This is a genomic window from Arthrobacter sp. Ha26, assembly GCF_059091705.1.
This window is the reverse complement of sequence record NZ_JBNHGX010000004.1, coordinates 287,703-344,081: the sequence shown is the minus strand read 5'-3', so window position 1 is coordinate 344,081 and position 56,379 is coordinate 287,703. Positions and strand designations below refer to the sequence as shown.

54 protein-coding genes and 1 pseudogene (2 of these 55 running past the window's edge) are annotated in these 56,379 nt (G+C 66.0%); 17 read left to right on the top strand and 38 right to left on the bottom strand.

Features of this window, described 5'->3' with window-relative positions; translation table 11 throughout:
* The 4 genes from AC5RVY_RS12285 to truB all read right to left on the bottom strand — a co-directional run.
* Positions 1-364: the 5' portion of a bifunctional riboflavin kinase/FAD synthetase gene (locus tag AC5RVY_RS12285; protein WP_493954981.1), read on the bottom strand. 620 nt of this gene lie to the left of the window's left edge; only the first 364 of its 984 coding nucleotides appear in the window; the start codon lies at positions 362-364; its stop codon lies off the left edge, out of view.
* A 130-nt stretch (positions 365-494) separates the two neighbouring features.
* Entirely contained in the window at positions 495-896 is a 402-nt protein-coding gene (locus AC5RVY_RS12280) for a hypothetical protein (protein ID WP_493955059.1), read from the bottom strand.
* Between the two features lie 115 nt (positions 897-1,011).
* Positions 1,012-1,365: a hypothetical protein gene (locus tag AC5RVY_RS12275; protein ID WP_493954980.1), complete on the bottom strand. Its 354-nt coding sequence runs from the start codon at positions 1,363-1,365 to the stop codon at positions 1,012-1,014.
* Positions 1,366-1,367: 2 nt separating this feature from the next.
* Positions 1,368-2,303, bottom strand: coding sequence for a tRNA pseudouridine(55) synthase TruB (gene truB / locus AC5RVY_RS12270; protein ID WP_493954979.1), 936 nt, complete (start codon positions 2,301-2,303; stop codon positions 1,368-1,370).
* Positions 2,304-2,406: 103 nt separating this feature from the next.
* On the opposite strand from truB, the gene AC5RVY_RS12265 reads away from it, so the two are divergent.
* Complete coding sequence (locus AC5RVY_RS12265; protein ID WP_493954978.1) at positions 2,407-3,573, top strand: pyridoxal phosphate-dependent aminotransferase; 1,167 nt, start codon at positions 2,407-2,409, stop codon at positions 3,571-3,573.
* Positions 3,574-3,648: 75 nt separating this feature from the next.
* Here the strand turns inward: AC5RVY_RS12265 and trxA are convergent, their stop codons facing one another.
* Positions 3,649-4,086, bottom strand: a complete 438-nt coding sequence (trxA, locus tag AC5RVY_RS12260; protein ID WP_493954977.1) for a thioredoxin — start codon at positions 4,084-4,086, stop codon at positions 3,649-3,651.
* 2 nt (positions 4,087-4,088) lie between these two features.
* Positions 4,089-4,571 (bottom strand): nucleoside deaminase, encoded by a 483-nt coding sequence (locus AC5RVY_RS12255; protein WP_493954976.1) that lies wholly within the window; start codon positions 4,569-4,571, stop codon positions 4,089-4,091.
* 183 nt (positions 4,572-4,754) lie between these two features.
* Here AC5RVY_RS12255 and AC5RVY_RS12250 point away from each other — a divergent pair, with 183 nt between their 5' ends.
* Together AC5RVY_RS12250 and AC5RVY_RS12245 are read left to right on the top strand one after the other, a co-directional pair.
* Positions 4,755-6,557 carry a S8 family peptidase gene (locus AC5RVY_RS12250; protein WP_493954975.1) on the top strand — a complete coding sequence of 601 codons (1,803 nt, stop codon included), beginning with the start codon at positions 4,755-4,757 and terminating at the stop codon, positions 6,555-6,557.
* 231 nt (positions 6,558-6,788) lie between these two features.
* Positions 6,789-7,934, top strand: coding sequence for a ScyD/ScyE family protein (locus AC5RVY_RS12245; protein WP_493954974.1), 1,146 nt, complete (start codon positions 6,789-6,791; stop codon positions 7,932-7,934).
* A gap of 76 nt (positions 7,935-8,010) precedes the next feature.
* On the opposite strand, the gene rbfA is transcribed toward AC5RVY_RS12245, so the two are convergent.
* The 5 genes from rbfA to rimP form a co-directional block, all read right to left on the bottom strand.
* Positions 8,011-8,520: a 30S ribosome-binding factor RbfA gene (rbfA, locus tag AC5RVY_RS12240; RefSeq protein WP_493954973.1), complete on the bottom strand. Its 510-nt coding sequence runs from the start codon at positions 8,518-8,520 to the stop codon at positions 8,011-8,013.
* A gap of 248 nt (positions 8,521-8,768) precedes the next feature.
* Positions 8,769-11,708, bottom strand: a complete 2,940-nt coding sequence (gene infB / locus AC5RVY_RS12235) for a translation initiation factor IF-2 (protein ID WP_493954972.1) — start codon at positions 11,706-11,708, stop codon at positions 8,769-8,771.
* 152 nt (positions 11,709-11,860) lie between these two features.
* Positions 11,861-12,205: a YlxR family protein gene (locus AC5RVY_RS12230; RefSeq protein WP_493954971.1), complete on the bottom strand. Its 345-nt coding sequence runs from the start codon at positions 12,203-12,205 to the stop codon at positions 11,861-11,863.
* A 184-nt stretch (positions 12,206-12,389) separates the two neighbouring features.
* A complete protein-coding gene (gene nusA / locus AC5RVY_RS12225) occupies positions 12,390-13,370 on the bottom strand; it encodes a transcription termination factor NusA (RefSeq protein ID WP_493954970.1) in 981 nt (326 codons plus the stop codon).
* Positions 13,370-13,978, bottom strand: coding sequence for a ribosome maturation factor RimP (gene rimP / locus AC5RVY_RS12220; RefSeq protein WP_493954969.1), 609 nt, complete (start codon positions 13,976-13,978; stop codon positions 13,370-13,372). The genes nusA and rimP overlap by 1 nt, the downstream gene beginning before the upstream one ends.
* A 104-nt stretch (positions 13,979-14,082) precedes the next feature.
* Between rimP and AC5RVY_RS12215 the strand changes: the two genes are divergently transcribed.
* The 3 genes and pseudogenes from AC5RVY_RS12215 to AC5RVY_RS12205 all read left to right on the top strand — a co-directional run bounded on the left by AC5RVY_RS12215 (position 14,083) and on the right by AC5RVY_RS12205 (position 17,336).
* Complete coding sequence (locus tag AC5RVY_RS12215; RefSeq protein ID WP_493954968.1) at positions 14,083-15,306, top strand: DUF4439 domain-containing protein; 1,224 nt, start codon at positions 14,083-14,085, stop codon at positions 15,304-15,306.
* 138 nt (positions 15,307-15,444) lie between these two features.
* A complete protein-coding gene (locus AC5RVY_RS12210) occupies positions 15,445-16,173 on the top strand; it encodes a VIT1/CCC1 transporter family protein (protein WP_493955058.1) in 729 nt (242 codons plus the stop codon).
* Positions 16,174-16,219: 46 nt separating this feature from the next.
* Positions 16,220-17,336 (top strand): annotated as a pseudogene (locus tag AC5RVY_RS12205) (aminoglycoside phosphotransferase family protein).
* Positions 17,337-17,393: 57 nt separating this feature from the next.
* Here the strand turns inward: AC5RVY_RS12205 and AC5RVY_RS12200 are convergent.
* From AC5RVY_RS12200 to AC5RVY_RS12190, 3 genes are read right to left on the bottom strand one after another with little or no spacing between them, the layout of a single operon-like run.
* Positions 17,394-18,785 carry a pyridoxal phosphate-dependent decarboxylase family protein gene (locus tag AC5RVY_RS12200; protein ID WP_493954967.1) on the bottom strand — a complete coding sequence of 464 codons (1,392 nt, stop codon included), beginning with the start codon at positions 18,783-18,785 and terminating at the stop codon, positions 17,394-17,396.
* 44 nt (positions 18,786-18,829) lie between these two features.
* Positions 18,830-19,633 carry a sulfite exporter TauE/SafE family protein gene (locus AC5RVY_RS12195; RefSeq protein ID WP_493954966.1) on the bottom strand — a complete coding sequence of 268 codons (804 nt, stop codon included), beginning with the start codon at positions 19,631-19,633 and terminating at the stop codon, positions 18,830-18,832.
* An 8-nt stretch (positions 19,634-19,641) separates the two neighbouring features.
* Positions 19,642-21,453, bottom strand: a complete 1,812-nt coding sequence (locus tag AC5RVY_RS12190; protein ID WP_493954965.1) for a proline--tRNA ligase — start codon at positions 21,451-21,453, stop codon at positions 19,642-19,644.
* A 432-nt stretch (positions 21,454-21,885) separates the two neighbouring features.
* Here AC5RVY_RS12190 and AC5RVY_RS12185 point away from each other — a divergent pair, with 432 nt between their 5' ends.
* From AC5RVY_RS12185 to AC5RVY_RS12175, 3 genes are read left to right on the top strand one after another with little or no spacing between them, the layout of a single operon-like run.
* Positions 21,886-22,716, top strand: a complete 831-nt coding sequence (locus AC5RVY_RS12185; protein ID WP_493954964.1) for an ABC transporter ATP-binding protein — start codon at positions 21,886-21,888, stop codon at positions 22,714-22,716.
* 11 nt (positions 22,717-22,727) lie between these two features.
* A complete protein-coding gene (locus AC5RVY_RS12180; protein WP_493954963.1) occupies positions 22,728-23,471 on the top strand; it encodes an ABC transporter permease in 744 nt (247 codons plus the stop codon).
* Positions 23,472-23,491: 20 nt separating this feature from the next.
* On the top strand, positions 23,492-24,100 hold the full coding sequence (locus AC5RVY_RS12175; protein WP_493954962.1) for a TetR/AcrR family transcriptional regulator: 609 nt from the start codon (positions 23,492-23,494) through the stop codon (positions 24,098-24,100).
* A gap of 60 nt (positions 24,101-24,160) precedes the next feature.
* Here AC5RVY_RS12175 and AC5RVY_RS12170 read toward each other — a convergent pair whose 3' ends face one another.
* The 7 genes from AC5RVY_RS12170 to dxr all read right to left on the bottom strand — a co-directional run bounded on the left by AC5RVY_RS12170 (position 24,161) and on the right by dxr (position 30,544).
* Complete coding sequence (locus AC5RVY_RS12170) at positions 24,161-25,051, bottom strand: GNAT family N-acetyltransferase (protein WP_493955057.1); 891 nt, start codon at positions 25,049-25,051, stop codon at positions 24,161-24,163.
* On the bottom strand, positions 25,014-26,180 hold the full coding sequence (ispG, locus tag AC5RVY_RS12165) for a flavodoxin-dependent (E)-4-hydroxy-3-methylbut-2-enyl-diphosphate synthase (protein ID WP_104042819.1): 1,167 nt from the start codon (positions 26,178-26,180) through the stop codon (positions 25,014-25,016). Before ispG ends, AC5RVY_RS12170 begins: the two co-directional genes overlap by 38 nt.
* Before the next feature lie 30 nt (positions 26,181-26,210).
* Positions 26,211-26,504 (bottom strand): YciI family protein, encoded by a 294-nt coding sequence (locus AC5RVY_RS12160; protein WP_493954961.1) that lies wholly within the window; start codon positions 26,502-26,504, stop codon positions 26,211-26,213.
* 84 nt (positions 26,505-26,588) lie between these two features.
* Complete coding sequence (locus tag AC5RVY_RS12155; RefSeq protein ID WP_493954960.1) at positions 26,589-27,101, bottom strand: hypothetical protein; 513 nt, start codon at positions 27,099-27,101, stop codon at positions 26,589-26,591.
* Positions 27,098-27,835 carry a MarR family transcriptional regulator gene (locus AC5RVY_RS12150; RefSeq protein WP_493954959.1) on the bottom strand — a complete coding sequence of 246 codons (738 nt, stop codon included), beginning with the start codon at positions 27,833-27,835 and terminating at the stop codon, positions 27,098-27,100. The genes AC5RVY_RS12155 and AC5RVY_RS12150 overlap by 4 nt, the downstream gene beginning before the upstream one ends.
* A 174-nt stretch (positions 27,836-28,009) precedes the next feature.
* Positions 28,010-29,341, bottom strand: a complete 1,332-nt coding sequence (locus tag AC5RVY_RS12145; RefSeq protein WP_493954958.1) for a M50 family metallopeptidase — start codon at positions 29,339-29,341, stop codon at positions 28,010-28,012.
* 18 nt (positions 29,342-29,359) lie between these two features.
* Positions 29,360-30,544 carry a 1-deoxy-D-xylulose-5-phosphate reductoisomerase gene (gene dxr, locus AC5RVY_RS12140; RefSeq protein ID WP_493954957.1) on the bottom strand — a complete coding sequence of 395 codons (1,185 nt, stop codon included), beginning with the start codon at positions 30,542-30,544 and terminating at the stop codon, positions 29,360-29,362.
* Between the two features lie 88 nt (positions 30,545-30,632).
* Here dxr and AC5RVY_RS12135 point away from each other — a divergent pair, with 88 nt between their 5' ends.
* The gene (locus AC5RVY_RS12135) at positions 30,633-32,102 is read left to right on the top strand and encodes a lipase maturation factor family protein (protein ID WP_493954956.1); all 1,470 of its coding nucleotides are present in this window, start codon (positions 30,633-30,635) and stop codon (positions 32,100-32,102) included.
* On the opposite strand, the gene AC5RVY_RS12130 is transcribed toward AC5RVY_RS12135, so the two are convergent.
* From AC5RVY_RS12130 to AC5RVY_RS12100, 7 genes are read right to left on the bottom strand one after another with little or no spacing between them, the layout of a single operon-like run.
* Entirely contained in the window at positions 32,103-32,942 is an 840-nt protein-coding gene (locus tag AC5RVY_RS12130) for an HpcH/HpaI aldolase/citrate lyase family protein (protein ID WP_493954955.1), read from the bottom strand.
* The gene (locus AC5RVY_RS12125) at positions 32,939-33,502 is read right to left on the bottom strand and encodes a MaoC family dehydratase (RefSeq protein WP_493954954.1); all 564 of its coding nucleotides are present in this window, start codon (positions 33,500-33,502) and stop codon (positions 32,939-32,941) included. The genes AC5RVY_RS12130 and AC5RVY_RS12125 overlap by 4 nt, the downstream gene beginning before the upstream one ends.
* A complete protein-coding gene (locus tag AC5RVY_RS12120) occupies positions 33,499-34,272 on the bottom strand; it encodes a CoA transferase subunit B (RefSeq protein WP_493954953.1) in 774 nt (257 codons plus the stop codon). The genes AC5RVY_RS12125 and AC5RVY_RS12120 overlap by 4 nt, the downstream gene beginning before the upstream one ends.
* Positions 34,273-34,274: 2 nt before the next feature.
* A complete protein-coding gene (locus tag AC5RVY_RS12115) occupies positions 34,275-35,111 on the bottom strand; it encodes a CoA transferase subunit A (RefSeq protein ID WP_493954952.1) in 837 nt (278 codons plus the stop codon).
* A 33-nt stretch (positions 35,112-35,144) separates the two neighbouring features.
* Complete coding sequence (locus tag AC5RVY_RS12110; RefSeq protein ID WP_493954951.1) at positions 35,145-36,308, bottom strand: acyl-CoA dehydrogenase family protein; 1,164 nt, start codon at positions 36,306-36,308, stop codon at positions 35,145-35,147.
* A 2-nt stretch (positions 36,309-36,310) separates the two neighbouring features.
* Positions 36,311-38,521 carry an acetyl/propionyl/methylcrotonyl-CoA carboxylase subunit alpha gene (locus tag AC5RVY_RS12105; protein ID WP_493954950.1) on the bottom strand — a complete coding sequence of 737 codons (2,211 nt, stop codon included), beginning with the start codon at positions 38,519-38,521 and terminating at the stop codon, positions 36,311-36,313.
* 5 nt (positions 38,522-38,526) lie between these two features.
* Positions 38,527-40,134, bottom strand: coding sequence for a carboxyl transferase domain-containing protein (locus AC5RVY_RS12100; protein ID WP_493954949.1), 1,608 nt, complete (start codon positions 40,132-40,134; stop codon positions 38,527-38,529).
* A 145-nt stretch (positions 40,135-40,279) separates the two neighbouring features.
* On the opposite strand from AC5RVY_RS12100, the gene AC5RVY_RS12095 reads away from it, so the two are divergent.
* Positions 40,280-41,005, top strand: coding sequence for an SACE_7040 family transcriptional regulator (locus AC5RVY_RS12095; RefSeq protein WP_493954948.1), 726 nt, complete (start codon positions 40,280-40,282; stop codon positions 41,003-41,005).
* 133 nt (positions 41,006-41,138) lie between these two features.
* Here AC5RVY_RS12095 and AC5RVY_RS12090 read toward each other — a convergent pair whose 3' ends face one another.
* From AC5RVY_RS12090 to pdhA, 3 genes are read right to left on the bottom strand one after another with little or no spacing between them, the layout of a single operon-like run.
* Positions 41,139-42,593, bottom strand: a complete 1,455-nt coding sequence (locus AC5RVY_RS12090) for a dihydrolipoamide acetyltransferase family protein (protein ID WP_493954947.1) — start codon at positions 42,591-42,593, stop codon at positions 41,139-41,141.
* On the bottom strand, positions 42,590-43,600 hold the full coding sequence (locus AC5RVY_RS12085; RefSeq protein ID WP_493954946.1) for an alpha-ketoacid dehydrogenase subunit beta: 1,011 nt from the start codon (positions 43,598-43,600) through the stop codon (positions 42,590-42,592). The genes AC5RVY_RS12090 and AC5RVY_RS12085 overlap by 4 nt, the downstream gene beginning before the upstream one ends.
* On the bottom strand, positions 43,600-44,781 hold the full coding sequence (gene pdhA / locus AC5RVY_RS12080; RefSeq protein WP_493954945.1) for a pyruvate dehydrogenase (acetyl-transferring) E1 component subunit alpha: 1,182 nt from the start codon (positions 44,779-44,781) through the stop codon (positions 43,600-43,602). The genes AC5RVY_RS12085 and pdhA overlap by 1 nt, the downstream gene beginning before the upstream one ends.
* 192 nt (positions 44,782-44,973) lie before the next feature.
* Here pdhA and AC5RVY_RS12075 point away from each other — a divergent pair, with 192 nt between their 5' ends.
* On the top strand, positions 44,974-45,447 hold the full coding sequence (locus tag AC5RVY_RS12075; protein ID WP_493954944.1) for an Lrp/AsnC family transcriptional regulator: 474 nt from the start codon (positions 44,974-44,976) through the stop codon (positions 45,445-45,447).
* A 234-nt stretch (positions 45,448-45,681) separates the two neighbouring features.
* On the top strand, positions 45,682-46,320 hold the full coding sequence (locus AC5RVY_RS12070) for a hypothetical protein (protein WP_493954943.1): 639 nt from the start codon (positions 45,682-45,684) through the stop codon (positions 46,318-46,320).
* A gap of 117 nt (positions 46,321-46,437) precedes the next feature.
* Here AC5RVY_RS12070 and AC5RVY_RS12065 read toward each other — a convergent pair whose 3' ends face one another.
* The gene (locus AC5RVY_RS12065; protein WP_493954942.1) at positions 46,438-48,054 is read right to left on the bottom strand and encodes a monocarboxylic acid transporter; all 1,617 of its coding nucleotides are present in this window, start codon (positions 48,052-48,054) and stop codon (positions 46,438-46,440) included.
* Positions 48,051-48,431: a DUF485 domain-containing protein gene (locus AC5RVY_RS12060; protein ID WP_493954941.1), complete on the bottom strand. Its 381-nt coding sequence runs from the start codon at positions 48,429-48,431 to the stop codon at positions 48,051-48,053. The genes AC5RVY_RS12065 and AC5RVY_RS12060 overlap by 4 nt, the downstream gene beginning before the upstream one ends.
* A gap of 182 nt (positions 48,432-48,613) precedes the next feature.
* On the opposite strand from AC5RVY_RS12060, the gene AC5RVY_RS12055 reads away from it, so the two are divergent.
* From AC5RVY_RS12055 to AC5RVY_RS12040, 4 genes are read left to right on the top strand one after another with little or no spacing between them, the layout of a single operon-like run.
* Positions 48,614-49,822 carry a sensor histidine kinase gene (locus AC5RVY_RS12055; RefSeq protein ID WP_493954940.1) on the top strand — a complete coding sequence of 403 codons (1,209 nt, stop codon included), beginning with the start codon at positions 48,614-48,616 and terminating at the stop codon, positions 49,820-49,822.
* Between the two features lie 43 nt (positions 49,823-49,865).
* Entirely contained in the window at positions 49,866-50,582 is a 717-nt protein-coding gene (locus tag AC5RVY_RS12050) for a LytR/AlgR family response regulator transcription factor (RefSeq protein WP_493954939.1), read from the top strand.
* On the top strand, positions 50,579-50,929 hold the full coding sequence (locus AC5RVY_RS12045) for a DUF485 domain-containing protein (protein WP_493954938.1): 351 nt from the start codon (positions 50,579-50,581) through the stop codon (positions 50,927-50,929). Before AC5RVY_RS12050 ends, AC5RVY_RS12045 begins: the two co-directional genes overlap by 4 nt.
* 36 nt (positions 50,930-50,965) lie before the next feature.
* Entirely contained in the window at positions 50,966-52,432 is a 1,467-nt protein-coding gene (locus AC5RVY_RS12040; RefSeq protein ID WP_493954937.1) for a sodium/solute symporter, read from the top strand.
* Positions 52,433-52,537: 105 nt separating this feature from the next.
* Here the strand turns inward: AC5RVY_RS12040 and AC5RVY_RS12035 are convergent, their stop codons facing one another.
* The 5 genes from AC5RVY_RS12035 to tsf all read right to left on the bottom strand — a co-directional run.
* Positions 52,538-53,122, bottom strand: coding sequence for a DivIVA domain-containing protein (locus tag AC5RVY_RS12035; protein ID WP_493954936.1), 585 nt, complete (start codon positions 53,120-53,122; stop codon positions 52,538-52,540).
* Positions 53,123-53,230: 108 nt separating this feature from the next.
* Entirely contained in the window at positions 53,231-54,154 is a 924-nt protein-coding gene (locus AC5RVY_RS12030; protein WP_493954935.1) for a phosphatidate cytidylyltransferase, read from the bottom strand.
* Positions 54,154-54,711, bottom strand: a complete 558-nt coding sequence (gene frr, locus AC5RVY_RS12025) for a ribosome recycling factor (protein WP_493954934.1) — start codon at positions 54,709-54,711, stop codon at positions 54,154-54,156. The genes AC5RVY_RS12030 and frr overlap by 1 nt, the downstream gene beginning before the upstream one ends.
* Positions 54,712-54,835: 124 nt before the next feature.
* Complete coding sequence (pyrH, locus tag AC5RVY_RS12020) at positions 54,836-55,573, bottom strand: UMP kinase (RefSeq protein WP_306638851.1); 738 nt, start codon at positions 55,571-55,573, stop codon at positions 54,836-54,838.
* Between the two features lie 117 nt (positions 55,574-55,690).
* Positions 55,691-56,379, bottom strand: partial view of a translation elongation factor Ts gene (gene tsf / locus AC5RVY_RS12015; protein WP_493954933.1) — the 3' portion only. It continues 148 nt past the right edge of the window; the window shows 689 of its 837 coding nt (coding positions 149-837); the start codon falls outside the window, past its right edge; the stop codon is at positions 55,691-55,693.

Genomic DNA, 56,379 nt, shown 5'->3' with positions numbered 1-56,379 from the left:
CCACATGGCTGGCATGCAGACGATCGACCAGGAACTGCTCCACGAATTCTTCAGCGGTGAGGCTGGCGAGGTCCAGGGAGTACTTCATCACCAGGATGCCGTCCAGGCCCAGCTCCCCCAGCGCCTCGAGCTTGTCATGCAAACCCATGATCAGTTCAGGCGCAGATTCGGGGCGGTGGATCAGTGCAGGGTGGGGGTCAAAGGTAACGGCAACGGACTTGGCCCGGGCAAGCCTGGCGGTGCGGATCAGTTCGGAGAGCACCTGCTGATGGCCGCGATGAACCCCGTCGAAGTTCCCGAAGGTGACAACAGATGGGCCGAAGTCCGCCGGGACCTCGGACGGATCGTTCCAGATGTAAACCATCACCCTCGCCTTTAAACTGCGTGCAAGTATCAACGTCCAGGACCTTACCGGCCACGGAACTCTCTAAAGATTACCCGCACTCAACCGTGCGGCATTGCCAGCGGCCGGGCGGCCGTGGAGCGAGTGTGCCTCAGCTATTCAATGACGGCCGGCGCCGGTACAGCCACACGAGGCCCAGGATAGGCAACAGCAATGGAATAAAGCCATAGCCCCGGCCAAACAGGGACCACACCGTCTCGTGCGGGAACTGGACGGGGTCAAAGACGCTGAGCGCGCCCACCACCAGCACGCCCACCAGCTCAACCAGGACCGCCGCCACGGAAATCTTGAACCACGTGGTGCCGGCCTTCGCCAGGGACACCGTGGCCACCACGTACACCAAGGCGGCGAACGCGGACAGCACGTACGCCAGCGGTGCCTCGGAAAACTTGGTGAGGATCTGGTACCCGGCGCGGGCGGTGGCGGAAATGGCAAACACCGCGTAGACGGCAATCAGCAGCCGGCCAGGTCCCGTGTTGCGGGTGTTCCGCACCGACGCTCCCTTGCCGGCTGCGCCAGCGGTTGGGCCACCGGTTGGGCCGGCGGTTCCACGCTTGGCGGCGCCGGCGGCGTGGTTCTGGTTTTTCACTTTGTGTGCTTCTTCCACTTCAGTACCAGATCTGGTTCATTCGGGCGGCCATCACCAGTGCGGTGACACCAACAGCGGCCAGGACAAAGTTGCTCCACCGGGTCCGCTCCAGGACGGACCAGTAGACAGCGGCAGGCGGGAGCAGCATCGCTGTGGCGAGGTAGCCCCAGAACTCCCATGCCTCCCCCGCGATGGGTTCGCCGGCGATCACCCGGACGATCGAGCCCACCAGGTAGACCAGGAGCGCCACCTCGACGGCGACCACCGAGAGGATGGTGACGTCGTTGGGCGCCTTCTTCAGGATGCCGGCCAGCAGGCAGACCCCGGTGGACAGGAGCCCCACCACCAGGACGATGTAAAAATACGCGTCCACGCTCAGGCCGCCCCGGAGGTGCTGGTGCCGGGCCCGCTGCCCGGCGCGAACACCAAAACGGGCTTGGCGAAGCTGCCGGCATCGGCCAGCAGTGCCACCAGGCTTCCGTCAGGGGCGAAAGCGGCGGCGGGATGCTCGGCCGTGGCAGCGTCAGCGCTGCCGGGGGCCGCACCGGCAGCGATCCGGCGGCCGAACGAAATCTCTGTGGTTTCCTCGGGGCTGAGCTCGCGGTTGGGCATGAGCGCCCGTGCGGCCTCGGCCATGTCGAGGACGTCGAGTTCCTCCGCCAGTTGTTCGAGGGTGCGTGCCTGCTCCAGCGAATACGGTCCCACGTGGGTGCGCCGCAGGGCTGTGAGGTGCCCGCCGACGCCGAGGGTGTTGCCGAGGTCGCGGGCCAGGGCACGGATATAGGTTCCCGAGGAGCATTCAACCGTGACGTCCAGGTCCACCACGTCCGCTTCGGTGTCCCTGCTGATGCTGTGCACCTCAAACCGGTGGATGGTGACGGGACGGGACGCGAGCTTGACCTCTTCGCCCGAGCGGACACGGGCGTAGGCGCGTTCACCGTTGACTTTGATGGCACTCACGCTGCTGGGCACCTGCTGGATCCGGCCGGTCAAGGCGGCAACGCCGTCGTAGATTGCCTGCTCGCCCACCCCGGCAACGGAGGCTGTGGCAGTGACGTCACCTTCGGCGTCGTCCGTCACCGTGGACTGGCCCAGGCGGATGGTGGCGGTGTAGGTCTTTGAGGTGCCCACAATGTAGGTGAGCAGGCGGGTGGCCTTGTTGATGCCCACCACCAGGACGCCGGTAGCCATCGGATCCAGGGTGCCGGCATGCCCGACTTTCCGGGTGCCGGCGATGCGCCGCATCCGGCCAACCACATCATGGCTGGTCCATCCCTGCGGTTTGTCCACTATCACCAGTCCAGAAAGCACGCTTCCCAGTATATCGGCGCCGGTACCGGGCCCCGCCCACACGCCAACAGGCCTCCAGGGCGGCTGCACCCGTGCTGCGGGAGGGCCGGTTAGGATGGCAGGCATGCCTGAGCTTGCCGCCCATGTCCGCGACGTGCCCGTCAACCAGATCCGCGAGATCACCGAGGCTGCGTGGCGTACTCCCGGCGCCCTGGTCCTCAGCATCGGCGAGCCGGGGTTCCCGCTCCCGCGCCACGTCCTCGACGCCGGCATCGCCTGCCTGGACCGGGACGAAACCAACTACACTCCCAACGCGGGCATCCCAGCTCTGCGCGAAGCGTTTGCGGCGAAGTTCCGGGAACGCCTGGGCGCCGGCCGCAACACCAGCATCGGCGCCGACCGTGTGTATGTGGTGGACGGCGCCCAGCAGGGCCTGCACTTCGCGATGAGCCTGCTGCTCTCCCCCGGCGACGAGATCCTCATCCCCAACCCGGGCTACCCCACCTTCGCCATGACCAGCCGGCTTCTTAACGCTTTCCCGGTGGGCTACCCGCTCTACCCGGAGCACGGCTTCCAGCCCAGGACCGAGGACATCGACGCCCTCATCACGGACCGAACCCGCGTACTGGTCCTGAATTCTCCGTCCAATCCGCTGGGCGCGGTCCTTAGCGAAGAGCTGACCCGGGACCTGGTGGAGCTGGCACGCCGGCACGATCTGTGGGTGATCTCGGACGAGTGCTACGAGGCGTTCACCTACGATGTGCCGCACGTCAGTCCGGCAATGTTCGACGGCGAACTGCCGGGCGAGGCGCGCGTCTTCACGTCACTGACGCTGTCCAAGACCTACGGCCTCACGGGGCTCCGCATCGGTGCCCTGGTGTGCCCGCCCGGGCTCGAGCAAAAGATGAACAACGTGATGGAGTCGATCGTCTCCTGCGTGGCGTCGCCGTCACAGTACGCAGCGCTCGCCGCCCTCACCGGGCCGCAGGAGTACGTGCGGCACGCGCACGGACACTACCGGGCCAACCGGGACGCAGCGTCCGCTGTGCTTCATTCCAAACGCATTCCGTATCTGAAGGCCGACGGCGCGTTCTACCTCTGGGCGGACGTCTCCCATGTCAGTGGCGGCGATGTCCGGGCCTGGGTCCGGCGCTTCCTCGAAGAGTCAGGAGTCGCCCTCGCGCCGGGGACGGCTTTCGGTTCCATTGGTGAAGGATGGGTACGGGTTGCGCTGTGCGGCAAGCAGGAGGAACTTCTGGAGGGCCTGTCCCGGCTCCCGGAGCGGGCCTAAGCAGCTTCCCTGTTTAAACGCCGCGTCTTAACGCCGCGTCGTGCCCGTTTGCTTTTAGTGTCAGCGCCTTTAGTGTCAGCGCCGCGTTCCGGCAAGTGCCCCGTCCAGCCAAGTCCGCAGCACCTCCGCCGGGGCGGCTCCCGCCTGCCGGGCAGCAACCTGGCCGTCAACGATCACCATCAGCGTAGGAATGGCCTGCACGTCGAACCGGCGGGACAAGCCAGGCGATGTGTCGACGTCAACTTTGACGAGCTTCACGGCGCCTTCCCGCTCCCGGACCAGCTTGTCCAGGACAGGGCTCACCATGCGGCACGGCCCGCACCACGCAGCCCAGAAGTCCACCAGTACGGGAACGGGCGACTGTTCTGCCACGGTGCTGAAATCGGCATCCCCGGCTTCCACGATCCAGGGCAGACCGCCACGGCAGTTGCCGCAGCGGGGCCGGCCGGCGGCATTGGCCGGGACCCGGTTGGTTTTCCCGCAGTGGGGACACGTGATGAGGGACGTTTCCATGCCTAGTAGTCCTTCCGCCTCTTGTTAGCGCCCCAGGCCAGGAACGGGGCGTCCGACGCCGGCACCTCACCCCTGCTGACCGGCAGCAGTTCGGGACGCGTACCGGAGAAGTAGTCGTAGAAGATTGCATCGTCGAAGCCGGCCGAAGCGGCGCCGTAGCGGTCCGCGGCGAAGTAGACGCGGTCGATCCGCGCCCACAGCGCAGACGCCAGGCACAGCGGGCAGGGCTCGCAACTGGTGTACAGGACGGCCCCGCTCAGGTCGAAATGCCGGATGGCGGCAGCGGCGGTGCGGATGGCCACCACCTCAGCGTGGGCGGTGGGATCGTTATCGCGGGTGACCCGGTTAACGCCCTCGTGCACCTGTCCGTCCTTGGTCACCACTAGAGCCCCGAAGGGACCGCCGCCGTCGGCAACGTTCCGGGTGGCCAGGGCCACCGCCCGTTCGAGGTACTGGTTGGCATCGCCGTGGTCCGCCTGGTTCATAGCTCGATCCTAGCCAAAGGGGTTCGGGTTAGGGGACAAAAATAGGGGGCGGAAAAGGGGGGGGCAGTTCCCGGCGACAACGTTGCTCCGCGGTCATAATCTGGCGCCGGGGGTTTTCCGAATTTATTGCCTCTCGCGAGGCTCCTTATCCGGCCCTTCAAGGACGCCAACCGGAGTACCCAAATGAAGAAAAAGTTCCCGCTCGTCGCCTGTCTCGCTGCCGCGGCGTTAGTCCTTCCCGCCGGGCCCGCCGCTGCGGGTTCCAGTAACCAGCCTCCGGGCACGTTGGCCGGGGGTTTGGCAGCACCTCTCAGCCTGGCCGTGGACGGAGCCCTGAATCAGGGCGGAGCGACAGCGGCCGGGGGTGAGTTCGTCGTCTCCTTCAGCGGCACCCCCGAAGTCGCCACCGCCGCGATCGAGGCCGCCGGCGGAACGGTGGAGGACGTCACCTCCCAGGTAGGCCTCGCCCTGGTCACGGCCCCCGACGGCGCGTTCTTGGACAGGGTGCAGGCCGGTACCGGCATCCGCGGTGCCGCCCGGAACCACTCCGTCGGTGTGGGCCGGCAGGGGATGCCGCACCGCTACGCCGGTGAGCGGCTGGACGCGACCGAGCGGCTTGACGCGACCGAGCGGGCGCAGGTAGCCGAGCGGGCACAGGCGAGCCATCCCGGGGAGGCCGGGAGCTTGTCCGCACACGAGCCCAACGCAGAGCCGCTGTCCGGCCTCCAGTGGGACATGGAGATGATCGGCGCCACACCCGGCGGCGCGTGGGAGGAGGCCACCGGCAAGGGTGTCGACGTTGGCATCATAGACACGGGAATCGATGCCGGGCATCCTGACATCGCGCCCAACTTCGACGCGAAGCGGTCCCGGAACTTCACCACCGACATCCCGGACATCGACGGACCCTGCGAATACAAGGACTGCAAGGACCCCGCGAACGTCGACAATGAGGGGCACGGAACGCATGTGGCTGGCATCGTCGCCGCGGCCAAGAACGACTTCGGCACCGGCGGGGTGGCTCCCGACGCGACCCTGGTGAATGTGCGCGCCGGCCAGGACTCCGGCTACTTCTTCCTCTACGAGACGGTCAAGGCACTCGTGTACTCGGGGGACATCCACCTCGACGTCGTAAACATGAGCTTCTACACCGACCCGTGGCTCTTCAACTGCGCGTCACGCGACGAGTACGTAAGTGGCACCGTAACCGACGCACAACTGACCGAGCAGCGGCTCATCAGCGAACTGGTGCTGGGCGCAGTGAAGTACGCCTCCGACCGCGGCGTGACCCTGGTCGCGGCCGCCGGGAACGAGCACATTGACCTTGCCGCACCGACCCGCAACGACGGGACCAGCCCGGACTACCCGCCGGACACCGCCCAGCCGCGTGTCGTGAAGAACACCTGCCTCAACCTGCCCACCGAGGCTCCACAGGTGATCAGCGTATCGTCGGTCGGTCCGTCAGGGACGAAGGCTGACTACTCCACCTACGGGTTCGGCGACATTGAGATCGCTGCCCCGGGTGGCTGGATTCGCGACTACTTCGGGACGCCGCAGTTCCGGGCCCCTGGGAATCTCATCCTCTCGTCGTATCCTCTCCAGGCGGCGATCGAGCAGGGCCTGGCCGATCCGGAGGGCAACCCGGTCGACGCCTTGTCGGTCAAGTACTGCCATGAGGGCACGTGCGGCTTCTACACGTACCTGCAGGGCACATCGATGGCGTCGCCCCACGTCGCCGGCGTCGCGGCGCTGATCATCCAGGAGCGGGGCAAGTCCAGCGGTCATGACGGTTACGTACTTGACCCGAAGACCGTGGCCCGCGTGCTGTTGCGGACGGCGGACGACCACGCCTGCCCTGCCGGCGGTGTGGAGGACTACACCGACGAGGGGCGGACTCCGGACTGGAACGCGACCTGTGAAGGGACGACCGGGAACAACGGCGTGTACGGCGAGGGCATCGTCGACGCGGACGAAGCTGTGGACTGACCGATGACGCCGGCTCCCGGGTCTGTCGCGCGGACCCGGCGTGCGTCCCCCTGCTTGACCGGTCCTTGGCCCGGTTTCGGGTTAGGGGATGAAAAAGGGGGCGGAATAGGGGGCAGGCCCCCAAACACTACCTGCCGGTACAGGCCTAGTCTTACGCCGGGGGTTCCGAATTTATTGCCTCTCCCGAGGTTCCTTATCCGGCCCTTCAAGGGCGCCAACCGGAGTACCGAAATGAAGAAAAAATTCCCGCTCGTCGCCTGTTTCGCTGCCGCGGCGATAGTCCTTCCCGCCGGACCTGCCGCTGCCGGTTCCAGTGAGCACCCTCCGCGCACGTTGGTTGAGGGATTGGCCGCACCCCTCAGCCTGGCCGTGGATTCGGAGGAAACCGTTCTCGTCACCCAGAACGCCCTCGGCCTCCTCAGCCGCGTCAACGATGACGGCACCACCACCACGCTCTATCAGGCCGAAATGGGTTGGGACGTTGGCGGCGTGGAAGTCCGCCACGGAACCACCTATTTCGTGGAAAGCATAGGCGCCGGCCTCGGTGATCCTGACGCCCTCAAAGGCTACTTGAAGTCCATCGACGAGGACGGAGATGTCCGCACCATCGCGGACCTGGCCCACTACGAACGCAAGCACAACCCGGACGGCGAGCAGCATTACGGCTTCGGTTCAGGGGTTTCGGACGAATGCCTGGCCGGCTGGCCCGAGTTCCCGCCCGCACGTTACGACGGCCTGGTGGACTCGCATCCTTACGGCGTGGCGGTGCGGAGCGGCAAGGCGTATGTAGCGGACGCGGGCGCGAACGCCATCCTTGAAGTGGACCTTGAGAGCGGCGATATTTCCACTCTTGCAGTGCTGCCGCCGCGGCGCACGGTTATTCCGGAGAGCGCTGCCCGTCCTGTTGAGGAGGGCGGCCTTGGCGTGCCAGGTTGCGTTGCTGGTGAGAAATACGGGTTCGAGCCTGTTCCCACGGACGTAGAGGTTGGCCCTGACGGTTGGCTTTATGTGACGTCACTGCCCGGCGGCCCGGAAAGCCCGGAGTTGGGCGAACGCGGCGCAATATTCAAGGTCAACCGCTGGACCGGCGAGATGAAGCTCTGGGCGGACAGCATCCTTACCCCCACGGGCCTTGCAATTGCGGACAACGGAGACGTCTACGTGGCGTCGCTCTTCGGCGGCAACATCCTGAAGTTCAATTGCTGGGGGGACCACCGTTCGGAATTCCTGGCGGTGAACCAGCCCGCGGCCGTCGAATTCCAGGACGGACACCTGTACGCCACGGTTGACGCGCTGTCCGGCGCCCCGGAAGGCCCGGGAGCGCCTCCTCCGGCAGGGCCGTCCATGGGCAAAGTGATCCGGGTCCATATCGACTAGTCAGCTGACAAAGTTCTCAGGGAAGCAGGAGGCCCGGACCATATGGTCCGGGCCTCCTGCTACGTACGCTTTGCTGCTACTTGTGGCCGTCTTCGTCGAGTTCTTCGGCATCTGCGATGTCGAGGTCCTCTTCGTCGAAGTCGTCCTCATCGATCTCCACGTCGGCTGAAGCATCGCTCTTGTAGGGATCGGGGTCCCCGGCATGCCGCGCCTGGGCTGCGAGGGCGGCCACCTCGGCGTCACGCTTCTTGGCCTCGCGCAGCAGCTCCTCGAGGTTCGATGCGATAACGGGGATCTCGTCGGAGACGAATTCCAGGGTGGGAGTCAGGCGGATACTAAGGTTGCGCCCCACCTCCTGCCGAAGCACACCCTTGGCCTTCTCCAAGCCCTTGGCAGCATCAGCCTGGACAGCCTGGTCGCCCAGGACGGTGTAATACACAGTTGCGTGCTGCAGATCATTGGTCACCCGGGCGTCAGTAACAGTAATGCCCTCCAGCCGGGGATCCTTAACCTTCCGGCCCAAGGCCTCAGCAACAACAACCTTAATCCGCTGCGCCAACTTGGCAGCACGTGCCGGATCAGCCATGAACAACTCCTAAAGAAAGAAGAAAAATGTGGGACGTACGACGGCGGATCGGCAGCTCGGCTTAGAAAGCTGCCTATGCTGCCACGCACCTTGGTAAGTCAGGGACGATGCCGGAGAGTTTTGGGGGCGCCCGGGAGTGGCATCGGGCCTACCGGAGCTGGGCGGCAGAGGATCGCAAGATCCTCTGCCGCCCAGCGTAGGGGCGGGGCGCCCCCAAAACTCGGAGGCGGCCCCTAACAACAGACAGACTAGACGCGCGGCTTCTCGCGCATCTCGAAGGTCTCGATGATGTCGCCTTCGGAGATGTCGTTGTACGACCCAAGACCGATACCACACTCGAAGTCCGTGCGGACCTCGGTGGCGTCGTCCTTGAACCGCTTGAGCGTCTCAACGGTGAGGTTGTCACCGATGATCTTGCCGTCGCGGCTGATACGGGCCTTGGTGTTGCGGCGGATGATGCCCGAGCGGACGATCGAGCCGGCGATGTTTCCGAACTTGGAGGAGCGGAAGACTTCGCGGACCTCGGCGGTGCCCAGCTGGAACTCTTCGTATTCCGGCTTGAGCATGCCCTTGAGCGCCATCTCGATGTCATCGATTGCGGAGTAGATGACGGAGTAGAAGCGCATGTCCACGCCTTCGCGGTCTGCCAGTTCGGCAACCCGCTCGGCGGGCTTGACGTTGAAGCCGATGATGACGGCGCTGTCCACTGTTGCCAGGTTGACGTCGTTCTGCGTGATGGCACCAACACCGCGGTGGATGACGCGCAGCTGCACGCCTTCGCCGACGTCGATCTTGAGCAGGGCGTCTTCGAGGGCTTCCACGGCACCGGACACGTCACCCTTGAGGATGAGGTTGAGGGTGTCGATCTTGCCTTCGGCGACGGCCTGGTCGAAGTCTTCGAGGCTGATGCGCTTGCGGCGCTTGGCCAGGGCGGCGTTGCGGTCCGCAGCTTCACGCTTCTCGGCGATCTGGCGGGCGGTGCGCTCGTCAGCGGTCACGAAGAAGGTGTCGCCTGCACGCGGCACGTTGGACAGACCCAGCACCTGGACGGGGCGGGACGGGCCGGCCTCGGTCAGGGCGCTGCCGTCGTCGTCGAACATCGCACGGACACGGCCGTGGGCCGTGCCTGCCACGATGGTGTCGCCGACGCGGAGGGTACCGGACTGCACCAGGACGGTGGCAACGGAACCGCGGCCCTTGTCCAGGTTTGCTTCGATGGCGATACCGCGGGCGTCCTTGTTCGGGTTGGCGCGCATGTCCAGGGCAGCGTCCGCGGTGAGCAGGACTGCCTCGAGCAGCTCGTCGATGTTGAGGTTCTGGCGGGCGGAGACCTCAACGAACATGGTGTCGCCACCGTATTCTTCGGGAACCAGGCCGTACTCGGTCAGCTGGCCGCGGACCTTGTCCGGGTTGGCGCCTTCCTTGTCGATCTTGTTCACGGCCACCACGATGGGCACGTTGGCTGCCTGCGCGTGGTTGAGGGCTTCAACGGTCTGGGGCATAACGCCGTCGTCCGCTGCGACCACCAGGATGGCGATGTCGGTGACCTTCGCACCACGGGCACGCATGGCGGTGAACGCCTCGTGGCCCGGGGTATCGATGAAGGTGATCTTGCGGTCGTCGCCTTCGTGGGTGTGCGTGACCTGGTAGGCACCGATGTGCTGCGTGATGCCGCCGTGTTCGCCCGCCATAACGTCGGACTTGCGGATGGCATCGAGCAGGCGGGTTTTACCGTGGTCAACGTGGCCCATGACGGTGACAACCGGAGGACGTGCCTCGAGGTCTTCGTCGCCTTCGGCTTCGAGTTCGGCGTCAAAGTCGATGTCGAAGGTGGAGAGCAGCTCGCGCTCCTCGTCCTCCGGCGACACAACCTGGAGCTTGTAACCGAGTTCTTCACCCAGCAGCGCGAAGGTTTCCTCGTCCAGCGACTGGGTGGCCGTTGCCATTTCACCGAGGTGGAACAGAACGGTCACCAGTGCGGCGGGGTTTGCCTCGATCTTGTCGGCGAAGTCCGTGATGGACGAGCCGCGGCGCAGCCGGATAACAGTGTTGCCGTCGCCGCGGGGTACGCTCACGCCACCCAGCGACGGGGCGCTCATCTGCTCAAGTTCCTGGCGCTTTGCGCGCTTCGACTTGCGCTGCTTGCCACGTCCGGCGCCGCCCTTGCCGAAGGCACCCTGGGTGCCGCCGCGTCCGCGGCCGCCCTTGCCAAAGCCACCACCGGCGGGAGCACCGCCGCCGCCACCGGGACCACCGGTTCCGGGAGCGCCGCCCGGGCGTCCGGGACCACGGCCACCGGCACCGGGACGTCCCGCACCGGCCGGAGCCGGGCGTTCAGTACGGTTGGGCATCATGCCCGGAGTGGGACGGTTTCCACCGGCACCACCGGGACGAGGTGCACCCGGACGCGGGCCACCGGCACCTGCTGCCGGACGCGGCCCGCCAGCGCCGGCCGCGGGACGGGGACCACCGGGACGGGGGCCACCAGCGCCTGCTGCGGGACGCGGACCGCCGGGGCGGTCGCCGTCGGTACGGCCGCCACCCGGGCGGGGCATGCCCTGCGAGGTTGCGAACGGGTTGTTGCCCGGACGGGGAGCACGCTCACCGTCGCCGCCACGGCCGCGGGGCATGCCCTGGGAGGTGGCGAAGGGGTTGTTGCCCGGACGGGGACCGCCGGGACGCGGGGCGGAGCTGCCTGCCGAGCCGCCCTGTCCGCCGGGGCGGGTGGGGGCCGCCGGAGTTTCAGCCTTGGGGGCCGGGCGTGCACCGGGCTTTGCGCCGGTAGACGGAGCAGTGCCGGTGGACGGAGTGGCGGACGCAGCCGGAGCTGCGGGCTGGCTGAAAGCAGGTGCCGCCGGAGCCGACGCAGCAGGCTGGGCCGGTGCTGCGGGAGCAGCCTGGGTGGGTGCCTGCACCGCGGGGGCCGGAGCCTTGGGGGCAGCCGGGCCGGGAGCCGGAGTTGAAGGACGCGCTTCTGCGGCCGGGGCGGGCGCCTTGGGCGCGGCCGCCGGTGCTGAGGCCTTGGCAGCAGCGTCGGGGAAGGCGTTGCGCAGTTTACGCACAACGGGGGCCTCAATGGTGGAAGAGGCAGAGCGAACGAATTCGCCCAGTTCCTGCAGTTTTGTCACTGCATCTTTGGAAGTAATACCGAGCTCTTTGGCGAGCTCGTGTACGCGGACCTTGGCCACATTTCTCCTGTCTCGGTCCGCACCGAGCCAGGCACGAACCGTCTACTTCTTACTGCGGACCCCAGCCGCGATTATTGCGAAAGGGCCCATTGCAGAGCGCAACAAAGTTGTCATCGTTGCGCACTCATCGCTGGGAACTCATCGGGTTTCCATCAGATTTCTGACCCGCTTTCAGGTTGGACGGTTGGTGTTGCAGTTGCCGTGGTGCCTGCAACATTCGTTTCCGGCTTGATCCAGTGTTCGACGGCGGCAGTTCCGGTTGCGCCCGGAAGGGCACGTCCGAAAGCCCGCCGCTTGATCGCCAGAGCCAGGCACGATTCGCTGGGGTGCAGCCAAGCACCCCGGCCAGCCAGCCGGCGTCGTTCATCCACCAGGACAGCGGTTGATCCGCTGCCTTCGGCGACGAGCCGGAGCAATTCCGACCGCAGGCCCTTCTTCCGGCATCCGATGCAGGTACGCTCAGGTTGATTTCCGGTGGAAAGCACTGCCACGGTCATCTTCCTGACATTCATATCTGCTGGCCCCGGGAATGCCGGGCCCTCCGCCGTATCAGCGAAAGGGGCAAACTCAGGGCACAAAGGTGCCGGCCGCTGGGCGCGGCCTTTTCTATTCTAGCCCCTCGGGGCCGTTCTACCCGAAACCGCAGAGCAGTTCCGGCGTGGCCGCACCGTGGACGGCGGACTAGCTGTCGCGGCCGGCCGCCGCATCGGAAACGATGTCGATGCGCCAGCCGGTCAGTTTGGCTGCCAGGCGGGCGTTCTGGCCTTCCTTGCCGATGGCCAGGGAAAGCTGGTAATCGGGAACCACCACGCGGGCAGAACGGGTGGCTTCATCGGTGATGGTGACCGAATTCACCCGCGAAGGCGACAATGCGCTGGCGATGAAGGTGGCGGGGTTCTCGCTGAAATCGACGATGTCGATCTTTTCGTCGTTCAGTTCGGTCATAACGGCCCGCACGCGGGAGCCCATTTCACCGATACAGGCACCTTTGGCGTTGATGCCGGCGGTATTTGCCTTGACGGCGATCTTGGTGCGGTGCCCGGCTTCGCGGGCCAGCGCAACGATCTCCACCGAGCGGTCCGCGATTTCGGGGACTTCCAGTTCGAAGAGCTTCCGGACGAGCCCCGGGTGGGACCGGGACAGCGTGACAGACGGGCCCTTGGTGCCGCGGTGCACGTCGATCACCAGTGCGCGCAGGCGGTTGCCGTGGATGTACTTCTCCCCCGGCACCTGTTCGGGCGGGGGCAGAAGCGCTTCGACGGTACCCAGGTTGACCTGGACCATGTGCGGGTTGTGGCCCTGTTGGATGGTACCGGCGACGAGTTCGCCTTCGCGGCCCTTGAACTCGCCCAGGACGTTATCGTCCTCAACGTCGCGGAGCCGCTGCAGGATGATCTGGCGTGCGGTGCTGGCGGCGATGCGGCCGAAGCCCTCGGGGGTGTGCTCGAACTCGCCGATGGGGGCACCGTCGTCGTCAATCTCCACGGCCCAGATAGTCACGTGGCCGCTCTTGCGGTCCAGTTCCGCGCGGGCCTTTTCGAAGGCGCCCGGCGACTTGTGGTAGGCCACCAGGAGGGCCTGCTCGATGGTGGGGATCAGGAGGTCCAGCGGGATTTCACGCTCACGCTCCAGAAGTCTCAGTGCGCTCATGTCAATATCCATCAGGCCTCCTCAGAAGGTCCATTGTGTTCAGGTTCCAGACCGGCCTCATTGAGGTGGCTGAATTCGATCTCGACTTTTCCGTTGCGGATCCTGTCGAAAGGAAGCTTGACGGGATCGCCCTGCCTGGGCTTCATCCCCTTTTTGACGGCGATCTCGGGCACGATGGTGACGCCGGATTCGTCCACTGCCTGGATTCGGCCCGTGACGTTCTCGCCCTGGAGGACGTTCACCTTCACCATCCGCCCCTTGGCGCGGTGCCAGTGGCGCGGCTCGGTCAATGGCCGTCCGACGCCGGGCGAGGAGACTTCGAGATCGTAGGGACGGCCGTCGTCGCCGGGATCGTTGTCCAGCACATCAGAAAGCACCTTGGAGATATCCGCAATGACGTCAAGGCCGACTCCGCCGGTTTCCTCCTGCGGCAGGTCCACCACTACGTGGACCACACGGTGGGAACCGGGGATGATGGCCACGTCCTCAAGGTACAGGCGGTTGGCCTGGACCGAGGGTTCAAGGAGCGCCCTGAGCCGTGCAGCTTCCGGATTGTGTGCGGCCTCAGCCCTGCCCGTTCCGGTATGGTCTGATGAAGCCATGGCTTCTGCATTGCTCACGATGCCGGCTGCCTCCCTATAGATGATGTTGTTTACTAGCGTAGCTATTTTACCGGTTCATTGGTGCACGGAGTTTCCCCCTTGGCGTGACACCATGGTCTGTTGTGAAAGACGACAACCAGGAAAACCGCCCGCGGATGCGCTATTTCCGGTATGCCGTTTTTTCGCTCGCGGCCCTGCTCGTCCTCAGCCTGGGTTTCGCTTTGATTCCGCCTGAACCGCCCGCTCCTGCGGAACCGCCCTTCTCCGAACAGGCACGGGCGGCGGCATTGGAGGACGCTTTGGAGTTGAGGTCGGCGGGGATGGAACTTGCCGCTTCCGGAGCAGGCGGCGCGGCGGAGACTTCCGTGGCAGATGCCGCCACCCAGGTTGTGACATTGCTGACCTTCCAGGCCCGGGCGCTGCTCCTGCCCGGGAACGCCGCCTCCACCGGCGCTGGAGCGTCACCCGCAGCATCCACGGCACCCGGCTCCGCGTCAACGGGGGTTCCGGCCGCCGCTCCGCGTTCCTCCGGTGCTCCTGCCACGGGTTCTGCTGCCGGAGGTTCTGCTGCCACAACCACGTTGCCCAAACTGGGAGCGGACCTCGCCGCCAGTGGCCGGCAACGGCTCAAAGACGCAGAGACAGCCGACGGCGGCATGGCACGTTTGCTGGCCGCCGTCGGCACGGCGCAGCTCCTCGCCGCCGAACGGCTGGGAGTGCCGGCCGGCACAGGCAGCGAAGCGGCCCCAGGCCAAGGAACCGCGGGCAAAGAAGCACAGACCCAAGATGCAGCTACCCAGGCATCAGGTTCCCCATCGGGAGCTTCCCGGGAGACGGCGCCCGGACAGGAAGGTTCCGAGGCAGCGGCGCCGCAAGCCACAACGTGCCCGGCCCCGCCGCCTTCTGACGGCGTCAGCCTGGGAGCCGCCCTGGTGGTGGCCGCCGGCGCCGAACTGGAGACGGTGTACGGCTACCAGGCAGCACTCAGCCGCCTGCCTCCTGAAGCTGCCGGACCGGCGTCGGAATACCTTGCCCGGCACCAGGACCTTGCGGCCGAAGGCCGGGAGTATGCGTTAACGCAGTGCGGCACGCCACCACTCCAGCCGCCGGGATACGTCCTGGGCCAAGGGTTCCTCGACTCGCCCGCGGCCGGACTCGCCGGACTGGAAGCTGACACCTTGCCGCCGTACGCCGATGTCGTGGCGCTGGCCGGCGGTGCCACGCGCGCGTGGGCACTCGCGGCCCTCCAGGACGCGGCGCGCCGCGCCCAGCACTGGGGCGCCGGCCCGGATCCGCTCCCGGGCCTTGTCCTTGACGAAGCGCACCTTCCGCAACTGCCGCAGTGACGGGGCGTGGCGTTCCCGCGGACGAAGCAACACGCGTGCCGGCACGGCGAGCGCGGGCGGCTACCCGCTTGGTACGGCGAACCCTGGTTTCCCTCCGCCATGCTGGCAAGCGCGGGCACCGGATGGTTTGCTATGGGGATGGACACAGCGGGCACATCCTCCTTCCATGACAACGAACCGCATCGCAACGACATGGCCCAGCGCCTGAACTGGTTGCGGGCGGGCGTCCTGGGCGCCAATGACGGGATTGTCTCCGTGGCAGCAATCGTGGTGGGCGTCGCAGGAGCAACTGCCGCGTCCGGCCCGATCCTTGCTGCCGGTGCCGCCGGCCTGGTGGGCGGCGCCGTGTCCATGGCGCTTGGCGAATACGTCTCGGTCAGCAGCCAGAGCGACAGCCAAAAGGCGCTGATCGACAAGGAACGGCGGGAGTTGGCTGAAGAACCTGAGCTTGAACTGGCAGAGCTCACGGCGATTTACCAGGCCAAGGGCCTGAGCGAGGAAACTGCCGGGAAGGTGGCGGCAGAGCTGACCGCGCACGACGCACTGGCCGCACACCTCTCCGCCGAACTCAATATTGACGAGGACGACATCGTCAGCCCCTGGCACGCCGCATTTGCTTCGGCCGTGTCTTTCGTGATTGGCGCCGTGCTGCCCATGTTGGCCATCCTGCTCCCACCGCCGGAGGTCCGGGTGCCTGTCACTTTTATCGCCGTGCTCCTGGCATTGGCACTGACCGGCGCACTGGGTGCCTGGATCGGCGGGGGGTCCAGGTTCCGGGCCGCCCTCCGGGTAGTGGTGGGCGGTGCACTTGCCCTCGCCGCCACCTTCAGCATCGGCAACCTGCTGGGGGCCACGGGCGTGGTCTGAAGCGGAGCTGGCGTACCGGCCGCACCGGCGGACTTAGGCTGGGACTGTGAGCCAGCCAGCGGCAGTACCCATCCCACCGGACCTCACTGCGCGCTACACCCGAAGCAGTGCCGGGCGGGCCTGGCTGGCGTCCCTGCCGGACCTCATCAAGGGCCGCTTGGAGAACTGGCAGCTGACCCCGGACCTCCTCCCCGGCGCCTTGCCCTGGAACGGGCACGGCGGAATCGTCATCCCGGTGCGGCAGGTCAGCGGCGGCCGGGCTGCCCTGAAAATCGCCTTTCCGCACGATGAAGCCAGGGTTGAGAGGCACGCCTTGGCCCTCTGGCAGGGCCGGGGCGCGGTAGGGCTGCTCGACTCAGACGCGGGCACCTGCGCCATGCTCCTGGAACGGCTCGACGGCGAACGCTCGCTGGCCACCGTGCCCATGGATGAGGCCGTGGAGGTCTGGTCCATGCCTGGTGCGGCAGCTGAGCATCATTCCGGACACCCGGCCGCAGTGGTTGGAATTCGAGCACATCGCCGCGCGGGCGGAGCAATGGAGCGACGACCTGCCTGCGGACTGGGAACAGCTGGGACGCCCCTTCCCCCGGTGGCTCCTGGAGGCGGCGCTGGAGGTTTGCCAGACCCGGGGCGCGGTGGGCAGGCGTTCGGGCCGCGACGTCCTGGTCCACACGGACCTGCATTACCTCAACGTCCTGGCGCGCCCGGCGGGACCAGCAGTTGGCGGACAGCCAGCGGAGGGCCAGGCAGCGTCCGGGCAGCCAGCGGCGGGACGGGCAGTTGAGCATCCACGGACGACGGCAGGATACGCAGCGATCGATCCCCAGCCGATGATCGGTGAGCCGGAGTTCGCCGTGGCGCCGCTGTTGTGGAACCGGCTCTCCGAATTGCCATTGGACGATCCTGCGGCCGGCCTGCTCCGGCGCTGCACCGGGTTCAGTTCCGCTGCCGGCCTGGACCCGGAGGTGGCGCGGCAATGGGGCGTTGCCCGGGAAGTGGAGAACGCCTTGGAGTATGCGGGCAAAGCGGGGCATCAAGGGGATCTCGCAAGGTCCCTGTGGGTGGCCAGCACACTCGCTGGCCGGACCCTTGAAGGGCTGCCCCCGGCGCACCGGCTGCCCGAGCCGGGAGAGGCAGTAGGCCACGCCGGCGCAGCACTCTAGGTCCGATCACTCACCAGGTATGACCAAGTGCTGGCGCCGGCCGTGCACCGGCGCTGCTCACGTACCGCGGACGGCTGCAAGTGCGGAGCCGACGGCGGCGACTGCAGTCCCTACCTCTTCCCCCCGGGTCTGCCAGTTACTCACGGAAACACGCAGGACGTCCCGGTCCCGCCAGCGGGAGCCGGACATCCACACCCTGCCATCCTCGATAATCCGTGCCGTCACGGCTCGTGTGGTGGCGTCGTCCCCGAAGGCCACGCTCACCTGGGTGTACTCCACGTCGTTGAGCACCTCTACACCGTCCATGCCCGCCAACCCGGCAGCGATCTCCGACGCGGCAGCCGCCAGCCCCAGCACCTGGGCTGCCACGCCGTCGCGGCCCAGGCTCTTCAGTGCCGCCCACACCGGGACGCCCCGGGCACGGCGGGACAGTTCGGGAACTTTCTCGAAGGGATCCCCCGGCCCTTCGGCGTCGTGGACCAGGTAGCTGGTGTGCAAGCCCATCGCCGATCGGAGGGCGGCGGCGTCCCGCACCACCGCGATGCCGCAGTCGTATGGCACGTTCAAGGTCTTGTGCGCGTCTGTCCCCCATGAATCGGCGTCTTCGTAGCCGCGGATCAGGTGGCGCAGTTCCGGCACCGCCGCGGCCCAGAGGCCGAAAGCGCCGTCGACATGGACCCAGGCGCCATGTTTCCTGGCAATCCGGATGGCTTCGGGGAAGGGATCAAAAGCGCCTGAATGGAGGTTCCCTGCCTGCAGGCACACGAGGGCCGGCCCGGCATTCCCCGTAAGTGCTGCTTCCAGTGCAGCGGGAATCAGGCGCCCCTGGTCATCCGCTTCCACCACCACGGGCCTGCCCAGCCCGAGGTAACGGAGGCCTAGGTCCACGGTTTCGTGCCGCTCCCTGCCAACAAAACATCGGATGCGGGGAGCGCCGCTCAGCCCGTCGCGGTCCAGGTCCCAGCCGCCGTCCGCCAGGAGCCGCCACCGCCCGGCAGCCATCCCCGTGAAGTTAGCCATCGTGGCTCCGGTGACAAAGCCGACGTCGGATCCGGCCGGGAGCCCCAACAGTTCCAGCAGCCAGGCTCCGGCGCTTTCTTCAATGGCTGCCATGGCGGGAGTGGCGTAGCGGAGGCCGGCATTCTGGTCCCAGGCGCTGACCAGCCAGTCCGAGGCAAGGGCAGCCGGTAAGGTTCCGCCGATAACCCAGCCGAAGAAGCGGCCGGACGGCATGGCCATGAGCCCCGGCGCGGCTGTCCTTGCCAGAAGGTCCACAACGTCTGCAGCAGGCATGCCGGAAGTCGGCAAAGGCCCGCCGAACGCCCCGGTCAGGTCGTGGGCAGGGAGGCGGGGTCCCACGGGCCGGTCAGAAAGGCTCTGAAGCCAGGCTGTGGCGTGGCCGGCCGCCGCAGATAAAGCCTTGCCGCACTCATCGTTACCCTGTGGCATATCTGCATGCTACGCCGGGCGGTTCACGGCCACGAGAGCCTGCCCTACCCCTGCTGGGTGAAGTTTTCCTGCCAAACGTCGTAGCCGAGCTTGATGATGAGGGCTGCCACCACCACAAGGAAGACTACCCGGACAAATTTGCTGCCCTGTGCCACAGCGGTCCGGGCTCCCAGATACCCGCCGGCCATGTTGGCAAGGCCCAGCAACAGGCCCAGCGCCCACAGGATGGACCCGTGCGGCAGGAAGAACAGAAGGGCCCCCGCGTTGGTCGCCATGTTGACGATCTTCGCCTTGGCACTGGCTTCCAGGAAGGCGTAGCCCATAGCCGAGACCAGGGCGATGACCAGGAATGACCCGGTGCCCGGGCCGATCAGGCCGTCGTAGAAACCGATCACGGCACCGATCAGGCAAGCAACCACGTAGTGTTTGTGGCCGTCATGCCGGAGTGCGGTGATGTGCCCGGCGTCCGGTTTCAAGGCCGTAAAGAGCGCCACCGCAACGAGTGCGGCCACGATGATCGGTTTGAAGACATTGGACGGCAAGGTGGCGGCGAGTATGGCGCCGCCGAAACTCCCGGCCAGGGCAATGACGGCCATCGGCACCGCGGTCCGGAGGTCCGGTCCCACACGCCGGTAATAGGTGACGGCGCTGGTGGCGGTGCCGAAAATGGAGCCCATCTTGTTGGTCGCCAGTGCCTGGACGGGCGTCACGCCCGGCACCAGCAGCAGGGCGGGGAGCTGGATCAGCCCGCCCCCGCCCACCACGGCATCCACCCAGCCGGCAGCGAAACCGGCCACCACAATCAGGACCAGTGTTGTCAGCCCGAGGGATTCAAGCCCGGGAAGCACTCCCGGGGTCAGGACGCGCGGACGGCGTTGACCACATAGTCAACGGCCTTGTCCACGGCGACGTTCTCGGCGTCACCGCTGTGCCGGTCCTTGATCTCCACGACGCCGTCCACCAAGCCCCGGCCGACGGCGAGGATGGTGGGGACGCCCAGGAGTTCGGCGTCGCCGAATTTTACGCCGGGCGAGACCTTGGGCCGGTCGTCAAGCAGGACTTCCAGGCCTGCAGCCCCGAGGTCCGCTGCCAGCTTCTCGGCGGTGGCGAAGATGTCCTCGCCCTTGCCCACTGCCACCACATGGACGTCCGCCGGCGCTACGGCCCGGGGCCAGACCAGGCCCCTGGCGTCGTGGTTCGATTCCGCCAGCGCTGCCACCGCACGGGTGACGCCTACGCCGTAGGACCCCATGGTGACGGTGACCTGCTTGCCGTTCTGGTCCAGGACCTTCAGCTCCAGGGCTTCGGCATACTTGCGGCCGAGCTGGAAGATGTGGCCCATCTCGATGCCGCGGGCAGTCTCCAGGGGGCCGGAGCCGTCCGGGGCGGGATCACCTTCGCGGACCTCGGTGCATTCGATGACACCGTCCCAGGTGAAGTCCCGGCCTGCCACCAGCCCGAAAACGTGCTTGCCGGCTTCATTGGCCCCGGTAATCCAGGTGGTGCCGCTGACGATGCGCGGGTCGACGAGGTAAAGGATTTTGGTGGCGCTTTCGGCACCCAGCAGCGGCTGGTCCAGCGTCAGGCCGGGTCCAAGGTAGCCCTTGACGATCAGCGGCTGCTTCTTGAGGTCCTCGTCGTTCGCAGCTTCCAGTCCGATCTCGCCGGCGATGGGCAGGAAGGATCCGATGTTCGCCTCGACGCGCTTCAGGTCCACTGCCCGGTCGCCGGGCACGCCGATGGCCACAAGCTGGCGTTCCCCGGTGGGCAGGGTGACGGCGAGCACCACGTTCTTGAGTGTGTCCGCCCCGGTCCAGGCGCCGCCGTCGGCCTCGGTGCGCGGTGCAAGCTGGTTGCTTGCCGCCACCAGTGTTTCGATGGTGGGGGTATCCGGGGTATCGAGCACTTCGGCGGCGGGGGCGCCGGTGAAGTCGATGGCCGCGGGTGCCACCGTGGTGACGGCCTCGACGTTGGCTGCGTACCCGCCGGCGGAGCGGACGAAAGTGTCTTCGCCGATGTCGGTGGGGTGCAGGAACTCTTCGCTCTTTGACCCGCCCATGGCACCCGCCGTCGCGGTGACCGGGACGACTTCCAGGCCAAGCCGCTCGAAGATGCGCAGGTAGGCACCGCGGTGGGCAGCGTAGCTGGCGTCCAGGCCGGCGTCGTCCACGTCAAAGGAGTAGGAGTCCTTCATGATGAACTCGCGCCCGCGCAGCAGGCCGGCCCGGGGGCGGGCCTCATCACGGTACTTGTTCTGGATCTGGTACAGGCTGAGCGGGAGGTCCTTGTAGGAGGAGTAAAGGTCCTTGACCAGCAGCGTGAACATTTCCTCGTGCGTTGGGGCCAGCAGGTAGTCCGCGCCCTTGCGGTCCTGGAGACGGAAGAGGCCTTCGCCGTACTCGGTCCAGCGGTTGGTGGCCTCATAGGGTTCCCGCGGCAGGAGCGCCGGGAAGTGTACTTCCTGGGCGCCGATGTTCGCCATTTCCTCGCGGATAATGGCCTCGACCTTGCGCAGGACGCTGAGCCCCAGCGGAAGCCAGGTGTAGATCCCGGGGGCCGCCCGGCGGATGTAGCCCGCGCGGACCAGAAGCCGGTGGCTGGCCACCTCGGCGTCAACGGGATCTTCACGCAGCGTGCGCAGGAAAAGCTGGGACAGTCTTGTAACCACGGGTGGATATCCGTTTCTGGGGAGGTGCTGGATCAGCAGGGCCGGACAAATTCGTCTGGGTACTAATCTACCGGCACGGGACACCTGGCCCCGACTCCCCCGGGAGATCCTGTGCCCTGGCCGAAGCACGGCCACGGCGGAGACAGTAGAGCCACGCCCGGGAATACAAAGCCCCTGGCCCCCCTCGAGGCTGGTCATTGCATCCGGGCGTGGCTCAACGCCGTTATTCGCCTAAGTACTGGTGAGGACTGGTGAGACCGCCCACGCCACTCCAGCGCAGCTAGTTCGAACCTAAGTGATGGCCCCCACATTTATCAAGTGCTTTTCCATTCAAAGCTGTTGATTACTTGCAGGTCCGCGCTTAGGTTTAATTCATCAGGTGATGAATTAAGGCCTACCGGCCCGGCACCTGCGGTTCAGCGGAGGCGGGACATGTCACGTTCGGCAGCGGAAATTACCCGAAGAACGCCCGACGGCGGGGCGGTGGCGGCCAGCGGCCTGACGGTGGTGCGGGGAAGGGTTCCCGTCCTGCGGGAGCTGGACTTCGCGATTCCGACCGGACAAATTACCGGACTGCTGGGGCCATCAGGAAGCGGAAAGACCACACTGATGCGGGCCATCGTGGGCGTGCAGCGCATCACTTCAGGCTCCGTGCGGGTCCTGGGGCTGCCAGCAGGAAGCAAAATGCTACGGCGCCAGGTGGGGTATGTAACACAATCACCCAGTGTCTACCCGGACCTGACCGTGCAAGGCAACGTGCGCTACTTCGGGGCCATGCACCGCAAAAGCGCAGCCGAGGCAGCAGAGGCGATTGCCGCCGTCGGGCTTGAACCGCAGGCGCGGCAGAAGACGGGGGACCTGTCCGGGGGCCAGCTCAGCCGGGTGTCCCTCGCCTGCGCGCTGGTGTCCCGCCCGCGGCTGCTGGTGCTGGATGAACCGACGGTGGGTCTGGACCCTGTGCTGCGGGCGGACCTGTGGAGCCGTTTCCGCGACATGGCCGCGCAAGGAACAACGCTGCTGGTGTCGAGCCATGTCATGGAGGAAGCCAGCCACTGCGAGACTCTGCTCCTGCTTCGGGAAGGCCTGCTGCTGGCCCAGCTGACGCCGGCAGAGCTGAGCAGGCGCGGCCACAGCGCGGACCTGGAAAAAGCCTTCCTGCACATCATCCAGGAGGCAGGCGGCCAACGCGGCCCCACTGTGCAGGATCAAGACCAGAACAGGGCGGCAAGGAACCGGGCCGCACAGGACAGGAGCGTGCGGTGATGGATGTCCTGATGATGCTCGCAACCACGCGACGGGTGCTGGAGCAGCTCCGCCACGACCACCGCAGCATCGCCATGATCCTGGTGGTTCCAGCGCTGCTGCTCACGGCGGTCTACTTCCTGTTCGAGAACGAGACGCTGCCGCCCGGGTCGCCGCGCACCTTCGACCGCGTGGGGCTGATGATGCTGGCCATTTTCCCGTTTGTGGTGATGTTCCTGGTCACCTCCATCACCATGCTGCGTGAGCGCACCTCGGGAACGCTGGAACGGTTGCTCACCACCCCTGTCCACAAGGCGGACCTGCTGTTTGGTTACGGCCTGGCATTTTCCATTATGGCCGCGCTGCAGTCCCTGGTTGCTACCGCTGTGGCGTACTGGATCTTCGACCTCGATATTGCGGGCGCGCCCGGCTTCGTAGTCCTGATCGCCGTGATCAATGCAGTCCTGGGGGTTGCCCTTGGCCTGCTGTGTTCGGCGTTTGCCCGGACCGAATTCCAGGCAGTCCAGTTCATGCCGGTGGTGGTGGTGCCGCAAATCCTCCTGTGCGGACTGTTCGTGGCCCGCGACCACATGAATGATGTCCTCGAGGCCATCTCGAATGTCCTTCCGTTGACGTTCTCAGTGGACGCCCTGCAGGAGATTGCCGCCAACGCGGAAGCTACCGGGCAGATGTGGCAGGATGCGGCCATAATGGGAGCCATTGTGCTGGGCGTCCTGGTGCTGGCCTCGCTGACGCTGCGCCGGCGGACTGCGTGAGCCTGCCGGAAGGCAACCCCATGCCGGTACGGCGGGGACGGCGCGGCGGGACAACCGCATCCAGGGAGCGGATCCTGGATGGCGCTCGCCGGCTGTTCGCCGAACACGGTTTTGAGGGCACCAGCCTGCGCCAGGTGGCTCGGGCGGCGGGAGTGGACCCTGCCATGGTCCACCACTTCTTCAACGGCAAGGATGAACTCTTCGCCCTGAGCGTGGAGCTTCCGGCTGACCCGGAGGAGGTGCTGGCGGGTGTCTCGTCCGCCCGCCCCGAGCAGCGGGCCGAGTTGATCGTCCGCGCCGTCCTGCGACTCTGGGAAAGCCCCGCCCAGCCAAGCCTGGTGGCCTTCCTGCGCGGCACGCTTGGCTCCAAGGCCCGGACCGCGCTCCTCCGGGAACTGGTGACCAGGACTGTGGTCAGCCGGATCACGGCGGGAGTGCCGGGGACGCCCCAGGAAGTTGCCCTGCGCGGAGACCTGGTGGCAACGCAGATGGTGGGACTGATGATGGTCCGCTACGTGGTCCGCCTGGAACCCCTTGCATCGGCGGCGCCGGAGGAAATCGTCCGGCTCGTTGCCCCGAACGTACAGCGGTACCTCACCGGGGACTTATCTGAGCAGGGCGGCCGCTGAGTCCAGCAGGCCACTGGCCCGCGAGACACGCCATGGGAACCGGAGTGGGTGTGACTGTGGCTAGAAAAGAACTGTAGCGAACGTCCCCACCTGCCGGAAGCCCACCCGCTCGTACGTGGCGCGGGCGCGCAGGTTGAAGCCGTTGACGTAGAGGCTTGTGATGGGCGCGACTTTCCGGGCCTGCTCCACCACGGCTGCCATATATCCGGCGCTCAGGCCCTGGCCCCGATAGAGCGGGTTCATCCAGACGCCCTGGATTTGGGTGACCTCGGATGTCACAGCACCGAGTTCGGCCTTGAACACCACCTCCCGGGCGTTGTTCAGGTGGACCAGGGAATGGCCCTGCCGGATCAGTCCTTCCACCCGGCGGCTGTAGAACTCCCTGCCGCCCAGGAACGGCGAATACCCCACTTCTTCCTCGAACATGGCGGCGCAGGCGGGAAGGATGCGGTCAAAGTCGGCAAGGTTTCCGGGCGCAAGTCCAGGATGGGGTTTGATGGGCGGCGGGCCCTCGATGGTCATCAGGGGCTGGTCCGCACGGACCTCGTGGGCGCGGTGGCCACGTTCCGTGAGCTCCGAGTGCAGGGCCAGGACTGATTGGGCCGGGCCGAAGGCTGAGGCGTACCGGCGGCCGGATTTGTTGGCCACCTCCGCGACCGCCCCGGCGAGCTCGGGGTCCAGCTGTACCGGCACCAGGTTGGCCCCTGCCCAGCACGCGCCCACCAGGATGCCGTCGTCGAAAACGCCGATGACGCCAGCGCCGCCACTGGTGGGTGCGGCGGTGCCGGCGGCATGCAAGTGGGCGAGGATGAAGACGTTGGTGACCGGGTCCTGCTGCGCCAGCAGCCTGAGCGCGGCAGTATCCGTCCCGTCCAGGGTGCGGACGGAAATGCCCGGGGGGTCGGTGACGTCCTTACGAGACGCTAACCACGGGGCTACCTTTGACAGCATCTTCGCCATCGGCCTCCCCCATCTCTTCCGCGATACGCATGGCCTCTTCGATCAGTGTCTCAACAATTTGGCTCTCAGGCACAGTCTTGATGACTTCACCCTTCACAAAGATCTGGCCCTTGCCGTTGCCGGAAGCAACACCAAGATCCGCCTCGCGGGCTTCGCCCGGACCGTTCACCACGCAACCCATCACGGCCACGCGCAGCGGGATCTCCATGCCTTCCAGGCCGGCGGTGACCTGTTCCGCCAGGGTGTACACGTCCACCTGGGCACGGCCGCAGGACGGGCAGGAGACAATTTCGAGCTTGCGCGGGCGCAGGTTCAGGGACTGCAGGATCTGGTTGCCCACCTTGATTTCCTCCACTGGCGGGGCCGAGAGGGAAACCCGGATGGTGTCGCCGATGCCCCGGGACAGGAGCGCACCGAAGGCCGTGGCGGACTTGATGGTTCCCTGGAACGCCGGACCGGCCTCGGTCACGCCGAGGTGCAGCGGCCAATCGCCTTTTTCCGCCAGCATCTCGTAGGCGGCCACCATGATCACGGGGTCGTTGTGCTTCACGGAGATCTTGAAGTCGTGGAAGCCGTGCTCCTCAAACAGGGACGCTTCCCAGACGGCGGATTCGACCAGCGCCTCAGGAGTTGCCTTGCCGTACTTCTTGAGGATTCCCGGTTCCAGCGAGCCGGCGTTCACGCCGATGCGGATGGATGTGCCGTGATCACGGGCAGCCGCGGCGATTTCTTTGACCTGGTCATCGAACTTGCGGATGTTTCCCGGGTTCACGCGGACGGCGGCGCAGCCTGCTTCGATGGCGGCGAAGACATACTTCGGCTGGAAGTGGATGTCGGCGATGACCGGGATCTGGGACTTCTTGGCAATGATCGGCAGTGCTTCGGCGTCATCCGCCGAGGGGCACGCGACGCGCACAATGTCGCAGCCGGACGCGGTGAGCTCCGCGATCTGCTGCAGCGTGGCATTGATGTCGGTGGTGGGTGTGGTGGTCATCGACTGCACGCTGATGGGGAAATCAGAACCGACTCCCACTGAACCGACTTTGATCTGTCGGGTCTTGCGGCGGGGGGCAAGGACGGGTGGCGGTGCTGAAGGCATTCCCAAACTGACCGAGGTCACGCGGACTCCTAAAATTGAAAAGGTGGACGGCTACGCGGCGAGGCCGGCCAGCATGCCGGTGATGGGAGACCACTCCGTAATGCGGGTTCCGGCAATAACCCCGGCCGCCGCGAAGGGGTCCTGCTTGAGGATCGAGTTCAGGGCGGCCTCGTCGGCAGCCTTGAAGATCAGCAGCGCTCCCGCTCCGTCACCGTAGGGCCCGCTCGCCAAGATGGCCCCATCCTGGGCCAGGCCGGCGGTCCATTCGCGGTGCGCCGGACGGGCCTCACTGCGTGCTTCGGTGGAATCGGCGGCGTAAACGTACTCAACGGCAAAAACTGTCATACGGCTACCCTATCGCCCTGCCCGCGGTTGCACGCATCCGGGCGGCCTCCCGGGATTCTTCCCACACCCGCGTCAAAGCTTGTCCTAGGACAGGAACAGGACCTTGACGGCCGCTGCAGTTCCGGCCGCCCAGAGCATGGAGGTCAGTGTTCCAATGATGAACCGTTCCGCAGCCACCGGCGTTTCCTTCAACTCAGCAAACCTGCCCAGGCCCTTGATGGCCACGATATAGGCGATGGCCACCGGCTGCCCGGTGAGGATAGCCAGGCAAACCCCGAGCCTTTCCAAGACTCCGATGATTGCCCCGCCCCGCAGGATGCGCTGGGTGGGAGCCGGGGGCTCCCCGGTAGAACCGGACGACGGCGGCACATCGGTGGGGGCCGTCAGCTCACCATCCACGCTTTGGATGTCGGCGTGTGCGGCATCCACGGTGACGTCAGCGGCGGGGTCCTCTGCCGCCCGCCTGGCCTCGCCGGCAGCCTTGGCGGCATCTGCTTTTTCGTCAATAGTCCGGGCGAGCCGGAACACCAGGGCCGTCACGGGCCAGCCCACGAAGCCGGCCACGAGCAGTGCCACCGTGATCCAGAGTGCGCTCACGTCTCTCCTTCATTCCGGGGCTGTACTGTTCCGGCTTGGGTTGTTCCGGCCGGGGCTGTTCCAGGCTGTGCGTGGGGGTCGGAAATGCGGGTGCGCGCATACTCGAGGAGCATGGCTGCTGCCGGCCTGGCTGCCCATTCTTCCTGCCAGCCGGACCGGAGGACCGCACGGCTCACCGATTGCTCCGTGATTCCGAGTTCCTGCGCGACGTGTTTCTGGCTGCCGTGTTTGCCTTCACCCGCCCGCAATGCGCGCAGCCTGTCCACTACCCGCCACTGCGCCTGCGTACGCTGCTGGACAAGGCGTCCGATCAGTCGAAGCACTGCCTGGGCGTTTGCACAGGCCATGGCACCCTCCTTGGCTTGGGCCGGGATCTCCTTGCCGCGGCCCATACTGCCCGCCACCACCGACAACGGCACCTGGCCCGCAGCGGTCTTCGCCAGCTCCACCGCTTTGCGCGCAGCAACGAAGCCGCTGCCGGACCCTTCCCGGGGGCTGCCGCCAGCAGCCAGCTGCACAGCACCGATACCGATCCCGACGTACCAGTAGCCGCTGCGAAGGGCATACAGGGCCACATCCACTACTTCGTCGGGCCGTTCCACCACGCCCTGTAGTTCGTCACCAACTGATCGTTCAAAGCGTGCGGGCGTGAGGCTCTGCAGTACGGAAATCAGCTCCGGGACGCGGTCGACGTCGGAGGTGCTGCCCCGCTGGTCAATGGTCAGAACGTACATATCGCAACCGTACCCAGCTGATCGGCAAGAATCAATCATAAATAGCTGATTATTAGATATCAGCGGGAAATGGCTGATCGGGGAATTCAGCTAAGCAGGTCTACACCGTGGACCAGAGGCCGTCCCCCGCGTATGCCCGGGCGTATGCCGCAGGCCATTACAGCAACAGAATCGTCACCCGAAGAGGTTCACTGGCTTGACGATGTCGGCGTAGATGAGAAGTGCACTCATACCCATCAATAACGCGGCCACCACGTAGGTCACCGGAAGGAGCTTGGCAATATCGAAGGCTCCCGGGTCCGGCTTGCCGAACAGTTTGGCCAGCTGGCGCCTGGCGCCTTCGTAGAGCGCGCCGGCAACGTGACCGCCGTCGAGGGGCAACAGCGGGACCAGGTTGAAGACCGCCAGCGCAAAGTTCAGCCCGGCCAACAGTCCGATCAGGGTTGCTACCCGCGACTGGACGGGAATCTCCTCCATGGCCGCCACTTCGCCGGCCACCCTGCCCACGCCCACCACGCTGATGGGCCCGTTCGGGTCCCGTGGTTCCTCGCTGAACGCTGCCTTCGCCACGCCCACCACCCGGGCGGGCAGGTTGAAGATCACGCCTGCCACCTGTTTGATGTTCTCCCCCGCCATGGGCAGCACGGACGACGCCGGCTGGGCCACCAGTTCGGTCTGCGCACCGATACCGAGGAAGCCGACGTCCTGGTACAGGAGGTTGCCGGCATCGTCCGTCGCCTGCCGGCCGTCCACTCCGATGATGGGCCGGGCAGACAGGACGGGGGTCACGGTGGTGGACACCGGTGAGCCGTCCCGCTCAACGGTGATGGCTACCTCGCGTCCGGCGGAGGCACGGATCCACTCGGTCAACTGGTCCCAGCTGGTGACGGTCTTCCCGTCGAAGGAGGTGACGGTATCGTTCGGCTTAAGGCCGGCGGCGGCGGCGGGAGTGAGCCGGCAGTCGGCAGAATCGGGGTCCACTGTTTCGCCGGCCGCCACCTGGCACTTGGAGACGTCCGAGATGGTGGTGGTAGCTGTGGCCATACCGAATCCCATCAGCAGTACAGCCGTCAGGATGACTCCCAGGATGATGTTCATGGCCGGCCCGCCCAGCATCACGATGATCTTTTTCCACACCGGAAGCCGGTAGAAAACCCGGTTTTCATCGCCCGGGCCCACTTCCTCGTGCGCCATCGACCGGGCTTCGGTGGCCAGGGTCTGGAACATTCCGGTGCTGGAGGGACGGACGGAGCCGTCCTCCTTGTTGGGCGGATACATCCCGATCATGGACACATAGCCGCCCAGCGGGATCGCTTTCACGCCGTACTCGGTTTCGCCCCTGCGCCGCGACCAGAGGGTAGGGCCGAAGCCGATCATGTACTTGGTGACACGGACCTTGAAGAGCTTGGCGGGCAGGAGGTGGCCCACTTCGTGGAGCGCGATGGAGGCGGCGATGCCGATAGCCACGAAGACGACGCCGAGGATAAAGAGGAGAACGGGGGTCATGGAGGTGCTTGCTGCTTCCTAGAGACTGCTGACTGCTAAACGTTCATTGGCGCGGGCACGTGCCCAGTTCTCAGCATCCAGCACGGATTCCACCGTCAGCCCGGAGGACCCTGGGTGTTCGCTGAGAACTGCTGCGACGGTGTCCACGATGTCGGTGAACCGGATGCGGCCTGCATGGAATGCCGTGACGGCTTCCTCGTTGGCGGCGTTGAAGACCGCCGGGAAGGTGCTGCCCTGTTTGGCGGCATCCTTGGCCAGGTCCACTGCCGGGAACGCCGCCACGTCCAAAGGCTCGAAAGTCCAGGTGGCCGCCTGGGTCCAGTCGCAGGCAGCGGCCGCTTTGGGCACCCTGTCCGGCCAGCCCAGGCCCAGTGCTATGGGGAGGCGCATGTCCGGCGGCGAGGCCTGGGCGATGATGGAGCCGTCGATGAACTGGACCATGGAGTGCACCACGGACTGGGGGTGGACCACCACGTCGATCCGGTCCAGCGGCACGTCGAAGAGCAGGTGGGCTTCGATGACTTCCAGCCCTTTGTTGACCAGGGTGGCGGAGTTTGTGGTGACCATAACCCCCATGTCCCAGGTGGGGTGGGCCAGCGCTTCCTGTGGAGTGACCTCGTGGAGTTCCTCCCGGTTCCGGCCGCGGAACGGGCCGCCGGAGGCTGTGAGGATCAGTTTCTCCACCTCGGCTGCCGAGCCCGAACGCAGGCATTGGGCGATCGCTGAATGTTCAGAGTCCACCGGAACGATCTGGCCTTCGCTGGCCGCTGCCTTGACCAGTTCCCCGCCCACGATCAGGGATTCCTTGTTGGCCAGGGCCAGGGTGGCGCCGGACTTGAGCGCCGCGAGGGTGGGCGCCAGTCCGATGGAGCCGGTAATCCCGTTGAGCACCACGTCCGCTTCGACCTCGGCGATCCTGGTGGAGGCCTCCGGCCCGGTGATGATTTCCGGCCGGTAGCCGCGTTTCCCCGCCGCGGCAGCCGCCTCGGCCACCAGCGTTGCGAGTTCGCCGGCGTCGCCCCCGGCAATGCCAATGGCGCCTGCGCCGGTATGCACGGCCTGGCGGGCGAGGAGTTCGAGGTTGCCACCCCCCGCGCTCAGCGCCACCACCTCGAAAAGGTGGGGGGCGCCGTCGACGACGTCAATCGCCTGGGTGCCGATGGAGCCGGTGGATCCGAGGAGGGCGATCTTGCGTGGCTGCATTGGTTAAGTATCGCGCACCATCCTTGGCCCGCTGAGCCTTGACCCAAGGCTCCTTGACCACAGGACGGCCGGGCGTAACGTGGAATGCGTGGACTGGCTCTCATGGTTTGACGCGCCGGACTACGAGTTCGCCCGGCAGGTGCTGCAGCGCGGCGTGGCAGCACTGTATTTTGTTGCATTCCTGTCCTCGCTGAACCAGTTCCCGGCGTTGCTGGGTGAGCGGGGCCTCTTGCCGGTGCCGGAGTACCTTGCCGCGTTCGTCCGCTGGCGCCGGCCCACCCTCTTCCGCTGGCGGTATTCGGACCGGTTGTTGCGGATGGTGTGCGCCGTTGGACTGATCGTGTCGGCGCTGCTGGTGGCTGGCATCCCGCAGCTGGGGCCGCCATGGGTTCCGATGATTGCGTTCCTGGCCCTGTGGCTGCTTTACATGTCCATCGTGAACGTGGGCCAGACGTTCTACGGCTTTGGCTGGGAGATGCTGCTGCTGGAGGCGGGATTTACCGTGGCCTTCCTGGGCTCAAACCAGACGGACCCTCCGCGCACCATCCTGCTCCTGATCGTCTGGCTCGTCTTCCGGCTCGAATTCGGCGCGGGCATGATCAAAATCCGCGGCGGCAGGGAATGGCGCGACCTGACCGCCCTTTACTACCACCACGAAACACAGCCGATGCCGGGGCCCCTGAGCCGGCAGGCGCACCTGCTGCCCAAGCCCCTCCACAAGGTGGAAGTGCTGGGTAACCATTTCGCCCAGCTGGTGGTGCCGTTCTTCCTGTTCGCGCCGCAGCCGGTGGCCAGCGTGGCCGCGGCAGTGGTCATCCTCACCCAGTTGTGGCTTGTTGCCAGCGGCAACTTTGCCTGGCTGAACTGGATCGCCATCGTGCTGGCCTTCGCGGCGGTCAGCGATCCCGTGGCCCACGCAGTGTTCCCGGCGATTCCGCTGGACTGGCATGGGGATGCCGGCGCTGACCGGGAAACCCCGCTGTGGTGGCTGGTCATCACGCTGGCGGTCACTGCGCTGCTGGTGGTCCTCAGTTACTGGCCGCTGCGCAACCTGTTCTCCAGCCGCCAGCTGATGAATGCCAGCTTCAACCGCTGGCAGCTGGTTAACACTTATGGGGCATTTGGCTCCGTGACGAAGCAACGGATTGAAATTGTCGTGGAAGGAACGCTTGACGAGAGTCCGGACGATTCGTCCGATTGGCGCGAGTACGGCTTCAAAGGCAAGCCGGGCGACGTGCGCCGGCTCCCCCGGCAGTGGGCGCCCTACCACCTGCGGCTGGACTGGCTGATGTGGTTCCTGCCGTTGCGGACCGTCCACGAGGAGTGGTTTTACGCCTTCCTGGGCAAGCTGCTTGAGGCGGACCGCCAGACGCTGCGGCTCCTCCGCGATGACCCGTTCGACGGCGCCGCCCCGCACTGGGTGCGCGTGCGCAGCTATCGGTACCGGTTCTCAACCCGGAAGGAGTTCCGGGAGACCGGGAACCGATGGGTGCGGACGCTGCTGTACGAGCCCATTCCCCCGTTGTCGCTGCGGCGCTCCAGCGGGCGGCAACGGTAGCTAGGCATCCACAGCGGCGCGCCGGATGATCTCTTGGGCGTGCTTGAGGATGGGACCGTCGATCATCTTCCCCTCATACTGGAAGACTCCCGACCCGGCTGATGCTGCAGCATCCAGGAGGGCTTGAGCTGCAGCCACCTCGTCCTCGGAAGGCGCGTAGGCCTTGCGGACTACGGCCGCCTGGCTGGGGTGGATGCAGGCCTTGGAGCTGAACCCCGAGGCCACGGCATCGGCTGCTTCGGCCGCCAACCCATCCAGGTCTGGAATGTTGGTATAGACGGCATCCACGGCTTCCTTGCCGAAGGCCCTTGCCGCCAGCAGCACCGACGAGCGGGCGTGCAGCGCCACCGCCCGGTAGCCGCCGTCGTCCTTCCGGCTGGATGTGCCTCCCAGCGTCGCCAACAGGTCCTCGGCCCCCCACATCAGCCCCACCACGTTGGGGGCGGCGGCGATGGCCGCGGCGTTGAGCACGCCCAGCGCTGTTTCACACAGCGCGATCACCTGGTAGCCCTCCAGCGCCTTGAGCTGGTCGGCTGATTCGGCTTTGGCCAGCATGACCGTGCGGTAGGGGGTGTGGGCCAGGCAGTGCAGATCCTTTTCGAAGTCCTCGGTGCCTACCGGATTGACCCTGACGATGGTGCAGCTGGGTTCAAGTTCGGGTTCCACGCCGGTGGTTCCCAGCTGGGCGAGGATGGCGCCGCGCGCGCGCTGCTTGTCCGCGGGGGCAACGGCGTCCTCCAGATCAAGGATGACGGCGTCCGCCCGCGCGGCAGCCTTCTGGTAGCGCTCCGGCCGGTCGGCAGGGCAAAAAAGCAGGGCGGGGCCCATCACGAAAGTCATACCGGTATTGTCCCTCCTTGGCCGCCGGACTGCTGCCGGTGCGCTTCCCGGGTCCACATCAGGCAGCTGCGGGTGGCCAGGGCCACCACTGTGCCGTCCTGGTTGCGGCCCGTGTGCTCCATGGTGACGATGCCCTGGCCTGGCCGGGATGAGGACAGCCGCTTCCCGCTGATCACGGTCTCGGTGTAGAGGGTGTCGCCGTGGTAGAGCGGATGCGGGAAAGAAACGGCCGTCAGGCCCAGCTGGGCGATGATGGTTCCCTGGGTCAGCTGCGACACGGACTGGCCCACCACTGTGGCCAGCGTGAACATGGAGTTCACCAGCCGCTGGCCAAAGGGCTGCCCGGCGCTCCAGGCAGCATCCAGGTGCAGGGCCTGCGTGTTCATGGTGAGCGTGGTGAACAGGACGTTGTCCGCTTCAGTGACCGTCCGGCCGGGCCGGTGGGCGTACAGCACCCCCTCCTCCAGCTCATCGAAGTACAGCCCGCGCTGCTCAATGGTGCGGAGCTCCCCCGTGTTGGAACCCGTGGTTGAGCCGGCCGAAGCCCCGTCATCCGTCATACGGTCAGTTCCCGGTCTTCCTCGAAGAGTTCGGCGCCGGTGGCGGCGGCCACGTCCTCCACTGAAACGTTGGGTGCCAGTTCGCGCAGCACCAGGCGGGAGCCTGACTCGTCCGCGATGACGTCGATGACTGCCAGGTCCGTGATGATGCGGTCCACGCAACCCTTGCCGGTGAGGGGCAGGGAGCACTGCTTGACGATTTTCGGGTTCCCGTTGCGGTCAACGTGTTCCATCATCACGATGACCTTTTTGGCGCCGAACACCAGGTCCATCGCGCCGCCCATGCCCTTGACCATCTTGCCTGGAATCATCCAGTTGGCGAGATCGCCGTTCTCGGCCACCTCCATGGCTCCCAGGACTGCCACGTCCACATGGCCGCCGCGGATCATGCCGAAGGAAGTGGCGGAATCGAAGAACGCGGCACCCTTATTGACCGTGACGGTTTCCTTGCCGGCGTTGATCAGGTCCGGGTCAACGGCATCCTCCGCGGGATAGGGTCCGACGCCGAGGATCCCGTTTTCGGAATGCAGCACCACTTCAACGCCCGCGGGAATGTAGTTGGGAATCAGGGTGGGCATGCCGATACCGAGGTTGACGTATTGCCCGTTGCTGAGCTCTCGTGCCACGCGGGCGGCCAGTTCGTTCCTGGTCCAGCCTTTGGCCTCCGAGGTGTCATGTCCGTCACTGGGGGCGTCGTGCTGGGAGGCTGCGCGGCGGTACTCGGGACGGACCCCTTCGGGCCGCGGGGCATAGGGGCTGTTAGGGTCCATGGCTAGGCTCCTGCCTGCGTGTTGCTGCCGGTTTGGTTGCTGCCGTCCGTGCTGGAGGTGTTCCGGTGGGTGCCGTTTCCGGACGGGGCCGCGAGGGCAACTGTCCTCTTCTCGATACGTTTCTCTGCATTGGCCGCCAGCACTACCCGCTGGACGAAGATGCCCGGGGTATGGATGTGTTCAGGGTCCAACTCCCCGGGCTCTACGAGTTCCTCCACCTCCGCAATAGTGATCCGCCCCGCCATGGCGCACAGCGGGTTGAAGTTCATGGCCGTGGCATGGAATACCAGGTTCCCGTGCCGGTCGCCCTTCCACGCGTGGACCAGCCCGAAGTCCGGCGTCAACGCCTCCTCCAGCACGTAGTCCACCCCGGCGAAGGAGCGCACCTCCTTCGGTGCGGACGCGATCGCAATCCCGCCCTCGGCGTCGTATTTTTGCGGCAGGCCGCCCTCGGACACCTGGGTGCCCACACCGGCCTTGGTGTAAAAAGCCGGTACGCCGGCACCGCCGGCGCGGAGCTTTTCGGCCAGCGTCCCCTGCGGCGTGAGGACCACCTCGAGCTCGCCGGCCAGGTACTGCCGGGCGAACTCCTTGTTCTCGCCCACATAGGAGCTGATAGTGCGGCGAATCCGACCGTCCCGCAGCAGGATGCCCAGGCCCCAGTCGTCCACGCCGCAGTTGTTGCTCACCGTTTCCAGCTCCGAGGTTCCTGCCTTATGCAGGGCGTCGATGAGCGCTACCGGGATTCCGCACAGACCGAAACCGCCCACCGCCAGCGATGCGCCATCCGGGATGTCCGCTACTGCTTCCTCTGCAGTGGCAACAACCTTGTTAATCATCGGTGATCCTTTCAGGCCGGCTAATCCCAGTTACTACAGACCCAATTCACGGGCGATCAGCATCAGCTGGACCTCCGTGGTGCCCTCCCCGACTTCAAGGATCTTGGAGTCGCGGTAGTGGCGTGCCACGGTGAACTCGTTGATGAAGCCATAGCCGCCGAACACCTGGGTGGCATCCCGTGCATTGTCCATGGCTGCCTCGCCTGCGACCATCTTAGCGATGGCCGCCTGGGTCTTGAACGGCTTTCCGGCAAGCATGCGGAAGGCCGCATCGTAGTAGGCCAGGCGGGCGGTATGCGCCCGCGCCTCCATGCGGGCGATCTTGAACGAGACGCCCTGGTACTTGCCGATCCGGTGCCCGAAGGCGCTGCGTTCCTTGGCATATTTGACCGACAGGTCCACACATCCCTGGGCTGCGCCGGTGGCCAGGGCCGCGATGGCGATGCGGCCCTCGTCCAGGATGGACAGGAAGTTGGCGTAACCGCGGCCTTCCACACCCAGCAGGTTTGCTTCCGGTACCCGGACGTCCTTCAGGGTCAGCGGATGGGTATCGGAGGCGTTCCAGCCCACCTTGTTGTAGGGCTTTTCGGCCTTGAAGCCCGGGGTGTCGGTGGGGACCAGGATGGTGGAGATTTCCTTCGCGATGGACCCGTCTCCGCGTTCCTTCCGGCCGGTGACGGCGGTGACGGTAACCAGCCTGGTGATGTCCGTCCCGGAGTTGGTGATGAACTCTTTATTGCCGTTGACCACCCACTCGCCTCCTTCCCGCCGGGCGGAGGTCTTCGTGCCGCCGGCGTCAGATCCCGCCTCCGGTTCGGTGAGGCCAAAACCGGCGAGCGCCTGGCCGGACGCGAGCATGGGGAGCCATTCCTGCTTCTGCTCCTCCGTGCCGAAACGGTAAACGGGCATGGCCCCCAGTGACACGCCGGCTTCGAGGGTGATCGCGACCGACTGGTCCACACGGCCAAGCTGCTCCAGTGCGAGGGCCAGGGCGAAGTAGTCCCCGCCCATTCCCCCGAATTCCTCCGGGAAGGGCAGTCCGAACAGGCCCATCTCCCCCATCTGCTTAACCACCTCGTACGGGAAGCTGTGCTCCTCGTCGTGCTTTGCTGACACCGGGGCCACCACTTCGTCCGCGAATTCGCGGACGGTGTTGCTGAGGTCCCGGTATTCCTCGCTGAGTTCATAACCTGCCATGCCTAGGCTCCTTTGCCGTGTGATGAATCTGTGCCGGTGGACGGGGCGCTGCTGTCACTGGCGGGATGCGGATGAATGGTGGCCAGCACCTGGTCCGCCTTGACCAGGTCGCCGGGCCTGACGCCCAGATGCACGGTGCCGTCCAGGGGAGCCAGCAGCTGGTGCTCCATCTTCATTGCCTCCACCGAAGCGAGCACCTGCCCCATGGTGACGGCGTCCCCGTCACTGACCGGAACGGACACCACCGTTCCCGGCATAGGCGAGCGGACCGCGGGATCCGCGGCCCCCTCCACCCGCTCGACGGCGGCCAGCACCCGCTCCAGCCGCGACTCGCGCGTCAAGACTTCCAGGCGGCAGGACCAGCCGTCGTTGCCGAGGAACAGTTCGGAAGGTACGCCGGTGGCGGGGAAGCCGCCCGTTGGGGTGGCCGGGCCCTTGAATACTGGCGCGAAGGAGTATGCGCGGGACCGGCCGTCGAGGGTGAGGACCGCCTGCCGGCGGGAAAGGAACTCCAGCCGGGCCGGATGGGCGGGCCCGTTGTCCACTGAGACCATCACCTCGGCGTTTCCTGCCGCGCCGGCGCCACTGCTGCCGCTGATGCGCACCGTTGCCACACCGCCGCCGGGCGTTCCGAGGCTGATCCGGCGTGGCGCCGGGGCGCCGAGCCGCCAGCCGTCCCTGCTGTTCCAGGGGCCGGGGGGCCGCGTGGTGTTGTTCTCTTGTTCTGCAGCGGCGGTAAAGAGTGCCGCCGCCACCAGTTCGGCCTCGCCAACCCTGCGGAAGTCAAGCTCCGGCAGTCTTCGTTCGATCAGGCCGGTGTCGAGGCGGCCGGCGCGGACATCGGGATCGTTGACCAGCAGCCGCAGGTATTCGACGTTGGTGTCCAGTCCCAGCGCTGTGTAGCCGGCGAGCGCCGCGTCAAGGGTGTCCAGGGCGGCGGCGCGGTCCTCCGCCCACGCGATCACCTTGGACATCATGGGATCGTAGCTGGACGACAACTCCAGCCCCTCGATGAGGGACGAATCCACGCGGACCGTGCCCTTGGTTGCCGTCCCTGCCGGCAGTTCCTCCAGCAGGAGCACTGTCCCCGTGGACGGCAGGAAATTCCTCTCGGGCACCTCCGCATAAACACGTGCCTCCACAGCGTGTCCGTGAAGTTCGACGTCGGCCTGCCGGAGGGTGAGTTCCTCGCCGGCTGCGATCCGCACCTGCCATTCCACCAGGTCCACCCCGGTAACCATCTCGGTGACCGGATGCTCCACCTGCAGCCGGGTGTTCATCTCCATGAAGTAGAACTCGTCCGGGGCCTGGTCCGAGACAAGGAACTCCACTGTTCCGGCGCCGCTGTAATTGACGCTGCGGGCGGCGTTGCAGGCGGCCTCGCCGATGCGGGCGCGGATGGCAGTACCATCCGCCAGGCCTTCGAGCAGGGGCGAGGGCGCCTCTTCGATGACTTTCTGGTGCCGGCGCTGCAGGGAGCACTCACGTTCGCCCAGGTGGATGACGTTGCCATGGTTGTCGGCGAGCACCTGCACTTCGATGTGCCGCGGGGCGGACACCAGGCGTTCCAGGAAAAGGGTGTCGTCCCCAAAGGCGCTTGCGGCCACCCGCCGGGCCGTGGCAAGCGTGGCGGGGAGGTCCTCCGGGCGTTCCACTACGTGCATGCCCTTGCCGCCGCCGCCAGCGGAAGGTTTGATCAGCAACGGAAACCCGACAGTGCGGGCCATCTGGAGCAACTGCTCATCCGTCATCCCGGGCTCGGCCACCCCCGGCACCACGGGGACACCGTATCCGGCCACGTGGTTCTTGGACCGGATCTTGTCCCCCATCATGTTCAGGGCCTCGATGCCCGGCCCGATGAAGGTGATGCCTGCCGCTTCCAGGGCGCGGGCGAAGTCGGCGTTTTCGCTGAGGAAGCCGTAGCCCGGGTGCACCGCTTCCGCCCCGGTCCTGCGGCAGGCTTCGATGACGGCCCCGATCTTCAGGTAGCTCTCTGTTGCCGCGGCGGGGCCGATGCGCACGGCAGTGTCAGCTTCGCGCACGTGCCGGGCACCGGCGTCGGCATCGCTGTACACGGCCACCGAACGGATGCCCAGGGCGCGAAGGGTACGGATCACACGGCAGGCGATTTCACCCCGGTTGGCCACCAGGACGGTCCCGAAGAGCGGCTTACTGGGGCTTGAGGTGGTGTTGGTGAGGGAAGGCGTGGTCATACGGCTCACATCCTGAAAAGGCCGAAGGAGGTTTCCGGCAGCGGGGAGCGGGATACAACGTCCAGCGCCAGGCCCAGGACGGTCCGGGTGTCGGCGGGATCTATGACACCGTCATCCCACAACCGCGCCGTGGAGTAGTACGGGCTGCCCTGGTCCTCGTATTGCCGGCGGATGGGCGCCTTGAAGGCCTCCTCGTCCTCGGCGGACCACTCCTGGCCGGCCGCTTCGTACTGCTCACGCTTGACCGTGGCCAGCACTCCGGAGGCCTGGTTGCCGCCCATCACCGAGATGCGGGCCGCCGGCCACATCCAGAGGAACCGCGGTGAATACGCCCGCCCGCACATGGAGTAGTTACCGGCGCCGAAGGAACCCCCGATGACCACCGTCAGCTTGGGTACCCGCGCAGTGGCAACGGCGGTGACCATCTTGGCGCCGTTTTTGGCGATGCCGCCTTGTTCTGCGTCCCGGCCCACCATGAACCCGGAGATGTTCTGCAGGAACACCAGCGGGATCCCGCGCTGGTCACACAGCTCAATAAAGTGGGCGCCTTTGAGCGAGGATTCGCTGAACAGCACGCCGTTGTTGGCCACGATGCCCACGGGGTGCCCGTGCAGCCGCGCGAACCCTGTCACCAGCGTGCTGCCGTACTCCTTCTTGAATTCGTGGAACCGGCTCCCGTCCACCAGCCGGGCGATCACTTCGTGGACATCGTAGGCGGCGTTGACGTCCGTGGGCACGGCACCATAGAGCCCCTCGATACTGGCGGCGGGTTCGACGGCGGCCTCCACCTCCCAGGCGGGCGGGGCGGGGGGCGGCAGCGTGGCCACGATGTCCCTGATGATCTGGAGGGCGTGTTCGTCATTTTCGGCAAGGTGGTCCGTTACGCCGGAAATCCTGGCATGCACTTCCCCGCCGCCCAGCTCTTCGGGGGTGACGATTTCGCCGATCGCCGCCTTCACCAGCGGCGGTCCGCCCAGGAAGATGGTGCCCTGGTTCCTGACGATCACTGTTTCGTCGCTCATGGCGGGTACGTAGGCGCCGCCGGCAGTGCAGGACCCCATCACCGAGGCGATCTGCGGGATCTTGGCCGCCGAGAGCCGCGCCTGGTTGTAGAAAATCCGGCCAAAGTGGTCCCGGTCCGGGAAGACCTCATCCTGTTTGGGCAGGAAGGCGCCGCCTGAGTCCACCAGGTAGATGCAGGGCAGCCGGTTTTCCAGGGCAATTTCCTGGGCCCGCAGGTGCTTCTTGACGGTCATCGGGTAGTAGGTTCCGCCCTTGACCGTGGCGTCATTGGAGATCACCAGCACGTGGCGGCCGTGGACCAGCCCGATACCGGCAATCACGCCCGCGCCCGGGGCCTCGTTGTTGTACATCCCGTTGGCTGCGAGCGGGGCGATCTCCAGGAACGGGCTGCCGTCATCCAGCAGCTGATCGATGCGCTCGCGCGGCAGGAGCTTTCCCCGCGCCACATGGCGCCGGCGGGACTTTTCCGGTCCGCCCAAGGCTGCCTCGGCAAGCCTCTTCCGCAGCTCTTCGGTGAGTTCCAGCTGGGCGGCATGGTTGGATGCGTAGGCCTGGCCCGTTGCATCGAGCCGGGTGGCAAGGGTCTCCATTGACAGTCCGTTCCTGTTCCAATCCGAGTACTTCCAGAGCAACTCGGTTAGCGCCCAATAACTGAAATTCAGGTTAGTCTGTATTAACTGTGAAGTCCAACACATAGCCGCACCCGCCACGTTCTGCGGGATCCGAGGAGGAAATGTGCGCAGCACCGACGCCCCTGCACAGCGCGGCCCATCAGCACTGCCCTCGTCCGCGCCCGGTCCGGCGGCCCAGGACGCACCAACACCGGGCACACCAACACAGCGTCCTTCGGCACCCGCGCCATCAACACAGCGCGGGCAGGCGAAGGAGAGCCGCAGGCAGGCGCTTCTTTCCGCTGCGGCGTCGCTGTTCGCGGTCAACGGGTTCAACCGTGTTTCCCTGGAGGACCTTGGAGCCGCTGCCGGGGTCAGCGGGCCTGCCGTCTACCGGCATTTTCCCGGCAAACAGGCGGTACTTGCCGACCTCCTGGTAACGGTCAGCCAGGAGTTGCTCGACGGCGGCCGCGAGGTTGTGGCCCGCAGCAGCGACCCCGCCTCGGCCTTGCGGCGCCTGGTGGCGTTCCAGGTGGACTTCGCCCTGGGCAAGCCGGACGTTATCCGCGTGCAGGACAGGGATTTCAGCAACCTCCTGGAGCAGGACCAGGCAGCAGTGCGGGAACTTCAACTCAGTTACGTCGAGGTGTGGGTGGAGGTCCTCGCCAAGCTGCACCCGGACACTGACATCGGCGAGCTCCGGATGCGGGCCCATGCCACGTTCGGGCTGATCAACTCCACGCCCCACTCGGTGCGAAGCCACGGCCGCAAGATGGCGGCCCGCTCAGCCCGGCCACTGCTGGAGAGCATGGCCCTGGCAGCGCTGCTGGTGGACGCCCCGCAGGACTAGAACAGCGGCGTCAGAGGAGGCCCTTGGCATAAGAACGGCCCTGGGCCGTATAAACGGTGCGGGGCGGCACCGCCTATGCGGCCCAGGGCCGTTCTGCAAAACTGTTGCCGAACCTGGACCAAGGTTGCCCAACCTAGACCATAGTCAGGACCATTCCCGGGTCCGCGAGGATGGCACCCACATCCGCCAGGAAGCGTGAGCCCTGTTCCCCGTCCACCAGGCGATGGTCAAAGGACAGGCTCAGCGTGAGGACCTGGCGCAGGGCAACCTCACCCTGGTACTCCCATGGCATGTTCCGCACCGCCCCGAGGGCAAGGATGGCGGCCTCCCCCGGGTTGAGGATGGGGGTCCCCGCGTCGATCCCGAAGACGCCGATATTGGTGATGGAGATGGTCCCCCCGGACAGGTCGGCCGGAGTGGTCTTTCCGGCGCGGGCCGTTTCCGTCAGTTCCGCCAAGGCGTCCGCCAGGTGAAGCAGGGACAGGCGATCGGCGTCCTTGATGTTGGGGACAGTGAGTCCCCGCGGTGTTGCTGCTGCGATGCCCAGGTTCACGTAGTTGAAGGTCACGATCTCCTGGTTCGCCTCGTCCCAGCGGGCATTGAGGGCAGGGTTCCGCCGCAGTGCGACCAGGACGGCCTTTGCCGCGAGGGTGAGCGGCGTCAGCTTGTGCCCGGCGAATTCGCGGTTGCCCTTGAGCCTTGCCAGCAGCTCCATGGCGGGAGTCACGTCCACGGTGAGGAATTCGGTCACGTGCGGGGCGGTGAAGGCACTTTCCACCATGGCTGCCGCAGTGAATTTCCGTACCCCCTTGATGGGCGTCCGGGATTCCCGTGCGCCGGGTTGGGACTGCCCTTCCGCCTGAGCAACTGTCTCCCGTGCCGTCCCGCCAGCATTCCCTGATTGTCCATCCACAAAGTGCTGTACGTCCTCACGCGTAATCAGCCCTTGGGGACCAGTCCCGTTCACCACGGCCAGGTCGACGCCCAGGTCCCTGGCGAACTTCCGCACTGGCGGAGTGGACCGCGGCCGGGTTTCGGCAGGCTGAGTATCAGCACCCTTGGTGTCGACAGGCTCGGCGACCGGGCGCATCTTGTGGGATGGCGCGGTCTCGGCCGCCTCAACCACCGGGGCTTTGTCGTCGACGGGCCGCGGGACCCCCATTCGCAAATTGCGGGGGCGCCGCACCGGACGGCCGGAGCTTTCGACGACGGCGCCGTACCCCACCAGGTTGGGTTGCCTCTTAGCAGCCTCGGGCTCGCGCTCCGGCTGTTGCTGTTCTTGCTGTGCCGGGGACGAAACGGAGGTGGCCTGGCTGCCCGCGGAGGGCCCGGCGTCGTCCGCTACTTCGAAGGAGACGATCGGTTTGCCCACCTCCACCACGGTGCCGGGCTGCTCGTGCAGTTCCTTGATGACACCGGCGAACGGTGACGGGAGTTCCACTACGGCTTTGGCTGTTTCCACCTCGGCGATCACCTGGTTCAGCCGGACGGTATCGCCCACCCCCACCTTCCAGCTGAGGATTTCCGATTCGGTGAGTCCTTCCCCCAGATCCGGGAGCCGGAATTCCTTGATCATGGTGCCGCTCATCCTTCCAGCCCGCTGAGTGAGTTCGGCCGGCCCATGGCCCGGTCCACGCCGTCGAGGATCCGGTCCAGGCCCGGCAGGTGGTGCATCTCCAGCTTGGAATACGGGTACGGGATGTCGAAGCCGGTGACCCGGACCGGGGCCGCCTCCAGGTAGTAGAAGCACCGTTCGGTGATGCTGGCTGCCACCTCTGCGCCGAGGCCGCCCGACTGGCCGGCTTCGTGGGTCACCACCAGGCGGCCGGTCTTGCGGACGGAGGCCACAACCGTGTCGTAGTCGACGGGTGCCAGCGAGCGCAGGTCGATGACCTCGATGGAAATCCCTTCATCCGCGGCGGCGAGCGCAGCATCCGTGGCGGTTTTGACGAGCGGGCCGTATGCCACCAGCGTTACGTCGGCGCCTTCGTTGAGCACCCTGGCCTGGTCCATGGGCAAGGCGGTTGCCGGATCAAGAGACTCGTCAACCTCGCCCTTGTCGTGGTAGCGGCGCTTGGGCTCGAAGTACAGCACGGGGTCATCGCAGGAGATGGCCTGTTGGATGACGGTGTGCGCGTCCTGCGGGTTGGAGACGGTCACCACGCGCAGGCCGGATGTGTGGGTGAAGTAGGCTTCCGGGGATTCCGAATGGTGCTCGGGTGAGCCGATGCCGCCGCCGAAGGGGACCCTGATGGTGATGGGCATTTTGACGGCCCCGCGGGTGCGGTAATGCAGTTTGGCCACCTGGCTGACGATCTGGTCAAACGCGGGGTAGATAAACCCGTCGAACTGGATTTCCACCACGGGGCGGTAGCCGCGGTAGGCCAACCCCACGGCGGTTCCCACTATGGCAGACTCAGCCAGCGGGGTGTCCACAACCCGGTGCCGGCCGAAGTCCTTCTGCAGCCCGTCCGTCACCCTGAACACGCCGCCCAACGCGCCGATGTCCTCGCCCAGGAGGACTACTTTGGGATCATTCTCCAAGGACTTGCGAAGGCCGGCGTTGATGGCGCGGGCAAAGGTCATCTGGGTCATCAGCGTGCACCTTCTTCTGATACGGCTTCCGCGGGGTCACCGAAGGAAGCCAGGTAACGGGCGTAATGGTCCTGCTGCCGGTCCAGCCAGGAGTTGGGCGTGCTGTAGACGTGCTTGAAAACGTCCAGCGGCTGCGGGTCCGGCATGGAGGTGCAGCCCGTGCGCATTTCCTTGGCGACGGCGTCGGCCTTGTCCCGGACCTGCTGCTGCAGTTCCGGCGTCAATAGGCCTTTGCGGTCCAGCAGTGCCTCAACGCGGCTGATTGGGTCCTTCGCCGCCCAGTCCTCGAGTTCGTTGGCGTCCCGGTAGCGGGTGGGGTCATCGGCTGTGGTGTGCGGGCCCATCCTATAGCTGACCGCCTCAATGAAGGTGGGGCCGCCGCCGCGCCGCGCCCGGTCCAGGGCAACCCTGGTTGCAGCCATGACGGCCAGGACGTCGTTCCCGTCCACCCGCAGGCTGGGGATGCCGAATCCGGCGGCCCTGTCCGCCAGCTGGATGTGCGATTGAAGCCGAACCGGTTCGGAGATGGCCCAGTGGTTGTTGGTGCAGAAAAACACCACCGGGACCTGAAAGCTCGCGGCGAACACCATGGCTTCGTTGACGTCGCCCTCGCTGGTGGCACCGTCACCGAAGTACGTCACCGCCACGGAATCTGCGCCGTCATTCTGGATGCCCATGGCGTAACCGGTGGCGTGTAGCGTCTGGGCCCCGATGATGATCTGCGGCGTAGCCATGTTGATGGAGTAGGGATCCCAGCCCGACGAAGCGTTGCCGCGCCAGACCCGCACAATGTCCGTGAGGTCAACGCCCCGGCAGTACGCAACGCCGTTTTCCCGGTAACTCGAGAACACGAAGTCATCTGCGCGCAGGGCTCTGCCGGAACCGATCTGCGCGGCTTCCTGCCCCAGCAGCGGCGGCCACAGTGCCAGCTCACCCTGGCGCTGCAGGGCCGTGGCTTCGACGTCGATGCGCCGGATGACGGTCATGTCCTCGAAAAGCGAGCACAGATGCTCGTCGGTAATGTCCTGCAACCAGGGATCGAATTCCGGATGGCTGATCCGCTCCCCTGACGGGGTGATCAGCTGGAGAAGTCCCCGTCCGGGACTTGGCACATCCGCGCCGCTGATCCCAGCAGCGCCGGGGGCACTTCCGCTGTCCTGGCCCATTCTGTCTGTAGACACGATAGCCGCAACCTCTCACGTCGTTGACCTGCGGATCCAAGGACTTGTGGTCCCGATACCGCCGGCCTCCCGGGCGCCGTTACCCCGGATACTGTGACCCTACTCACAATGCTCATTGGGTACAACCACCATGCCCGGCACTGAGCAAAATGCTCTGTCCCGCAGGCCGCGACGGTGCTAACGTTGCGCATTATGCAAGCTCTGGATGGCACTGACGCCCGCCTGCTCTCGGCCTTGGCCCAGGACCCCCGGCGAACCGTGGTTGCCCTTGCCCAGAAGCTCGGACTGTCCAGGAATACGGTGCAGGCCCGGATGGCCCAGCTGGAGAAAAAGCACGTTTTCCTGTCCTTCGAGCGCCGGATCAATCCAGTGTCCCTGGGCTACCCGCTGATGGCTTTCATCTCGGTCCACGTCCAACAGCAAAAGCTTGCCCGGCTGGCCAAGGACCTGGCCGATGTGCCGGAAATCCTCGAAGGCTACGGGCTTACCGGCTCGGCGGACCTGCTCCTTCGCGTGGTGGCCCTCGATGCCGAGGACCTCTTCCGGATCAACGGCAAGATCCTCGCCTGCGATGGCGTGGACCGCACGGACACCGCCCTGGCCATGGGCGAGCTCATCCCGTTCCGGGTCCAGCCCCTGCTTGAGCGCACTTCGCAAAGTACCTAACGGTTCAGGCGCCGCCAGGCCTGGCGCACCCGCCACGGCCCGCCGCCAGGCCTGGCGCACCCGCCACGGCCTGCCGCCTGGCATCGGTGTACCCCGGCACTGAACACGGGTGTACCCCGGCATTAAATACGGCGGTGGCCATGCCCCCGATAGGCTGTTGCAAGTTACCCACGGGTGCCGGCACCGGTTCCCGCAACCAGGCGGTGCCATGCACCCCGCCGGAAAGGCTCCATCTTGAGCAGTCCTCAGGACCCGTACCAGCCGGGAGGACGCGGTTACGCGCCGCAGCAGCCGCCTGTACCCCCGCAGCAGCCGGTGCAGAGCCCGCGCGCTTACCAGCCTGCCCCCGATGCCCGCCAACCATGGATGGATGTCCGCCAGGCGTCCGCCACGGGATACCAGGAAGCCAACCCGTTCGGCCTGCCCGGCAAGGAGCCCCCGGGCAGGAGCCGCCGCAAGCTGTGGATCATCCTCGGCAGCATCGGCGGGGTCCTGCTGCTGGTGATCCTGGGCATTGTCATCCTGGTCAACGTGATGGGCAGTGCCACCAACCAGGCCCGCGGGCTTGCCGACGGCTTCACGAAGCTGGTCATCGCCGGCGAGAGCTCCAAAGCCTATGACGACTACCTCGATCCCGCCCTGCAGGAACAGCTGTCCAAGGAAGCCTTCATCACCGGCGTAAAGAGCCTGGAAATGGACGACTCCTGCAAACCGTCCTACAACGACCTCAAGGTGGGTACTGAGAACGGGGTAAAAGCAGCGGACGTGGCCGGCGTTATCACCTGCGACGGCAAGGAAGTGGACCTTGCCTACCGTTTTGAAGGCACGGATGTGCTGAAGATGACCAATATCAAGCTCCGGCCAAAGGCCTAGCAGCCAAGACCCCCCGGCCTGGCACCCAGCACTCCCAAGGAACGAAAAGAGCCTCCGCGCACGAAGCGCGGAGGCTCTTTTCCTGTTACCGATATTGGACGGGCCAAGCCCTGTGGATCAGTGGTGGACCGCCTTTTCGGCGCCCACACCGGTGAGGGAGCGGACTTCCATTTCGGCCTGCTTGGCGGTGTCTTCGCGCTTCTTGTCGAGGACGGTTCCCAGCCAGCCCAGCAGGAACGCCAGCGGGATGGACACAATGCCGGGGTTGCTCAGCGGGAAGAGCGCGAAGTTGGCGTCCTTGATCATCGACGTTGCCCCGCCGGAAACCACCGGCGAGAAAATGATCAGGACAATCGCCGAACCCAGGCCGCCGTACATGCTCCACACTGCTCCCTGCGTGGTGAACCTCCGCCAGAACAGGGAGTAAATGATGGTGGGCAGGTTCGCTGAGGCGGCGACGGCGAACGCCAGGGCCACCAGGAACGCCACGTTCTGCCCGTTGGCGAGGATGCCGCCCAGGATGGCGAGGATGCCGATGACCACCACGGTGCGTCGGGCCACCTTGACTTCGGTGTCGGCGTCGACCTTGCCCTTGGCGATGACGTTGGCATAGATGTCATGAGCGAACGATGCCGCAGCTGTGATGGTCAGGCCGGCCACCACCGCGAGGATGGTGGCGAAGGCCACCGCCGAAATGAAGCCCAGCAGCAGAGGCCCGCCCAGGTGGAAAGCCAGCAGGGGTGCCGCCGCGTTCACGCCGCCCGGTGCTTTCTTGATGGTTTCCGCACCGACCAGGGCCGCCGCACCGTAACCGAGCACCAGGGTGAAAAGGTAGAAGAGCCCGATCAGCCAGATGGACCACACCACCGACTTGCGGGCTTCCTTGGCAGTGGGCACCGTGTAGAAGCGCATCAGGACGTGCGGCAGGGCGGCGGTGCCCAGGACCAGCGCGAGGCCAAGGGACATGAAGTCCAGCTTGGACGTTTCGGTCTTGCCGTATTGCAGTCCCGGGTTGAGCACAGCCGGGTTGTTGGCCGTTTCCACCGCACCGCCCAGCAGGGCAGAGAGGTTGAAGCCGTAAATGGCCAGGACCCAAAACGTCATGACGGCGGCACCGGCAATGAGCAGGATGGCCTTGATGATCTGTACCCAGGTGGTGCCTTTCATGCCACCGATCAGTACGTACAGGATCATCAGGGCGCCGACGACGATAATCACCAGCGCCTGCCCGCCCCAGTCGCTGATGCCCAGCAGCAGCGAGATCAGGCTCCCGGCGCCGGCCATCTGGGCCAGCAGGTAGAAGAAGCAGACGGCAAGGGTGGAGATGGCCGCGGCGATGCGGACCGGACGTTGTTTGAGCCGGAAGGACAGGACGTCGGCCATGGTGAACTTGCCCGTGTTGCGCAGGAGTTCGGCAACAAGCAGCAGGGCGACGAGCCAAGCCACCAGGAATCCGATGGAGTACATAAAGCCGTCATATCCGTTGACGGCGATCGCGCCTGTGATGCCCAGGAAGGAAGCGGCCGAGAGGTAGTCCCCGGCAATGGCGGTTCCGTTCTGGGAACCCGTAAAGGAACGGCCGGCGGCGTAGTAATCAGCGGCCGTCTTGTTGTTCCGGCTGGCGCGCAGCACAATCACCATGGTCACGGCGACGAACAGGCCGAAAATGCCCATGTTCAGCAACGTGGTGTCCTTGAGGGCGGCGACGTCCACCGCTGCAGCGATCCCGATCATTTGCCTTCACCGCCTACCCGGTTGCCGTGCTTATCAAATTCATGTCCCTCGATCTCGTTGCGGATCTCGGAGGCGATGGGGTCCAGCCGCCGGTTGGAGTAGTGGACATACCATCCGGTGATAGCAAACGTGGACACGAACTGGAGCAAGCCGAAGATCAGGCCGATGTTGATGTTGCCCCAGACCTTGGTGGACATAAAGCCCACCGCGTAGTCCGCCAGCAGGACGTAGGCGAAATACCACAGCAGGAATGCCACTGCCATGGGGAAGACAAAGCTGCGGTGACGCTTGCGCAATTCCTGGAATTGCCCGGTCGACTGGACCTGTTCAAAGTCCACGGACGCCGCTGCGTCCGGAGTGTGGGCCTCGTTACCCATCGTTCCTCCTCATTGAGACTTGCCTGGACACTCCCGCCGCACATCCCAGGACAGGGACACCGCAAGTGTGACTACAATCACTGTGCTTTCCGTGTGGCACCTTCTGCCATACCTGGCGTGCCCGCTGTCGCTCAACGGTCGGGATGCTGCGGCAAACGGCACCCGCCGCTACGCTGGGCAGCATGCTGGACTCCCCCCTCCTGACTGCCGCGGCAGTGGCCGTCATCGCCATGGCTGTCGCCGTCGTCGTGGGCGTGGGACTCAAAGTGCTCCGCTCCTACCGCGACCTGGGTACCGACGCGGAGCGCGCCACCTACCACACCCTTCATGCGGCATCCCAGGCCGGGCAGCACCTGCGCCGCGGCCTGAACCCCGCCGGCGCGGCCAAAGCCAGCCGGCACCTGCGGACGCTGCTGGGCTGCGAAGCCCTGGCCATCACGGACACCGCCGGGGTACTGGCCTGGGACGGCGCGTCCGAGGAACTGAAACCGCAGCTGATGCGCCTCGCGGAAGGGGTGCTGGCGGGCGGCCGGACGGCGGTTCTTCCCGCCGGCAGCCCAACGGGATCAGACGGCGCACCAAAGGACGGGACGGGAGCTCCGCTCGCTGCAGTGATCGCCCCGGTGCGGGCGGGGACCCGGGTGGTGGGCGCGGTGGCGGCTTTTGCGCCGTCGGCCGGAGCGGGACTGGTCCGGGCCACCAGCGAGGTGGCCGACTGGGTGGCGGTGCAGGTGGAGCTCGCGGAACTGGACGCCTCACGGACCCTGCTCATGGAGGCCGAGGTACGGGCACTGCGCGCCCAGATCAGCCCGCATTTCATCTACAACTCACTGAACGCGATCGCCTCCTTTATCAACACCGACCCCGCCCGTGCCCGCGAACTGGTGGTGGAATTCGCGGACTTCACCCGCTACTCCTTCCGGCGGCACGGCGACTTCACCACCCTCGCCGAAGAACTGCGCTGCATCGACCGCTACCTCCTGCTGGAACGGGCCCGGTTCGGCGAGCGCGTTCAGGTCAGCCTGCGGATCGCTCCGGAGGTCCTGAGCACCGTCATCCCTTTCCTCAGCCTGCAGCCGCTCGTGGAAAACGCCGTGCGGCACGGGTTGGAGGCCAAGGAGGGCCCGGGGCATATCAGCATCACCGCGAACGACGCCGGCGCCTTCGCCGAGGTGACCATTGAGGACGACGGCGTGGGGATGGATCCTGCGCAGCTGCAGTCCATGTTGGCAGGCCACACCGACGGCGTTCATGTGGGGCTGCGGAACGTGGACGCCCGCCTCCGCCAGGTCTACGGGAACGACCACGGGCTGGTCATCGACACCGCACCCGGCGAGGGAACGCTAATCACCATGCGCGTCCCCAAGTCCCAGCCCGGCCACGACGCGTGACGGCAGGCACATCCGGACCTGCCGCGGAAGCTAACCTAGGAGGATGATTAACGTCCTCGTCGTCGACGATGAGCTGCCCGCCGTCGAGGAACTGGCGTTCCTGCTGGGCCGCGACGACCGTATTGGCACCATCCTGCGCGCCACTTCCGGCAGCGAGGCCCTCCGCGCACTGGCCGCCGGCAAGATAGACGCCGTGTTCCTGGACATCCACATGCCCGCAGTGTCCGGCCTGGATATTGCCCGCGCCATCAGCGGGAGCAGGAATCCCCCCGCGGTGGTGTTCGTCACCGCCGATGAGGACCACGCGCTGGAAGCCTTCGAGCTGGCCGCCGTGGATTACCTGCTCAAGCCCGTCCGCGCCGAACGGCTGGCGCGGTCGGTGGGGCGCATCAGTGAACTGCACGACGGCGGTACGGCGCCGGAGATGATCACCGTGGACCAGGGCGGAACCACCAGGATGATCCGGCGCGACGACGTCACGTACGTCCAGGCCCAAGGCGACTATGCGAGGCTCCACACTGCCGACGCCAGTTACCTCATCAGGGTTCCGCTGGCCGACCTTGAACAACAGTGGGCTGACGCCGGATTCATCAGGACCCACCGCTCCTACCTCGTGGCCCTCAAGCACGTGACGTCCATGAAACTGGCAGCGGACGGGCCCCGCGTCACCGTGGCGGGCGCCGGATTGCCTATCAGCCGACGCCACCTGCCAACTGTCCGCGAAAAGCTCGGAGCTACCCGGATCAGGCCACAAGCATGAGCAGGGTACGGGTGACTGCTCCGCGCTCAGCGGCCCTTCCTGCCCGGGAAAGCCGCGAGGCGGCGCAGGACTCCGAGGTGGGGCAGGTTTTCGTCCGGTCCCTGATCCGCTCCCAGTTGCGGCTCGCCCTGGTGGTGGCCGGCGGATTCCTGCTCATCCTGGGCGCCTTCCCGCTGCTCCTCGCCGTGGTGCCTGGCCTGTCAGAAACCCGCATCGGCGGGATCCCCTTCGACTGGCTCCTGCTGGGCGGAGGAATTTACCCCCTGATCGGTCTCAGCGCCTGGCTCTATGTCCGCACCGCTGGCCGCAACGAGGCCCGGTATCGCGATTTGGCCGGTGACCAGTGAGCATGCACCCGCTAAGCGGTGACCGGTGACGGCACCATGAATCCAGGGGTGGCCATAGCTGCGCTCGCGGTGGTCTCCCTGGCCACGGCGGTGATCGGCTTCTACGGCCTGCGGATCTCGCGCACCACCGGTGACTTCTACGTTGCTTCCCGGACCGTGCGGCCCTGGTGGAACGCTTCGGCCATCGGCGGCGAATACCTCTCCGCGGCAAGCTTCCTGGGCGTGGCCGGCCTTATCCTGCTCTCCGGAACGGACGCGCTGTGGTTTCCCGTGGGCTACACCGCGGGATACCTGATGCTGCTGCTGTTTGTTGCTGCCCCGCTGCGCCGGTCCGGGGCCTACACCATCCCGGACTTTACCGAAGCCAGGCTGGACTCGCAGGTGGTCCGGAAAGTGACCAGCTTCGTGGTGGTGCTCGTGGGCTGGCTGTACATCGTTCCACAGCTTCACGGCGCCGCCCTGACCATCCGGATCACCACCGGCCTGCCGTCCTGGGTGGGGTCCGTTGCGGTGGTGATCGTTGTCTGCCTGACGGTGGTGGCGGGCGGGATGCGTTCCATCACTTTCGTCCAGGCCTTCCAGTACTGGCTCAAGCTCACCGCCCTGGCCGTTCCCATCCTGTTCATCATCTTTATGCTGGCCGGAAACGGAACACCGGCACTGTCCGCCCCGGCAGTAAACCCCACCGGCCTTGCCCCTGCCGGGGCCTACCAGAACGTATCGCTGCTGGTGGCCCTGCTCTTCGGCACCCTCGGCCTGCCCCACGTCCTGGTCCGCTTCTACACCAACCCAGACGGGCAATCGGCCCGGCGCACCACCCTGATCGTCCTTGGCTTGTTGTCCGTGTTCTACCTTTTTCCGACCGCCTACGGGCTCGTGGCCAGGGTCTTTGCACCCGGCCTGGCCACCGCCAACCAGGCCGACGCGATGGTGCTGCTGCTCCCGGGTGAACTCGTGGGCGGGACGGCCGGGGACCTGCTCTCAGCCCTGGTGGTGGCCGGCGCTTTCGCTGCCTTCCTCTCCACCACATCAGGCCTGGTGGTCTCCCTGGCCGGCGTCATCAGCCAGGACGTCCTGGGCGGCGAAGTAGGCGGCTTCCGGCTCGCGGCGGTGATCTCCGCCGTCGTACCCCTCGGCTTCGCCTTTATGACGGACTCGCTGGCCCTGGCCGGCAGCGTGGGCCTGGTTTTCGCGTTCACCGCCTCCACCGTGTGCCCGGTGCTCCTGCTGGGCATCTGGTGGCGGGGCCTGACCGACGCCGGTGCCATCGCCGGGATGGTGACGGGCGGAATCCTGTGCGGCGGGGCGATGATCGCCGGAGCCCTGGTCGGAGCTTCCAACCTGACGCCCTGGCTGGCGCAGCCGGCGGCGTGGACGGTGCCTGCCGCCTTCGCCGTGATGGTGGCCGTCTCGCGCGCCACCGCGCACAGGGTGCCTAAAACGATGGCGCGGGTCATGACCAGGCTGCACACCCCGGAAAGGCCCCTGGCCACGGAACGCTGATCCGCCGTCGTCCGCTAACTGCCTTGCCCGCGAATAACCCAAGGTCCTCACGCTGCTTCCTGCCGTGGACAATGACGCCATGTCCAGGAGGGAGGATAAAGCAGGTCAGTCGATGGCCGCCATCAGTTCGACCACCCGGTCCAGGAAGGCGTCCACCTGGGCTTCCTCGTATCCATCGTTGCCAACCGCGGGACGGAAGACCGCCCGGCGCACGTTGTCCACGCTGAGCGGCTTGTCCTGTTCGAGATAAGCCACAAGTTCATGGCAGAGCCGGTCCACGTCCGTGGTGTTGTAGCTGCGGGCCTTTTTCTTGTCCGGGCGGCGGAACCGCTCGCCGTCCGGGCGGTGCAGCCGGCCGCGGAGGATGCCGGACAGGTTCCCGATTTCACGCAGCCAGGCTTCCTCGCCCTGCGCCGCGATCAGCTCGTCCCGCTCGCGGCGGGCAAAGGCATCCTCCAGCCGGTCCAAGGCGGCGTCCACCACCGCGGCGGAATAGCCGCCCTTGACCGGATCAAAAGAGACAGCCCTGACATCGGAGCTGTTAATGGGGTGCGCTGCAGCCTCCGGGGTTTCAAGGGAAACCCGTGCGCGCTGCAGGAACTGGTCCACCTGCTTGGCGTTGTAGCCATATTCGCTGCGCTGCACGCGCTCAAAGGACGCAGGGATCTGCCGATGAATGTCCAATGCCACTTTGATTCCTTCGATGCTCTTCAGCCGTATCGCTCCTGCCCCAGTCTAGGGCGGAGGAATCCGGCAAGGGTTTGTGTCAGGCCATGTAGACGTCACGCCGCGTCCGTATCAGGCTCCGGCCAGCAGCCCGTACAGGACGAATACCACCGGGGAGGCGAACACAATGGAGTCGAGCCGGTCCATCACCCCGCCGTGTCCAGGCAGGATGCTGCTCATGTCCTTGACGCCGAGTTCGCGCTTGACCATGGATTCGGCGAGGTCGCCGGCGGTGGAGGCCGCCACCGTTCCTACCGCAAGGATCAGGCCCACCCACCATGGCTTGTCCAGCACAAAAAGGCAGGCAAGGACACCGATCAGCATGGCACCGGCCACTGAACCGGCAAATCCTTCCCAGGACTTCTTCGGGCTGATCTTCGGAGCCATCGGATGCTTGCCCAGGGACGCCCCCACCAGGTAGCCGAAGGTGTCGTTGGAGACCACCAGCAGCAGCATCACCGCTATCTGCCACGCGCCGTCCGGAATGGTACCGCCGGGCCAGAGACCCAGCGGGGTGGCCCCTCCTGCGGCATGCAGCGGAAGGGCGGCGAAGCTGATGAAGAACGGTACCCAGCCCAGGGTGAACACGCCCGCGAAGATGCTGTTGGCCGAGCCGGCAGCGCTCTCGACGGACCGCCACAGCAAGACAGCCACGGAGCTCAGCAGCATGGCGAAGAGCAGGCTTTCCATGCCGCCGAGGTAGGCGCAGAACGGCATGGCCACCGTGCCGGTCATCACCGGCACGATGGGCATCCTGGTGCCGTTCGCCTCCAGGGCACGGTAAATTTCCCACACGCCGAAGACGGCGAACGTGGTGGTGACCGCCACGAACCCGAGCGGAAGGAACAGCAGCCCGCCCAGTACGGCCAACAACATGGCCAGGCCCACCGCCACCGCGGCCGGCAGGTTCCGGCCGGCCTTTGGTGTTGGATTGCTCCTGGGCTGCTTCCCCCGCGTGCGCGCCCGTTGTGCCGGGGCCTGTTCTGCCTGGCCCATCAGACTTCGAGCAGCTCTGCTTCCTTGCGCTTGAGCAGCTCGTCAATGCCGTCCACGTGCGCCTTCGTGATGCCGTCCAGTTCCTTTTCGGCGCGGGTGCCCTCGTCCTCGCCGGCCTCGCCGTCCTTGACCAGCCGGTCCAGGGTCTCCTTGGCCTTGCGGCGGATGTTGCGGATGGACACCTTGGCGTCCTCGCCCTTGGTCTTGACGATCTTGACGTATTCCTTGCGGCGTTCCTTGGTCAGCTCCGGAATGGTGATCCGGATGACGTTGCCGTCGTTGGACGGGTTGGCGCCCACCTCGGAATCGCTAAGCGCACGCTCGATGTCCCGCAGCGCGGTCTTGTCGAACGGGGTGATCAGGATGGTGCGTGCGTCCGGGATAGCGAACGAAGCGAGCTGCTGCAGCGGCGTGGGGGAACCGTAATAGTCCACAAGGACCTTGTTGTAGAGGCCCGGGTTTGCGCGGCCGGTGCGGACGGCAGCGAAGTCTTCCTTGGCTACCTCTACGGCCTTGTCCATCTTTTCTTCGGCTTCGAGCAAGGTTTCTTCTATCACGGTCTCTCCTCAGGTTCTGGTGCAGTCCGGGGCGCCGGCTTCCTGCATGTGGTTCTCGGTTGCTGTTTCCGTCCCCGGGCCCGAAGGCCGGGGCGGAACTGTCCTGAAAACATCCTAGCCGGAGCTAGGCGGTGACCAGCGTGCCGAGCTTTTCGCCCAGGATGGCGCGGGTGACATTGCCTTCGCCTTCCATGCCGAACACCACCATAGAGAGGTTGTTGTCCTTGCACATGGTCATGGCCGTCTGGTCCATCACGCGGATATCGCGGCGGAGCGCGTCGTCGTAGCTGAGCGTTTCAAGCCGCTCGGCCGTGGGATCCTTTTTGGGATCAGCGGTGTAGACGGCGTCCACGCCGCTCTTGGCCATCAGGACGACGTCGGCATGGACTTCGAGGGCACGCTGCGCAGCTACGGTGTCCGTGGAGAAGTACGGAAGACCGGCGCCGGCACCGAAGATGACCACGCGGCCTTTTTCCATGTGGCGGATGGCGCGGCGCGGAATGTACGCCTCGGCCACCTGGCCCATGGTGATGGCGCTCTGGACCCGGGTTTCCACCCCGGCCTGTTCCAGGAAGTCCTGCAGCGCCAGGCAGTTCATGACCGTTCCCAGCATGCCCATGTAGTCGGCCCTGGAGCGGTCCATGCCGCTCTGGGACAGTTCGGCGCCGCGGAAGAAGTTGCCGCCGCCCACCACGATGGCGACTTCCACCTCGGGCACTGCTGCGGCGATCTGCTTGGCGACGTCGCGGACAGTCTCCGGGTCAACGCCCAGCTTCCCGCCGCCGAAAACCTCGCCGGAAAGCTTCAGGAGGACCCGGCGTCGACTTTTCTCGGGCTGCATTACAGTGTTGACGGCTTCCATGATGCCTTCCGGTTGGGGGTCTGAAAAAAGATTATCCTGCTCGGGCCAATGCTCGGAACGGCCCGTTGCATGCAAAAGGGGCGGCCACCCAAGTGGCCGCCCCTTTTGCAGTACCGGCTAGGAGCCGACGCGGAAACGCGTGAACGCGGTTCCCTTGACACCGGCCTCTTCGAGGACCTGCGCCACGGACTTCTTGGCGTCCTTTGCAAATGCCTGGTCAACCAGGACCTCACCCTTGTAGAAGCCGGTAACACGGCCTTCCACGATCTTGGTGAGGGCAGCTTCGGGCTTACCCTCGGCCTTGGCGGTCTCTTCGGCGATGCGGCGCTCGGACTCAACCAGCTCGGACGGAACGTCTTCGCGGGTCAGGTAGTTCGGGGCCATGGCAGCGATGTGGACTGCAACATCGTGGGCGGCGGTGGCAGCGGCTTCGCCTTCACCGTCAACAGCGAACAGCACACCAACCTGGGCCGGGAGGTCCTTGGAGGTCTTGTGCAGGTAAGCGTCAACCGTTGCTCCCTCAACGCGGGAGATGCGGCGGACAACAACCTTTTCGCCCAGGACAGCGCCTTCTTCGACGACGATCTCGGAGAGCGGCTTGCCGTCAACTTCGGTGGCGAGCAGGGTCTCGAGGTCGGCTGCGCCGGACTCGACGGCAACGGCCAGGACCTTGTCGGCCAGCTGGATGAACTTGTCGGCCTTGGCCACGAAGTCGGTCTCGCAGTTAACTTCGATCATCACGCCGACGCCGTTGCTGACCTTGGCAGCCACCAGGCCTTCAGCGGTGGAGCGGCCCTCGCGCTTAG

Excerpts from the sequence above, each read along its gene's own strand:
- AC5RVY_RS12265 (WP_493954978.1), top strand. The coding sequence starts at position 2,407 with ATGCCTGAGCTTGCCGCCCATGTCCGCGACGTGCCCGTCAACCAGATC.
- trxA (WP_493954977.1), bottom strand. The coding sequence starts at position 4,086 with ATGGAAACGTCCCTCATCACGTGTCCCCACTGCGGGAAAACCAACCGG.
- AC5RVY_RS12255 (WP_493954976.1), bottom strand. The coding sequence starts at position 4,571 with ATGAACCAGGCGGACCACGGCGATGCCAACCAGTACCTCGAACGGGCG.
- AC5RVY_RS12250 (WP_493954975.1), top strand. The coding sequence starts at position 4,755 with ATGAAGAAAAAGTTCCCGCTCGTCGCCTGTCTCGCTGCCGCGGCGTTA.
- AC5RVY_RS12245 (WP_493954974.1), top strand. The coding sequence starts at position 6,789 with ATGAAGAAAAAATTCCCGCTCGTCGCCTGTTTCGCTGCCGCGGCGATA.
- rbfA (WP_493954973.1), bottom strand. The coding sequence starts at position 8,520 with ATGGCTGATCCGGCACGTGCTGCCAAGTTGGCGCAGCGGATTAAGGTT.
- AC5RVY_RS12230 (WP_493954971.1), bottom strand. The coding sequence starts at position 12,205 with ATGACCGTGGCAGTGCTTTCCACCGGAAATCAACCTGAGCGTACCTGC.
- nusA (WP_493954970.1), bottom strand. The coding sequence starts at position 13,370 with ATGGATATTGACATGAGCGCACTGAGACTTCTGGAGCGTGAGCGTGAA.
- AC5RVY_RS12210 (WP_493955058.1), top strand. The coding sequence starts at position 15,445 with ATGGACACAGCGGGCACATCCTCCTTCCATGACAACGAACCGCATCGC.
- AC5RVY_RS12200 (WP_493954967.1), bottom strand. The coding sequence starts at position 18,785 with ATGCCACAGGGTAACGATGAGTGCGGCAAGGCTTTATCTGCGGCGGCC.
- AC5RVY_RS12185 (WP_493954964.1), top strand. The coding sequence starts at position 21,886 with ATGTCACGTTCGGCAGCGGAAATTACCCGAAGAACGCCCGACGGCGGG.
- AC5RVY_RS12180 (WP_493954963.1), top strand. The coding sequence starts at position 22,728 with ATGATGCTCGCAACCACGCGACGGGTGCTGGAGCAGCTCCGCCACGAC.
- AC5RVY_RS12175 (WP_493954962.1), top strand. The coding sequence starts at position 23,492 with ATGCCGGTACGGCGGGGACGGCGCGGCGGGACAACCGCATCCAGGGAG.
- AC5RVY_RS12170 (WP_493955057.1), bottom strand. The coding sequence starts at position 25,051 with ATGCTGTCAAAGGTAGCCCCGTGGTTAGCGTCTCGTAAGGACGTCACC.
- AC5RVY_RS12160 (WP_493954961.1), bottom strand. The coding sequence starts at position 26,504 with ATGACAGTTTTTGCCGTTGAGTACGTTTACGCCGCCGATTCCACCGAA.
- AC5RVY_RS12150 (WP_493954959.1), bottom strand. The coding sequence starts at position 27,835 with ATGTACGTTCTGACCATTGACCAGCGGGGCAGCACCTCCGACGTCGAC.
- AC5RVY_RS12145 (WP_493954958.1), bottom strand. The coding sequence starts at position 29,341 with ATGACCCCCGTTCTCCTCTTTATCCTCGGCGTCGTCTTCGTGGCTATC.
- dxr (WP_493954957.1), bottom strand. The coding sequence starts at position 30,544 with ATGCAGCCACGCAAGATCGCCCTCCTCGGATCCACCGGCTCCATCGGC.
- AC5RVY_RS12130 (WP_493954955.1), bottom strand. The coding sequence starts at position 32,942 with ATGACTTTCGTGATGGGCCCCGCCCTGCTTTTTTGCCCTGCCGACCGG.
- AC5RVY_RS12125 (WP_493954954.1), bottom strand. The coding sequence starts at position 33,502 with ATGACGGATGACGGGGCTTCGGCCGGCTCAACCACGGGTTCCAACACG.
- AC5RVY_RS12120 (WP_493954953.1), bottom strand. The coding sequence starts at position 34,272 with ATGGACCCTAACAGCCCCTATGCCCCGCGGCCCGAAGGGGTCCGTCCC.
- AC5RVY_RS12115 (WP_493954952.1), bottom strand. The coding sequence starts at position 35,111 with ATGATTAACAAGGTTGTTGCCACTGCAGAGGAAGCAGTAGCGGACATC.
- AC5RVY_RS12110 (WP_493954951.1), bottom strand. The coding sequence starts at position 36,308 with ATGGCAGGTTATGAACTCAGCGAGGAATACCGGGACCTCAGCAACACC.
- AC5RVY_RS12105 (WP_493954950.1), bottom strand. The coding sequence starts at position 38,521 with ATGACCACGCCTTCCCTCACCAACACCACCTCAAGCCCCAGTAAGCCG.
- AC5RVY_RS12100 (WP_493954949.1), bottom strand. The coding sequence starts at position 40,134 with ATGGAGACCCTTGCCACCCGGCTCGATGCAACGGGCCAGGCCTACGCA.
- AC5RVY_RS12090 (WP_493954947.1), bottom strand. The coding sequence starts at position 42,593 with ATGAGCGGCACCATGATCAAGGAATTCCGGCTCCCGGATCTGGGGGAA.
- AC5RVY_RS12085 (WP_493954946.1), bottom strand. The coding sequence starts at position 43,600 with ATGACCCAGATGACCTTTGCCCGCGCCATCAACGCCGGCCTTCGCAAG.
- AC5RVY_RS12075 (WP_493954944.1), top strand. The coding sequence starts at position 44,974 with ATGCAAGCTCTGGATGGCACTGACGCCCGCCTGCTCTCGGCCTTGGCC.
- AC5RVY_RS12065 (WP_493954942.1), bottom strand. The coding sequence starts at position 48,054 with ATGATCGGGATCGCTGCAGCGGTGGACGTCGCCGCCCTCAAGGACACC.
- AC5RVY_RS12060 (WP_493954941.1), bottom strand. The coding sequence starts at position 48,431 with ATGGGTAACGAGGCCCACACTCCGGACGCAGCGGCGTCCGTGGACTTT.
- AC5RVY_RS12055 (WP_493954940.1), top strand. The coding sequence starts at position 48,614 with ATGCTGGACTCCCCCCTCCTGACTGCCGCGGCAGTGGCCGTCATCGCC.
- AC5RVY_RS12050 (WP_493954939.1), top strand. The coding sequence starts at position 49,866 with ATGATTAACGTCCTCGTCGTCGACGATGAGCTGCCCGCCGTCGAGGAA.
- AC5RVY_RS12045 (WP_493954938.1), top strand. The coding sequence starts at position 50,579 with ATGAGCAGGGTACGGGTGACTGCTCCGCGCTCAGCGGCCCTTCCTGCC.
- AC5RVY_RS12040 (WP_493954937.1), top strand. The coding sequence starts at position 50,966 with ATGAATCCAGGGGTGGCCATAGCTGCGCTCGCGGTGGTCTCCCTGGCC.
- AC5RVY_RS12030 (WP_493954935.1), bottom strand. The coding sequence starts at position 54,154 with ATGGGCCAGGCAGAACAGGCCCCGGCACAACGGGCGCGCACGCGGGGG.
- pyrH (WP_306638851.1), bottom strand. The coding sequence starts at position 55,573 with ATGGAAGCCGTCAACACTGTAATGCAGCCCGAGAAAAGTCGACGCCGG.